We start from the raw sequence: 57,671 nt of genomic DNA, 5'->3' as shown, positions 1-57,671 counted from the left end.
AAATTAGCCTGACAAGGCGTTCTTTTGCTTTTTTTGAAATATAGGAAAGGATAGCATTGCGCGATACCTTCTCAATATTTCTCGGCTTGAAACGCGCCGCGCCGCCAAAGGACAGCCACAGCCGTGTCACCTTGTAAAAGCTCTTCCCATTAAGCGGATTTTAGGTTAATATGAGAATATATGTTCGGTATTGGGGGCGGATTGGTGAATCAGGAGTCATATATCAAGGAGATCATCCAAGGGGATGACTGGATGATGGACATTTTGCGTATGGTAAGGGGCCTAGATTTGCCTGACTGGTGGGTATGTGCTGGGTTTGTGCGTTCTAAATTGTGGGATGTGATGCATGATTTTAAGGAGCGGACGCCGCTTGCGGATGTGGATGTTATTTATTACGATGCTGCTTATCCGAGTGAGCACATCGAGAAGCAGTTGGAGCAGCAATTGCGGGGCCTGAGACCCGAGATCCCTTGGTCAGTGAAAAATCAGGCGAGAATGCATATCGTCAGCGGCCTGCCGCCGTATTCCTGCTCAGTGGATGCGATTTCTAAATTTCCTGAAACGGCGACTTCGCTTGGCGTGGCACTGGATGCGAGTGGGGAGCTCCAGCTAGCGGCTCCATGTGGAGTAGCTGATGTCCTTCAAGCTGTGCTTAGGCCTACAGCTTATTATGAGCCGGGGTCGGATCATTACCGCGTATACGAGCAAAGAATAATGAAGAAAAATTGGCAGGCGACATGGCCAAAAGTTCATAAAGCAGAGCAGCAGGAGTAAAGACAACATCAAATCTTAACAAAAATTAGTGCTGAAATCTTGCGATTTCGGATTGACAGCCTACCTATTTTCACGTTTAATTAACTAGACCGTTCTCTATAATTAAGGTGGTGAAAAGGTGGCTTCAAAGCCGAATGCCCGCCAGCAGATCATAGATACAGCAATGAAGCTGTTTTGTGTGCAAGGGTATCATGCAACGGGGTTAAATCAAATTATTAAGGAAAGCTCTTGTCCGAAGGGATCCTTGTACTACTATTTCCCTGAAGGCAAGGAGGAACTGGCGGTTGAATGTATTTCAACGATTAAGAATTTTGTGCTGGAAAAATGGCGGATTAATTTTGAGCAGACTTCTAATCCTGTAGCAGCCATTCAGGCCCATATTTCCGACATCATTCAAGATGGGAAGCCATCGCAGTTTAGAGGATTTATGCCATTCAGCTTTTGGATGGCTGCTGAGACATGCCTGATTAGCGAAAGACTGAGATCGGCGTGCCAAGTCGTTTTTAATGAATGGCAGCAGTATATTGCCCAGCAGCTTGTGAACAATGGAGCGAATGACAGCAGCGCTGCTGAAATAAGCAATGTTATTCTTTCCTTAGTGGAAGGTGCATTCATTTTGGCCATCACTCATGGAGATGAGAAGCCGCTCGTCAACATTTCGCGCCTCGTGCCGTCCATTGTTAATGGTGGCCCAGCAAGCTAGAACAACAGGTTACAGCAAACTGAATTTTTAATTCGCAGGAGGATGACACAAGTGCAAGCAGGAACGATGCAAGAGACTTCAACTTCACCCAATAAGACTTATAAAGTAATGCCGATTATGATTTCGCTATTGCTTAGCGGATTCATCGGTTTTTTTAGTGAAACCGCGCTAAATGTAGCATTGACTGATTTAATGAGAGATTTGAGCGTTAACGAGGCGACTGTACAATGGCTTACGACTATATTTTTGCTGACGCTAGGTGTACTGGTGCCCGTATCAGGCATGCTGCTGCAATGGTTTACAACACGGCAATTGTTTGTATGGTCATTGATTTTTTCTATTATTGGAACATTCGTAGCGGCTATTGCACCGAACTTTGAAACGCTGCTTATAGCGCGTGTGCTTCAAGCAACGGGAACAGGGCTGCTGCTGCCGCTATTATTTAATACGATTCTCGTCATTATTCCGATTGAGAAGCGTGGCGCAGCGATGGGAATTATCGGCCTCATTATGATGTTCGCACCAGCAACAGGGCCCACTTTTGCCGGCATTTTGATCGCTAACTTAAGCTGGCACTGGATTTTCTGGGTGTCCTTGCCGTTTTTGATTATTTCATTATTTGTAGGTCTTGTCTATTTGCAAAATGTTTCTACCTTGACTAGGCCGCGTATCGACATATTGTCGATTTGCTTGTCTACCCTTGGCTTTGGCGGTGTCGTATACGGCTTTAGCAGCGCGGGAGAAGGCGAGCATGGATGGGGAAGCGCTAAAGTAATTATAGCGATGATCGTAGGTATCGTTGCACTCATTTTATTTGTTATCCGCCAGCTTAAGATGAAAGAGCCAATGATTAATTTGTCGACGTTTAAATATCCGATGTTTACAATTGGCTTAATTATGGTGTTTATTTGCATGATGGTTATTTTGTCCTCCATGCTAATATTGCCTATGTACTTACAGCGCGGCCTAATGATGAGTCCATTGACTGTTGGGCTGCTGCTCCTTCCAGGTGGACTTATTAACGGCTTCTTATCTCCTGTAATGGGAGGATTGTTTGATAAATATGGACCGAAATGGCTCGTTCTCCCAGGCCTGCTGGTCGTATCGGTTGTATTATGGTTTTTCTCTGATATTTCTACCGCGTCGACGACTGTGTTGATCATCGTGCTGCATTCCCTGCTAATGATTGGGATTTCGATGATTATGATGCCTGCGCAAACGAATGGCTTGAATCAGCTTCCTCCTGAGCTGTACCCGCATGGAACAGCGATTATGAACACATTGCAGCAGGTGGCAGGTGCCATTGGTACAGCACTGGCAGTCAGTATTATGACAGCAGGAATGGAGAAATTCCTTAAGACAGCAGAAGGTAATCCTGAATCGCCAGCCAACTTGATTAGCGGATTGACCGTTGGTGTACAAGATGCTTTTATATTTGCAATGGTGGTTGCCCTTGTTGGGCTTGCAATTGCTTTCTTCATCAAGCGAGTGAAGGTGACAGCAGCAGGCAAACAGGGAGCTTAATATCGGCTCTAAATAGAAGTGCCAATTATTTTTTAAAAGTTTTTTTGAAAAATGCTTGCGTGATGCGATGTTTTCTGATATATTATATTTATTCGCTGTTAGCGAACATCGCGCGCGTGTGGCGGAATTGGCAGACGCACTAGACTTAGGATCTAGCGTTTCACGACGTGGGGGTTCAAGTCCCTCCACGCGCATTATGAATGGAAGAGTAAGGGCTGTTTCAAGTAGTTTTTTAACTACTGGGAAACAGTCCTTTTCTTTTATGCTTTTTTATTGAACCTGAATTAGTGAGGTTGGGCTGTCCGCTCCATCTTCTATTAGCTGCAATGGCTGTCATCCATTACATAACATGTCCTATTTTGCTATAATGGGACGATACTTGATAGCAGAAAGGAAGCGTTGGGCTTGAAACAGGTCACCATATATGATATTGCCAAGGAGGCCAATGTATCGGTTGCCACCGTATCGAGGGTGCTGAACGATACCGCCCCGGTAAAAGGATCTACGCGAGCCAAGATTGAAGAGCTTATTCAAAAATACAACTTTCAGCCTAACGCAATGGCCAGAAGCTTACTAAAAAAAGAAACCGGCATTATCGGTGTCATTGTACCTGATCTGACCAATCCCTTTTTCCCGGAAGTATTCGCTGGAGCGGAGGAAGAGGCGCAGCACTCGGGACATACCTTTCTGCTTAGCAATTCTATCGGAGATTACGCTAAGGAATCGGAATATCTTAGCATTATGCGGGAGAAGCGCGTGGATGGTGTTATTTTTTTAGGGGGTAGAATTAATTTAAAGAACTGCGATGAGCATTTGGTGCAGGAGCTCGTGCAGCATGCAAGTGTCATTCCGACTGTTCTCGTTAACGGTGGGCTGCGCAACACGAATTTGATTAGAGTTGCTACCGACGAATCGGTAGGCACTGCGCTCGCAGTTAGGCACCTGATTGAGCTGGGCCATACCGAAATCGGCTTTATTGGCGGAGAAAGCCATATGACCACAACCTCAATTAAGCTGAGGGCCTTCCGAAAGACAATGAAGGACGAGGGACTGGCAATTCGGGACAATTGGCTGCTGCCAGACAGCTTTTCCATCGATTCGGGCAAGCGCCAAATGCTGAAGCTGCTCGAAATGGAAGAGAGGCCAACCGCTGTTTTTTGCGTCAACGATTATACCGCCATCGGGGCAATCAAGGCGGCGACGGAGGCTGGGCTGACGATTCCAACGGACATGTCCGTTGTCGGATTTGATGATATTCCTCTGGCGCATCATTTTATCCCTGAGTTGACTACCGTTTCCCAGCAGGCGCATGAGCTTGGGCGAATGGCGGTACAAGTGCTTAAAGCGATTATGAAGAAAGAAAAGGTCAAGCAGCTGACTTCTTTGGCGCCACAGCTTATTGTTCGGCAAAGTACGGGAGCCCGGAGTCTCTAAAAGAGCGACAAGCCAGATATTTCGGGCTTGCCGCTCTTTTTTTAGGTCTAATGGAATGTACGGGGCCGCGCTTACTTTTATCATGCCAGATATGGATAATATAAACTTTAATGTTGACCATAGTAAGCAAGCGAGCTATACTGAAATGGGTTTCATGAAAGCCTTTACATTTAATTAATCATCTATCAAGGGGAGCGTGCTGAACAGTGAAACAGATGAAAAGGATGAAGTCGATGTTGCTTATTTTATTACCGGCTGTATTGATGATTCTCTCTGCTTGCAGTGGCAACAATACAGGAAATACAGTGGCCACTGAGTCGCCTGCCTCAACTGCAACACCGACGGAGGAAACGTCTGCGCCCACAGAGGAGCCTGAGCCTCCAGCCGCCAATTTGGGCGGTAGAGAAATTCGCATTTCGCATTGGTGGGATGCTGCCCCTGACGGAGATTCCGAAGCGGATGAGTTGGCACGTGAAAGAATCAAAAAAGTGGAAGAAAAATATAACGTAAAAATCAAATACTTAAATACGGAATATTGGTCGACTACAGAGAAGCTATCCTCCTCTGTTATGTCGAACGATCCTTTCGCTGAAATTGTCCGACTGCCTGACGGCTTCATATGGGGCCTTATGCAAGGGGGATTTTTGACTCCCTTGGAAGATTACCTGAAAGATACACGGATTGCGCCGGACGTCGTTGAATCGATGCGCTTTGGCGGCGACCATGTATTCGGATTAGAAAGCTGGTATAACCCGAATGACACGGGGATGTATTACAACAAAAGAATTTTCAAGGAGGCGGGCTTAAAGGATCCGCAGCAGCTAATGGATGAGGACAACTGGAATTGGACGACGATGCTGGATGCCGCGAAGAAGCTGACCGTAGACAATAATGGAGATGGAAAAGCTGACCAATACGGCCTTGCCGGTGCCCATTATGTTTTCTCGGAGCTACTGATCGCCAGCAACGGCGGCATTATATACGACGAGGCGAACAAAAAAGTAGCTTTTGATTCACCCGAATCTATGGAAGCGCTTAACTTCCTTTATGGCCTGTATAACGAGCATAAAGTTGTGAAGAAAAATGAAGGTAACGACTGGGAGGACCCGGCAAAATATTTTGCCGAAGGCACGATTGCCATGTATCCGGGCGGCTTGTGGGAAATTGAAGGGCGCCTCCAGGACAAGATGAAGGATGAGTGGGGATACGTTTATCTTCCAAAGGGGCCACAGGCAGACACCTATCTTGATCCACTTGGTCAAACGGCAGCTTACGTTATCCCTAAAGGAGTTAAGGATGCAGATGTTATCGTGAAAATCTGGGAAGAGCTTCAGGACTTCGATAACTGGCAGGAAAATCGCAGGCTGTGGCAGGAAAATGTGCTGCCGGATGAAAGCTCTATCGCTAATGCCATGAATGACGCTGGAAAAGTACAGCGTGTGTTCGGCGGACGCTTTGGGGGTCTCGGCATTAAGGACCAGCTCGACTCCGTGACGGGCAAGTTCGTCAAGGGCGAAATTACGCCAGCAACAGGCGTCGCCCAGGTAATCGGGCCTGCGCAAGCAGCTGCTGAAAAAGTGCTGAGAGGCGAGCAAGACAAGAAAGACGACAAAAAGTAATTCCCAAAGGCTTTGCCCATAAAAAAGCGGCCTGCCCGGCTTTCCGATAAGGGAAACCGGGCGATTGCTGTAAAAAATTTCGCCAGTTTACAAAAGGGGGGGAATGAGGTGGAAATCGTATTTTCCAGAAAAACGGCCGCTACCATCATGGTTATCGCTATGCTGATTTCGATATTGGCTTTCCCTATAGCTCAGTCCGGCGCAGCCAGCATTCAAGCCGATTCGGCTAAGGAAGCCGAGTCAAGCAGCGACCAGAGCCTATTAACAAACGAAGCAGAAAACAGCTATGCCCATTACTTGCAGCGCTATAAGGAAGAAGAACGGCCACGGGAGGAAATGGTCATACAAGGGGTGGACTACACAAGCGCAAGCGAAATGGAACCCGAAATCGTTCATGAGCTTGGGGGCGTATCAGGCGACTTCGTCAAGACGGGTGAAAGCGGCTCTATAGAGTGGGAGCTTGAGGTGCCGAAATCCGGCTTGTATCATATCGCCATTCGCTATTTTCCGATCGAAGGAAAAAGCTCGGCAATCGAAAGGGAGCTGCTGATCGACGGAGAGCTGCCGTTTGCCAGCGCCAGAAATTTGACCTTTCACCGCATATGGAAAAATGAGAGTGATCAGATTTTGCAGGATAACCGGGAAAATGAGCTGCGGCCGCGCCAGGTAGAATCGCCGATGTGGCAGGAGTCGCTGCTTCGAGATACAGAAGGGTACTACGAGGAGCCGTACGTCTTTTATTTTTCGGCTGGCAAGCACTCATTGACGCTGTTATCTTCCAGAGAGCCGATGGCAATCGATTATTTAAAAGTGTATCAATATGATGAGCCTTCGCCTTACGAAGAGGTAGAGCGGGGCTACAAGTCCAAGGGCTATACGGAGACTAGCGGACATTTGATTAAAATGCAAGGCGAAAATGCCGCCTACAAATCGTCTCCGACCTTATATCCGATTTCCGACCGTTCCAGCCCGTCTACCGAGCCTTATGACGTATCGAAGATTAAGATGAATACGATTGGTGGCAACAACTGGCGGGTGCCGGGCCAATGGATCGCATGGGACATCGAAGCGCCAGAGGATGGACTATACCGGATTGCGATCAAGAACAGGCAAGAATTGCTGCGGGGCATTTATTCTACACGCTCGCTATGGATTGACGGGGTCATTCCGTTTCAAGAAATGACGCAAATTCCGTTTTATTATGACTCGGACTGGCAGATGAATGTGCTAGGCAGCGAGGAAAAGCCTTATTTATTTTATATGACGAAAGGGAAGCATGAGCTAAAGCTGGAGGTGAGCTTAGGCGCAATGGCTCCTTTGATTCGCCAAGTAGAAGCAAGCTTGCTTGACATCAATGCCATGTATCGCAAAATTTTGATGATTACCGGCAATGTACCGGATCCTTATAGGGATTATCAATTAGATAAACAAATTCCCGACATGGTCGGCGTGTTTCAGGAGCAAAGCGATATTCTGTATGCCGTATCGAAGGAGCTAGTTCGCCTGACAGGCGAGAAAAGCGACAAGACGGCTACATTGGATAAAACCGCCTATCAATTAGCAGATTTGGCTCAAAAACCGGAAACGGTCCAGAAGCGGCTGTCTCAATTCAAAATTAATGTTGGCAGCGTTGGAGCCTGGATTCTGCAAGTGAGAGAGCAGCCGCTCGAAATTGATTACCTCGCTTTGGCTTCAGCTGATGTAGAGCTGCCCGAAGCAGATGCTTCAGCTTCAAAAAAAATCGTTCATGAGGTATCTTCCTTCTTTCATTCCTTCTTTGAAGATTACGACACGATCGGAAACATGGCGCAGGATGAGCAATCGATAACGGTATGGATTGGAACCGGCCGCGATCAGGCTCAAGTGCTGAAAGCGATGATTGACGATTCATTTACGCCGCTTACTGGTGTTGGAGTCAACCTTAAGCTGGTCAATCAGGATGTGCTGCTGCGTGCGTCTTTGGCAGGTGAGGGACCTGATGTAGCCATGCAGGTCGGCAACGATGTGCCGGTAAATTTCGGCATGCGGAATGCAGCGGAGGACTTGTCGCAATTCCCGGGCTATAGGGCGGTTGTGCAGCAGTTCAGGGACAGCGCGCTTGTTCCTTACCGATTTGAGGAGCAGGTGTTTGCTCTGCCTGAGCAGCAAATTTTCAATATGCTTTTTTACCGGAAGGATATATTAGAGGAGCTGAAACTTGAGCCGCCGCAAACGTGGGATGATGTGTACGCGATGATTCCGGTTCTGCAAAAGCATCATATGGATTTCGCGCTGCCGATTGCCCAGACGACGGGTGTTCCTGTAATGGAGGCGAATCGTGCGTTTGCCATGCTTTTATACCAGCTGGACGGCTCCTTCTATTTGAACAACGGAGCCAAAAGCGGACTGGATACAGAGGTCGGACTAGATGCATTCAAAAAATGGACCGACTTCTATACGAGCTATAAGCTGCCGCTCATCTTTGATTTTCCGATGCGCTTTCGAACGGGCGAAATGCCGGTCGGCATACAGGATTACACCTTTTACAACTATTTGAGCGTATCCGCCCCAGAAATTAAGGGCTTGTGGGAGTTCGTTCCTGTTCCAGGCACCGTGCAGCAGGATGGTTCCATTCGCCGGGATGTGGCTAGCGGCGGGACAGCCGCCATCATGCTCAAGCAGGCTAAAAACAAGGAAGCAGCTTGGGAGTTTATGAAGTGGTGGGTGGGTAAGGATGCCCAGGTTCGCTTCGGCAGAGAGATGGAGGGACTGATGGGCGCTGCAGCACGTTATCCGACTGCCAATATTGAAGCGCTTAAGGAGCTGCCATGGCCGGCGCGCAATTATCGCAGCCTGGAAGAACAATGGCAATGGGTACAGGGCGTGCCTGAGGTGCCGGGAGGCTATTTCACAGGAAGGCATTTGGACAATGCTTTGCGTGAAGTGATTAACAACGGCACGAATACAGCCGACTCCTTATACGATTATGTCCAAGAAATCGACTATGAAATTACTCAAAAAAGAAGCGAGTTTCATTTGGAATGAGGGGACTTAAGGAGGGACTCTTTTGCAGAAAACGAAAATCGCGGCTGAGATTGTACTCCAGCCGAAGGGCCGCCTTGCTGGGCCGCAGCGGAAATGGGAGCTGTTCGTTAAGGATATGAAGCGGGATAAGCATTTGTTTGTCCTGCTGATTCCTTATATGGTGCTGTTTCTGTTATTTACGGTGCTGCCGGTCATCATTTCCATCTTTTTCAGCTTTACGTATTTTAATATGCTTGAATTTCCGCGCTGGGTCGGATGGGAGAATTATTCCAAGCTGCTTTGGAATGACGATGTGTTTCTCATTGGACTTAAAAATACGCTTATATTTGCCGTCATAACCGGCCCGGTCAGCTATATCGCTTGTTTCGTATTCGCATGGCTTATTAATGAGCTTAATCCGAAAATCAGGGCATTTATGACGCTCGTGTTTTTTGCTCCTTCGATTTCGGGCAACGTCTTTTTTATTTGGCAAATTATTTTTTCAAGCGATTCGTATGGCATTATGAACGGCTTTCTGATGAAGATCGGGTTTATTTACGAGCCGATTCAATGGCTGCAGAATCCTGACTATATGCTCACGATTATTATTATCGTCCAGTTATGGCTCAGCCTCGGGACCAGCTTTCTGGCCTTTATTGCCGGCTTGCAGACGGTTGACCGCACATTGTACGAGGCAGGGGCGGTGGATGGCGTGAAAAATCGCTGGCAGGAGCTTTGGTTTATTACCCTTCCATCCATGAGGCCGCAGCTGATGTTTGGCGCCGTCATCCAGATTACGTCTTCCCTTGCAGTAGCAGACGTAGCGATGGCTTTGGCTGGCTTTCCGAGCGTGCAGTATGGCGCACATACCGTCGTTACCCATTTGGTGGATTACGGCACGATCCGTTTCGAAATGGGCTATGCGTCTGCTATCGCGACTGTACTATTTATGCTGATGCTGGGCACCAATCTGGCCGTTCAAAAGTTGCTGAAGAGGGTGGGGGAATAGGCGAGATGAAGCTAGCCATGCGTCTGAAAAAAAGAGTGAACCGGTCCTGGCAGGTGGATATGATGCTGCTTCTTGTACTGGGCTTGTTTGGCTCCTTTATGGCGGTTCCGTTGATCTATGTCATTAATAATGCCTTTAAGCCGCTTGATGAGTTGTTTATATTCCCGCCTACGCTGTTTGTCAGAAATGCAACGCTTGAAAATTTCGCGGATTTGTTTCAAGTCATGAAAAATTCGTGGGTTCCATTTTCCAGATATATTTTCAATACCTTTTTTATTACGGCGGCAGGAACGGCAGGACATATTTTGCTGGCATCGGCGGCGGCTTACCCGCTGGCCAAGCATAAGTTTCGCGGACACAAAGTGCTGTTCACGGTTATTGTCCTTTCGCTGATGTTTTCCCCGCATGTGACGGCGATTCCAAATTATATGATTATGTCCGTGCTGGGGTGGATGGATTCTTACCAAGCTGTAATCGTTCCGGCGTTTGCCTATCCGCTTGGCCTATATTTAATGAAACAATTCATGGAGCAAATACCGGATGCTTTGCTGGAAGCCGCCAAGATTGACGGCGCCAGCGAATACCGGATATTTTGGCAAGTCGTTATGCCGCTCGTCAAGCCTGCCTGGCTGACGCTGTTAATCCTGATGATGCAAATGCTTTGGGGAACGGATGGCGGCAGCTTCATTTATAGCGAACAGCTCAAGACGATGCATTACGCGATGGGGCAAATCATTCAAGGCGGTATTGCCCGCGCAGGGGTTGGCGCCGCAGTTGCCGTGATTATGATGACCGTGCCAATCGTGACATTTGTTTTTTCACAGAGCAATGTCATTCAGACGATGGCTTCGTCAGGGATGAAGGACTAAAGCGATGGGGGCGTATGGATTGAAAAAAAAGCGAGCGATTCTGTTATTGGCTGCTGTGCTGCTCTTCGCCGGCTTAAGTCCGAAGCTGGCCCACGCGTCGCCATATGAGGGATATACCTATTCCTATTGGGGGGAGACCGTTCATTCACCAATCGCGTATCTTCCTTCCAAGACGATAACGGGTCAACAATTAGGGATAGGGCCATGGAGTTCTCCAGCTGATATGTTTGCTGCACTTGACGGTCTTTTGTACATTCTGGATTCAGGAAACGGGCGAATTGTTGTGCTTGACAGCGAGTGGAAGGTTGTCCGTCAAATGAAGGAGTTTCAGAATAATGGAATGCAGGATGGCTTCAATAATCCAGAAGGCCTTTTCGTGACGGAAAGTGGTCATATTTTTGTGGCGGATACCGAAAATAGGCGAGTGGTTGAGCTCGACAGCAGCGGAGCGTTCGTCAGAGAAATTTCCGCTCCGAAGTCGGAGGTCATCAGCAGCAATTTCGAATATTTCCCGCGAAAGGTCATCGTTGATAAAGCCGGCCGCATTTACGTTGTCGCCAGAGGCGTCTTCGAGGGGATTATAGAATTCGACAGCGAGGGCGGCTTTACTGGATTTATGGGGACGAACCGAGTGCAGTTTGATCCTGTGGATTTGTTCTGGAAGACGGTATCGACACAAGAGCAGCGGGAAAAGCTGATCCGGTTTGTCCCCATTGAATTTAACAATGTAGATGTGGATCGGGATGGATTCATCTTTACGACTACAGCCGACAAGCAGACTTTTGCCCCTGTCAAAAGGCTGAACCCATCGGGCATTGACGTCATTCGCATAAACGGGAATATAGGTCCAGTAGGCGATTTGAGCAGAAATCGCTCCGCCTTCATTGACATCGATGTTAGCGGCAATGGCGTTTACCGCACGCTAGATTCGACCCGGGGACGGATTTTTACTTATAACGAAGACGGCAATTTATTATACGTATTTGGCCAACTGGGCAATCAGCAGGGCACGTTTAAAAATCCGGTTGCGGTTGAAAGCTCCGGCAATCGGGTGTTTGTTCTGGATCGCGATCAGGGGAAAATTACCGAGTTTGCAGCGACCAAATTCGGAAGCCTCGTTAACGAGGCGAATGGATTATACAGCATAGGCAAGCACGATGATGCAGCAAAGCTGTGGAAGGAAGTGCTCCGGCTCGATGCAAATTACGAAATGGCCTATATTGGCATTGGCAAGTCGATGCTGCGCCAAGGCGAATATAAGCAAGCGATGACTTTTCTCAAACTGGGCAACGACAGGGAATATTATTCCAAAGCCTTAACGAAATATCGCAGGGAATATATGCGTGAGCACTTTGGGATTTATATGACGGTACTGATCCCGCTGATTTTGGTCGTTATCGCCGTTCGCCGAAGCATGAGGCTCAGAAAGGGGGAACTGAAACAGGATGCGGTTTCTCAAGGAGGCTAGGTACTCGCTGCACGTTGCATTCCATCCCTTTGACGGGTTTTGGGACCTGAAATACGAGAACAAAGGAAAGCTCCGGATCGCGCTTGTCATTTTGCTCGCCGTTACGGTTACGATGATTCTGAACCGCCAGTATGCTGGCTATGTCGTCAACTATAATCACCCGCTGGAACTAAACAGCTTTGATGAATTAAAGTACATTGTGCTTCCATTTCTCCTGTGGTGTGTGGCGAACTGGTCGCTCACTACGCTGATGGATGGAGAAGGGAAATTTGAAGAGATTGTCATCGCTACGGGCTATGCGATGCTTCCTTTGATTTTGATCTATTTGCCCAATATGCTGCTCAGCAATGTGATTACACTGCGCGAGGCCTCCTTCTATTATTTGCTGGAATCTGCGGCAGCGTTATGGTTTGTGTGGCTGCTGTTTATTGGAACGATGACGGTTCATCAATATACAGTTACGAAGACGATTATGACGATGCTGTTAACGGTTGTAGTGATGGGCGTCATTATTTTTCTAGGGCTGCTCTTCTTCAGCCTGATCCAGCAATTCGTCAGTTTTGTGTACACGATTTACCAGGAACTTTCATTGCGAGCATAAGAAAGGGGGCCAAGCGGTGAAGCGGAAGCTTGTGATCATCATGACGGCAGCCATTACCGGCTGCTTGCTTGTAGCTCAAGGCACCAATTTCGCGGAATATGCGTCCGAGGTCGTAGCTGAGCCTGCGCCAAGCAGCGGACTAAATAGCGGGCTTGCAGCCTCAAGCAGCCATTCCGGCAAGGTGCCTGCATGGCCTGACGGGATGGAAACGGCGGCTGAAAATGAATTTTTAGCCTTATATGTCAACCCTGAAACGACGGAAATTGCGGTTAGGGACAAGCGAAGCCAAGCGATTTGGTATTCCAATCCGCAAAATCGCGAAGCTGATCCGGTCGCAACCGGCTATAACAAGACGAAGCTGAACGTGCAGGTCGAGATCAGTTATTTTGACAAAGCAGGAAATGCATTGAAATATGATAATTACACCCATAGCGTTCAGAACGGCCAATATGCCATAGAGAAGGCAAATGACGGACTGGACATCGTCTATACGCTAGGGGAGGTTAAAAGCGACATCGATGCCATTCCTAAATATATTAGCGCGGACCGATTTCAAACCGTCATTCTGGATAAAATCGAACAGTCGGCGGACAAAAGAGAAGTTGAGAAACGCTTTAAATATGATGAGGAAAACCAGCGTTATGAAAGAAGGGACTCCTCCTTTAAAGGAATCGGATTATCTAAGGTTACCGAAATCTTCAATCAGATCGGCTATGACGAGGAGCAGAAGGCAATCGATAAGGCGGCGTATGGTGAAGCGTCCACTGGCAGCGCCAACGTTCGGATTCCTTTACATTATCGGCTGGATGGCGAGCATCTGTTGGTGACAGTTGCGGCGGGCGAGATCGAATATCCGGCTAATATGAAAATTCAGACGCTGTCCCTGCTTCCGTTTTTTGGCGCAAGCGGCCGCGAGGATGAAGGCTATACGTTTGTTCCAGATGGGTCGGGCTCGCTTATCCGTTTCAACAATGGCAAAACCTATGATGCGCCGTTTCGTACGGCCCTTTACGGTTCCGATGCGTCTATTAGCCAGCTCATCAAAATTCAGAAAGAGGAAGCTGCACGCTTGCCTGTATTCGGCATGAAATATGAGGACCGGGCATTTGTCGCGATTATTGAGAAGGGTGACGCGGTCGCCGCGGTCGAAGCGGACGTAAGCGGCAGGCTTAACGATTACAACACCGTGCTCCCCAGTTTTACGCTGACTAATTTGGAGGAGGTTACCTTGACGAACGGGTGGCGCTCCAGTACGGTCAAAAAGTTTCAAGCGGAGCCCTTTGATGGGGAAATGACGGTTCGTTACGGCTTTCTCGGAACGGGGGAGGCCAGCTATTCGGGCATGGCGGCGCATTACCGCCATTATTTGATCAAGCAAATGGGCCTGACGAAGCTGCCGGATGAAGGGGATGTTCCGTTCTATGTTGAGCTTATTGGCGGCATACCGAAAAAGAAATTTTTCTTAGGCATTCCTTATAACGCCTATGAGCCGCTTACGACCTTCAATCAGGCGGAGTCTATTTTGGGCCAAATGCTGGATAGGGGGATCGGCGGCATTAAGCTGCGTTATACGGGCTGGTTTAACGAGGGGTTAAACCATAATATTCCCAAATCGATTGCCGTTGACAAGAAGCTCGGGGGAAGCGAAGGCTTAAACGAGCTAAAGGCATATGCCGATGCGAACGGTATAGGGTTGTTTCCTGATGCGGCCTTTCTTGAGGCAGCTCCGCAAGCGGATGGATTCAAAAAGTCGAGTGAGGCTTCCCGATTTATTACGGGCCGGCTGGCGGAAATTTATTCTTACAGCGCGTCCACCTTCAGTCAAGAGGATGAACGCGAGCCTGGTTATGTAGTGAGTCCGAAATCGCTGCCGAAAATAACAGCTGGATTTATGGACAATTACGGGAAGCTCCAGCTCTCGGGATTGTCTCTACGCGATCTTGGCAGCGAGCTGAATTCCGATTTCAATCGTTCCGAGGTCATCAATCGCGAGGAAGCGAAAGAGATTATAAAGCAACAGCTGAAGCAAATGAGCGGCTCCATCAAGGAACTGCTGGTGGAGGGCGGAAACGCCTATTCGGTTCCCTATGCTCGGCATATTGTGGATGCGCCGATATCGAGCAGCGGCTTTAATATGACCGATGAGAGCGTGCCGTTTTTTCAAATGGTTTATCACGGCTACGTTCATACCGCTGGAAGCGCTTGGAACATGTCAGATGATCAAAACTCCTCCTACAACTTTCTGAAAGCGCTGGAAACGGGCTCATCTTTGCATTACACATGGTTTTTTGCTGATTCCTCCGCGATCAAAATGACGGAGTTCGACCATTTGTATTCCGCCGATTATCTGGGCTGGATCGACGAAGCGGCCCAAAGGTATGGCGAACTGAATAACGTTCTCCACGATGTGCAATCCCAAGCGATTATTGATCATCGGGCACTGGCGGATGGGGTGTACCAGACCACTTTCGAAAAAGGGAAAACCATTATCGTTAATTATAACGATGCTTTGGCTGAAGTGGGCGGAATTACAGTTAGGGCAAAGGATTATTGGGTGGGAGGTGAAGCTCCGCGATGAGGTTCAGGAAGCTTTCGCTTGAGCAAAAAAACAGATATTACGGGCTGTATTTCATACTTCCCTGGTTTGCAGGCTTTTTATTCCTGTTTATCGTGCCGCTGCTGTCATCGCTTCACTACAGCTTTAGCAATCTGCAAGTCACGAATGATGGCTTTAGCCTGGACTTTATCGGACTGTCCAATTACCGGGAAGCCTTGCTGTCACATGAATCGTACGTCAGAATATTGACGGAATCGGTTGTGGATATTGCGGTCAACACACCGCTTATTATCATATTCAGCTTGTTTTTTGCGGTGCTGCTTAACCAGAAATTTAGAGGACGAGTACTGGCCCGGGCGATCTTCTTCCTTCCCGTTATTTTGGCATCGGGCATTATCGCCAGCATCGAGAACGGAGATTTGATGCAATCCGTCGTGCGAAGCGCAAACGATACAGCCGGCGGCGGCCTGTCCATCATGAAAAATCTAGAACTCGCCGTCCTGCTCATCGAATCAGGTGTGAGTATGACCTTTGTGGAGTATTTGACCGGTGCCGTCAGCCGAATTTATGAGATTATCAGCCAATCGGGTGTCCAAATCCTTATTTTTCTGGCGGGTCTGCAGTCGATTTCTCCTTCTTTATATGAGGCAGCTAAGATTGAAGGCTCGACTGGCTACGAAGCATTCTGGAAAATTACATTTCCGATGATCAGCCCGTTAATTTTGACGAATCTGGTTTATACCATAATCGACAGCTTCATCAGTGATGAAACAAGCCGGCTTGTGGTGGATACGGCATTCAAAAGCTATAATTTTGGCCTTAGCGCAGCAATGGCGTGGATGTATTTTGTTGTCATTGCGCTTGTGCTGTGGATTACGACGTCAATTGTTTCACGAAAGGTTTTTTATCAAGATTAGCGGCCTGAAGGAGGAAGGACATGAAGAAGGAAATCGCTGAGGTGGGGCAGCCAACGAAAGATGAGTTACAGCATCGCATGGCGTCTGCTGCCTATTGGCTGGAATTTGCAAAAAAATGGCTGTGGATAACCATCCGATTCGTACTCATTTTCGGCATAGCGTTTGTCATCGTCTACCCGATTTTATTGAAGCTGTCGATTGCCTTCAAAAGCATGGATGATTTATATGACTCTACAGTCATTTGGGTGCCGCATGCGCTGACGCTCGACAATTTCAAGCTCGTATTCCAAGCGATGAACTATCCGCAAGTGCTGCTCAATACGCTGCTGCTATCTTCTGCGGTCATGCTGCTGCAAACGGCAACCTGCGTGCTTGCCGGCTATGGCTTTGCTCGAGTGAAGTTCAGAGGAAGCGGCTTTTTGTTCGCAGGCGTTATTTTTACGATTTTGGTGCCGGCCCAAACGATGATGGTTCCGCTTTATTTGCAATTTAAAAATTTCGATCTATTCGGGCTGGTTAAGCTGATTCAGGGCGAGCCCGCCAATCTGATAAACACTTACTGGCCATTTATTATTTCGGCAGCGCTGGGCATGGGTGTGAAGACGGGTTTATATGTATATATTTTTCGCCAGTTTTTCAAAGGAATTCCGCGAGAGATTGAAGAAGCTGCCTATGTGGATGGAGCCGGCTACTTTACAACCTTTAGAAGGGTCATTCTGCCTAATGCGGTTCCTTCCATGGTGACCGTCATGCTGTTCTCCTTCGTCTGGCAGTGGAACGATTCTTTTTTTACGAACATGTATTTGAATGAGCCAAAGGTGATGTCGTCGATGATGGCTTCTTCCGGCTATGCGATTGCTACTTTCCTTAGCGGAGGGGGACAGGCGGAAACCGCTTCCTACGTCCAGGACCCATTCTTTATGTCCATGATGATGAACACGAGTGTCCTGATGGCTATACTGCCGCTCATTATTTTGTATTTGTTTGTGCAAAGGCATTTTGTAGAGAGTGTCGAACGATCAGGCTTGGTCGGATAGGAGAGGCGGATGAAAAAGAAATTGACAGTTGTTATCGTTGTGGTGTTCACGTCAGCTCTAGGCTTGTATTTCGCTTTTACATCGAATCGTTCCGATAGCGCAAGCAGCCCGAAAAAGGAGGAAGCGCAGGTCCAGCAGCTGACGCCGCCGGATGCTTATGTATCGCTCGATGGAGCGGTCCGCTATCAAACGATTGATAATTTCGGCGCGTCCGACGCATGGTCGATGGACCCTCTGGGCAAGTATTGGACGGAAGAAAATAAAAATCGCGTGGCGGATTTGCTTTTTTCACGAGAGAAAGGAATTGGCCTGTCGGCCTGGCGTTTTAATATCGGTGCAGGCTCGATTGAAACAGACCAGTCGCGTATTCCAGATCCCTGGAGGAGGGCGGAATCGTTCAAGCTCTTAGAGGAAGGGAATTATGATTGGAGCAGGCAGGCGGGTCAGCAATGGTTTCTGCAAGCGGCAAAGGATCGAGGCGTGGATACCTTCATTGCATTCGTGAACAGCCCGCCGGTGTGGATGACCAAAAATGGTTTTGCCCAACCGGATGAGGAAGTTGGCTCCACCAATCTGAAAGAGGGATATGAAGATGAATTTGCAGCATTTTTAATCGATGTTTTGGAGCATTTTAGCGAGGCAGGCTTGGATTTCGAATATATAAGCCCAATTAATGAGCCGACCTGGGATTGGAATCTGGCCCAGCAAGAAAGCAACCGTTATAACAACGACGATCTTAAGCGTGTCATTCTTGAATTGCATCGGCAGTTGAAAGAGAGCGGCCTTGAAGCGCAAATCAGCGCCCCAGATGGCGTAGAAATTACAGCGCTGCTGGATGATGAATATTACGGGCAGTTTGCAGGGGGCGGGACCTATTCGGGCGGGGCCAACAGTCTGGGGACAGGGAAATACCGGGAATATATTAAGGAGCTGCTCGGCGATCCTAGGCTCAAGGAGGCGATTGGCAATAAAATCGCTTCGCATTCCTATTGGTCCGATTACAGCAAGCCGGGCGACGACCGGCTGGGCAAGCTTAGACAATTGCTGGATGCCAATCTGAAAAAATACGACGAAAAGGCTAAATACTGGGTAACCGAATATTGTATTCTTGGCGATTACGGTCCGGGGCGTGACCTTGGGATGGAGCCTGCCTTGCATGTGGCCCGCACGATTCATTTTGATTTGACGGAGGCAAATGCAGCGGCATGGCAGTGGTGGACAGCGGTGTCCAAGGTCGATTACAAGGATGGGTTGATCTATACTGATTTTAGCGAGGCGGGTGATGAGCAAAATATTTTGACCTCCAAAATCATGTGGGCGCTCGGCAATTACAGCAAATTTATACGTCCGGGTGCGCAGCGCATCTCGCTTGCAGGCTTGGATGAAGATGCGCGCAGCGGTTTGCTGGGTTCGGCTTATGTACATGTTGGAGAACAGACGGTTACGGCTGTATTCGTCAATGACAGCGAGGACGATAAGCGCGTTCGGGTTTCATTGGATGGCGTGGATCAGCACCATTCCATTGCATTTATGGAACCTTATGTTACGTCGGCGGGCCAAGATCTTGTCCGTGGGGAAAGCGTACCCGTGCTGGATGATTATTCGTTTGAAGCGGTTATTCCAGCGAGGTCTGTCGTCACCTTGACGGGAGGCGGGGCTGGCGGTACGGTCGAATGATAAGTCAAAACGATAGTTGAAAATAATAAACAGGAAGCAGTAGGCGTTGATGGTCATCCATCAACGCCTTTTTTGGCAATAGGCTTCGCGGAAAGAACGCTGTAGCTGAAAAAGAATCGAAAAAAGAGTGAGGTAAGCTGCCTCTCCTATTCGATTGTGGACGTTCTTCCCTAAAATAGTTCGGTCAGGGAATGTATAAATTCAGCCTCCAGCTTTCATATTAATAACTATAAAATTGATGAATGACAAAGGGAGAATTGATGATGCAGCAGCAAACTACAGCGAATAACAATGCGCTGAAGGCAACGAACAAAAATCACGGGGGACATGAGCTTTTTGATTTGCAGGAGGTATTGAATTGCAGCATTAGCGCAATGGATCAATTTATGATTTTCAGACAATATGCGCAGGATCAGGAGCTGCTTAATCTTATCGACAAGCAATATCAATTTATGCAATCGCAATACAATGTGACGGCTGAATGCTTTAAGACCGGGCAGGAGCCAAGTCAAAAAACATCAACGTATTTGATTAAAGAGGTAACACCGACCGTATTCGGCATGAAGCAAAGCTCGCCGAAAAAACCGATTCAATCACTAGCCGATGTTAATGATGCCGGAGTATGTGGTTTTATGCAAGGTATCGTTAAAAAGCATGCATCGCTGTTAACGACGTCTGCTCTTGAAGCAACGAACCCGGTTGTCCGTCGTGTACTCGCTTCCCAAGTGCAAAACTTTATTGAAATGTCCTATGAGCTCTTTCTGTATCAAAATAAAAATGCCTATTATCAGGTACCGCAATTAAACGATGCTGATATGCAGCAAATTTTGAATACATTTTTGCCAATCGCTGAAACACCGCAAATGCCAGAGTCTAATAAAGGAACAGCCCTTCATTGACAGCAGCTTTTAGTTCAAAATAAAAGTTTAATGTTGAATAAAATACCCATATGCAGCTTAAAAGACGTCCGGTTTCCATTTCGGGCGTCTTTCTACAAAGAGGAATTGGAGGGGTAACTGTATATCCCGATTTATGCCTCAAGATTAACTGTAGGTCTGATTGAATTAAAGCTGAAGGAGCATGGTCATCTTCGTTCAACGCAGTTAAATTTAATTGATGCAAATTCTCGTATCGCCTTTGGTTCAATAATATCCTGATCTTCATCGAATGGCGGACATTGGTAAAAACGGTGTGCTGCTGTTGTTGTTGTCAGAGAAATTAATGCTTACCCTAATGAAGCTCAAATATTTTGTTCCGGTTCATGGCGAATTTCGCATGCTTTATCAACACCGGCTGCTTGCGAAGTTCATTATAGAGGTGTGAATAATAATGCTTTTTCTGTCAATCATATAGGGATCTTTTTCGAAAGGAGGGATATGTTTTGGCTAAGCAGCAAGGACATGGAGCACAAAACACAACTACTCGCACCTCGGACAAGCAAGGCAGTAAAGCGGGCAAAGGCGGAAATAAGTCATAGTCTGTAACCTTTTTGGGCAAGAAAGCTTCAATCCCGCATGACCTTGATAAAAAACAGTTTAGTTGCTTTCGATTATCCATCAACCATTGCAGCCTTTGGATCAGCGATGATCTAAGGGCTGTTTTGTATTTCATAACACAGATTCGCTAAGGGCAAGTGATTGCTGCCAATCGAAAGCTTTATCTCAGTGATACATCATATAGGAGTATTACCTAAATAATCCGTCATATATAGGAGGCTTTAAGGTGATAAAAATTTATTTAGTGCGTCATAAAAATATTTATGTTGTATTATAAAACTGTAATGATGTATGCTATTAGCAAATAAGCGAAGGGGGAATGCGGAAATGCACCGGGGGGTTGGCATTAGCGGAATGGGGAGAATCGGACGGCTGCTCGTTAGGAAAATGTTGTCTGAGCCGAATCCAGCAGTAAGGTTGAGGGCCATTAACAGCGTATATCCCGTGGAGACGATTGCTCATCTATTGAAATACGATTCGGTTCATGGGAGCTGGAAAGCAGATATACTGGTTCGAGATCAACAGCTCGTGATTAATGGTCATTCCATACAAGTCGTATATGAAAGAGCGCCGGAGAACATTAAGTGGCATCGTTATGGCGTCGAGCTTGCCATTGACGCAACCGGGAAATTCAATGATCGGCAAGGTGCGCTGAAGCATATGGCTTCAGGAGCGAAACGGGTGCTGATTACAGCGCCCGGCAAGCAAATGGACTTGACGATTGTGATGGGTGTTAATGATCATCTTTATCGCCCGGAGGAGCATCAGCTGTTATCAGCTGCCTCCTGTACGACAAACTGTGTGGCTCCAGTTCTTCATGTGCTGGATCAAGCGTTCCATATCCAATCTGGCTGGATGACGACGGTGCATTCCTATACTTCTGATCAAAATCATTTGGACAATCCGCATGAGGATTTGCGCAGGGCTCGGTCCTGCACCCAGTCCATTGTCCCTACGACGACAGGGGTCGGTAAGGCGCTTGCAGATGTGCTGCCGCATTTGTCCTCGCGCATTCAGGGCATGTCGCTGCGGGTTCCGACGCAGGATGTATCGCTAATTGACCTCACCATTCAAGCTGAGCGTCGTACAACAGCGGTGGAAGTAAATGAAGTTTTGAAAGCGGCTGCAGAAGGCAGCAAGTCTTCTTATATCGGTTTTGCCGAGGAGCCGCTCGTATCAGCCGACTATATTGGCTGCTCGAAATCGGCAATGGTAGACGGTCTTTCGACGATGGTTATGGACAATCAGATTAAAGTCATTGCATGGTATGACAATGAGTGGGCATATGCATGCCGCGTTATGGATGTAGCCAATTTAATGATGGAAAGGGTGAAGGATTCATGCGAAATCACGGTATAGAAATGGGAGCCATTTATTGCAAACACTGCATGACGCTGATTGATACACAGCCAACGAAGAAGGTGACTAATTATTATTCGGAATGCAAGGAAGAGGCATGCGTTGGGGCGAGGTACGGTGGTGGACTAGTCAGTTCGGGGCAAATGCAAGGAAGCGGAAATCGGGCAGGCGGATACACAGGGACGGGAGGAAGTGAGTCATGAGCATCATGGAGTCGAGGCTGCGTCAGCAGTTAGGCGTACATTATCAATTAACGACAGAGCAGCTAATGGAGCATGCGATTAAACGCGGTGAAGGGACGAAGCTGGAATCGGGAGCACTGCGGGTGCTGACGGGGCAATATACAGGCCGTTCGCCGAAGGATAAGTTTATTGTATGCGAGCCGTCTTCGCTGCCGCAGGTTGCTTGGGGCAAAGTGAACCAGCCGCTTTCGCCGGAGCATTTTAACCAGTTGTATGAGAAAGCAAAGCGTTATATGGAGCGGCAGGAGCTGTTCATCTTTGACGGCTATGCTGGTGCGGATGAATCTTACCGCCTGCCGATCCGCGTTATTAATGAATATGCTTGGCATAATCTATTTGCCCGCCAGCTGTTTATTCGTCCAAGCGAGGAGCAGCTTGCCACCCATAAGCCTGCTTTTACGGTCATCGCCCTGCCGGGGCTCAAGGCAGATCCTGCATGTGACGGCACAGCGTCCGAAACGTTCATTTGCATTTCTTTTGAGCAAAAAGTCGTGCTGATTGGCGGAACGGAATATGCAGGCGAGATGAAAAAGTCGATTTTCAGCGTGCTTAACTATTTGCTGCCATTGCAGGGCGTCCTGCCGATGCATTGCTCGGCGAATGTAGGAGAGCAGGGCGACACGGCGCTGTTCTTCGGCTTATCGGGCACGGGCAAGACGACGCTTTCTGCCGATCCCTCGCGCCGCCTCATCGGAGATGACGAGCATGGCTGGTCGGAGGATGGGGTGTTCAACTTCGAAGGCGGCTGCTATGCGAAATGCATTGGCCTGAGCGAAGAGAAGGAGCCGCAAATTTGGCAGGCGATCCGCAGCGGAGCTGTGCTGGAAAATGTAGCGCTAGATGCCCAGACAGGGCAGCCTGATTATCAAAGCAATCATCTGACGGAGAACACTCGCGCTGCTTATCCGCTTGAGCATATTCCGGGAGCGGTGCTCACGGGGAAAGCAGGCCATCCAAACGTTATTTTGTTTCTGACCGCCGACGCTTGCGGCGTGCTGCCACCGATCTCCAAGCTGACGAAGGAGCAGGCCATGTATCATTTTCTATCGGGGTATACGTCCAAGCTTGCGGGTACGGAGCGTGGGGTAACCGAGCCGGAAGCGACGTTTTCCGCTTGCTTCGGGTCGCCGTTCCTGCCGCTCGCGCCAAGTGTATATGCGGAAATGCTCGGTGAAAAAATCGCCCAGCATGATGCCAAAGTGTATTTGGTTAATACAGGCTGGTCCGGCGGGCCGCATGGCATAGGGCAGCGGATGAACCTGCGCTATACGCGGGCGATGGTAACGGCAGCGATTGATGGCAGCCTAGAGCAGGCTGAATTTATGGCTGATCCAGTGTTTGGCCTGAGCTGCCCGCTGGCGGTAGAAGGTGTGCCGAATACAGTGCTCCTGCCCCGCGAAGCATGGCAGGATAAGGCGGCCTATGATCAGCAGGCGGCCAAGCTTGCCGCACAATTTGTGAATAATTTCCGCAAATTCGTAGGCGTAAGCGCGGAAATCTCTGCTGTTGGTCCAGTAGTGCAGCCGCACCAGAGCTGATAGAGGAACGGGATAGTGGTGAAAACAAGGGACTGCTTTTAGGCTGTAATAGCCTCGAAGCAGTCCCTTCTTATATTTCACCCTAGCATGGCGGCTTGCCGCTTATACTGATCCTCCAATACGAGGCAGGCCATAGCCTCCACAACGGGCACAATTCTCGGACAAATGCAAGGATCATGCCGCCCCTCCGTTCTAATTTCCTGCTCCTCGCCGTGGATATTGATTGTTTGCTGAGGGACCGAAATGGAGGAGGTCGGTTTAACGCTTATGCGAAAAATAATATCCTGTCCCGTGCTGATGCCCCCTATGATGCCGCCCGAATGATTGCTGAGAAACCCGTCGCCGCTCATCCCGTCATTATGCTCGCTGCCCAGCATGGAAGCGGCAGCGAAGCCAGTGCCAAATTCAATGCCTTTCACGGCACCAATCGATAGCATCGCTTTCGCAAGCTCCGCGTCCAATTTGTCAAATACCGGCTCTCCCAGACCAGGCACTACGCCGCGAATCCGGCATTCTACAATGCCGCCGCAGCTGTCGCCAATCGCTGCGAGCTGTTCAATTTTACGGATCATTTTCGCTCCGGCAGCAGCGTCGCATGCACGAACCGCATTTTGTTCAATGACGGCTTCATCGAAGGTTTCGCATTCAATGCCTCCGATTGCCTGCGTATAGGCAAGCACCTGCACGCCCCTTTGCTCCAGTAGCTTGCGGGCGATAGCGCCTCCGGCTACTCTGCCCGCCGTTTCTCTGCCGGAAGCCCGTCCACTGCCGCGATGGTCGCGAATGCCATACTTTTGCAAATAGGTGAAATCGGCATGGCCTGGGCGAAAAGAATGCTGGATATCACTGTATGCATCTGGTCTCATATCCTGGTTATGCAAAATAACGAAGAGCGGCGTTCCCGTCGTTTTTCCCTCGAACATGCCCGATAAAATATGAACGATATCATATTCCTTGCGCGGGGAAGTGACTGACGATTGCCCGGGCTTGCGTCGATCCATCTGCTGTTGAATATAGGCTTCATCGATTTCGACGCCCGGCGTTACACCGTCGACAATGACGCCAACCGCCTCGCCATGGGATTCGCCGAAGGTTGTGATTTTAAAAGCTTCTCCGAATGTATTTCCTGCCATTATGGATCATCCTTTTTTGTTTTCTTGTATAAACCCGATTATAATGAAGAAAATGAAATAAGTGAAATTGGATTTTATCAAAAATGATATAGAGGTGGTCTATACCATATGTTTAATCTGGAATGGTATCGGATTTTTCTGCATACAGCACGCTGCAAAAATTTAACAAGAGCGGCGCAGGAGCTGCATATTACGCAGCCATCGGTCAGCTATGCGATTAAGCAGATGGAGGAGGCTTTGCAGCTCAAGCTTTTTCATCGGCTGTCGAAGGGCGTCGAGCTTACCGAAGAAGGGCGGGCGCTGCAAGGCTATGTGGAGCAATCCTTTTCCATGCTGGATTCTGCCCAGAAGCATTTGCAAAATATGAAGCTGCTCAGCGAGGGAGAAATTCGCATCGGGGCGAGCGATTCGCTGATTAAGCATCTTTTGCTGCCGCAATTAAATGCCTTTCATCGCGATTATCCGGGTATCCGAATCCGTCTTTCACATGGGAAAACGCCCGATATTACGCAGCGCTTAAGGGAAGGCGATATCGATTGTGCGATTATCCATCTGCCTATAAACGATTTCCAGCTGAATATTCAGACGCTTGCGGTGCTGGAGGATTGTTTTGTAGTCGGAGAAGCTTATGCGGAGCTAGCCCGCGGCTCAGTAGCGAATGGTGCCTTAACGGTGCAGCAGCTGGCTGAGCTGCCGCTTCTATTATTATCTCAGGGCAGCAGCACGAGGGAGTTTGTTGAACATTGGTTCGCGGGCAAGGGACAGGCAGTAAAGCCGGATATCGAGCTTGGAAGTATTGATTTGCTCGCCCAGTTCGCAAGGCTCGGTTACGGGGCAGCATTCATTAGCCGTTCTTTTGTGCAGGAGGAATTAAATAATGGCATGTTGTATGAAGTATTTGTAGAAGACCCGCTTCCACCCCGCAGCATCGGGCTTGCCGTTCGGCAGGACAGGAAGCTGTCGGTTGCGGCTGAGCGCTTCGTCGAAATGTGCATGCCGCCTGTCGATGAGGGACATTAAATTAGTTTGGTGAAATTAGACTTGCCAAGCGTGCCTGGTACATCACTTTGGTAAATCCGAATATGTTCCATCAGCATCCGTACATCGTTCATGGCGCCTGCCGGCGTGTACAATGTACCATAAAGAAAAAGCGTTCTCTGCACAACCTAGTGTGGTAGCGGATGATGGGATGATCACCCTATCCATAGAGGACAGAAATGGTGGACATATGAGCATAGCGAGCAGGCAGCTGCCCCGTAAACTGACCATTACGATGTGGGATTTCTCTTGGTATACGATGACGACGCCGGGGGAGCCTTACAGCGATTTAGCTGCAAGATATAAAGAGGCGGTCGAGCGGGGATATAACACGATTCGCATTTGTGCGATGCCACTCATGCTGTTTACGGATTCGGGCGTTCGCCCCGGACCGCTGCGCTTCGGCAATTTGGGCGAGGTGGGCCAGCGGACACGCTGGTACAATTGCAGAGGCGGAGCAGAGCTGGACGGGCATGCGCAGCTGTTGGAGCTGTTCAAGCAGGCAAAGGCTCACAACTGCTATATTATTCTTTCCTCGTGGGAATACCAGCAAAGTCCAAGCTTTCTGGCGGAGCCTTATTTGCGCGATTTTCTGGCGGATATTCCGCCGGACCAGCGCTTTATGGCGCTGGCGAAGTCAATGGATCAGCTCATTCAATATGTGAAGGCAGCGGGCTATGGCGAGCAAATCGCTTATGCTGAGCTGCATAATGAGGTCGAATTTGGACAGCTTACCGATATTGCAACGGAGCAGGGCGTTGTCAGCTCCAATACGCCTGGCCTTGTGCAAATTATGCAGCCCTATATTGAGGAAGCGGTCGCGTTGCTCCGCGAGCAGCATCCCGAGCTGTTAATGACGGCAAGCTATACGCTGAATGAGGCTTACCCGAAAGCTTATGTGGCGCGAAATATGCAGGTGGCTCATTTTCATCTGTATATTAAAGGCGTGCTGCAGGAGCTGATGGACCGGACGGGCATCGACAATGAAGCGGTGCCGTTTCCAAATGAGCTGGTGCAATCGCTGCTGCGGGAAGATGCGCCGCCGTTCGAGAGCTGGCAGCTTCCGGCAGGCCAGGAATGGCGGATGCAGGGCAATCCCGTCGGCATGAAGCTGCTTTATCTCCATGATTGGGCCGACCCGGATCAATGGGATTTATATTTGTATGACCATTATGGCAGCCATAAGCTGGCGATGCTCCAGAAGGCGGATTTTCGTTTTGAGGAGCTGCATGAATGGGCGGGGCAAACGGAGCTTCCTATCGTCATTGGCGAAGGTTATGTGGGCTACACGCCGCTGCATGCGGGCTTTGAGGAAGGGCCAGTCGGTAAATTTATTGCCGAATATGCGATTCGCAAAGGGATGAAGCTGGGCTTCTGGGGCATGGTGCTCTGCTCCAACTGCGCGCCACATCATCCGTTCTGGAACGATATTGCGTGGCAGCAAAAGTGGAACCGGTTTATTTTGGAATCGGAATAAATGAATGCGGCAAATATAGCTCAAGAAAAAATCAAATAGAGCGGGATGAAAGCTTCTTTTTCAAGCATGCCGAGGCATGCGGGCAAAGAGGCTTTTTCTCTCTCCTATCACGCGCCTATTTGCTATAATCGGTATAGATGATCTTATTTACCATTCTACTAGGCGAGAGGAAGATACATATATGCAAATGCTGAAGGGGCAAAAAGCAGACGTCACCAAAGGGAGAAGCCTCGGCAAGCTGGCTGTTCAGTTTGGCTGGAAAGCTGGCAAAAGCGAGCTCGGCATCGATGCTGCGGCGTTTCTGCTGTCAGAGCGCGGCCGCTGCGAGCGGGATGAGGATTTTATTTTTTATGGCAATCCATTAGCGGCTAACGGCGCTGCCGAGCATAAATCAAACGGCCAGCAGCTTGGCAAGGAAGCAGGCGATCAAGAAGGGATCGAGCTTGTGCTTGGGCGCCTGCCAGAGCAAATAGCGAAAGCTGCTTTTACGGTGACGATCTATGATGGCGAGCAGCTCGGGCATGCTTTTCAGGATGTAACGGGGCTTTATGTGCGGCTGGTTAACCTAGATACGAAGGAGGAGCTGCTGCGCTACGAGTACGGTGCGGATTTGGTGAAGGAGACGGCGGTTGTAGCTGGGGAGCTGTATCGTCACAATGGCGAGTGGAAGTTTAGCGCGATTGGCAGCGGCTTTAACGGCGGGCTTGCCGCATTATGCTTGAATTATGGGCTTGAGCTGGAAGGAAAAGCTGCGGCGGGCGATGATGAGGAATCCCAGGCTCATGCTCGGGCAGAGGTAGCTGCAGCGGCGACATTGGAAGCACCTGTACAATCCGCCTCCCTTAGCAAAATCGATTTCCGCAAAAAGCTCGTGCAATACACACTGGAGAAAAAGCAGCTGACGAACGTCGTGGCCAGAGTAGGCATCGTGCTGGATATTTCCGGCTCTATGCTGACGCTGTATAAAAACGGCACCGTTCAGGAAGTCGTGGAGCGGATTTTGGCTGTTGCCTGCAAGTTCGATGACAACGGCACGCTCGACGTGTGGGTGTATGATAATGAATACAGCCGTTTGCCGTCGGTAACGGAGCGCGATTTTGGACAATATGTCGATAAGCATATTCTAAACAATGACCGCATTCATAAGTTTGGGCGCAATAATGAACCCCCGGTGATGGAGGATGTGATTCGCAAATATACGGTGGAGGAAAATGATCCTACACCTGTGTTCATCATTTTTATTAACGATGGCGGGGTAGTGAAGTCGATTAAGCATACGATTACCCGCTCGGCGGTGCAGCCGATTTTCTGGCAGTTTGTCGGCATTGGAAACTCCAATTTTGAAGTATTAAAGCGGCTGGATACGATGGAGGGGAGAATCGTAGATAATGCGAGCTTTTTCCATTTGGACGATATTGCGGCAGTGTCGGATGAGGAGTTGTATGATCAACTGCTGAATGAGTTTCCGATGTGGATAAAAGCAGCGAAGGAACAACGCATTATTCGGTCATAAAATAAAGAAAGCCTGCTCTGAAACGAAGCAGCAGCTCCAGCCACTGCTGGTGGCTGGAGCTGCTGTAGAAAATAAAGTTTTAGGAAGGCTGCTTTATCTAATTCTCTTTAGGCTTCAGATTTGACTCAGGGGTTATCTGGTATAAATAAATATTTTCATGATTCTCTAAAGTGATTAAAGAGCTGTTTTGTTGAGTTATCATTAACCGTTAGCATAATCCTTTCTCAGCTACTGACGGAATTCTGCTTCAACTTCATCACTTGCAGCCTTCAATTCCATACCTTTTTTCCAGATTAAAATATCCTCGTCGGACGTTCTAAAATAAATAGCTTCGATATTTGCATCATCACCATATTTCTCTTTATAAACAAGTCTTACATGTTCGAAGGTCCCGTAAAAATTGAGAAATCTATCAGATTCCACCTTTATTTTGACGATAGGACGAAGAGGAATTAAATAAAAAATTCCATTCTCGTCCATTTCATATTTAATGCGGTTTAAGCTATAACCATCTGTAATTTTTGCATGGTAGACAATTCTGGAATTCGATAATTGGCTGACCTCGGAAATTTCAATCACATCAGCCGATACTTTCATAAACTCCCATTGAAATAGACCCACATAACTCCCAAATAGCAGTGAAGCAGTTAGTAGCCCTAAGATGAAAACTTTTACTTTGGATCGTCTCCAAAGAACTGCCATTACTTTAATTGCTGCAGCCTCGTCATTATTTTTTATAACGTCTTCCTTCGGCAGGTTAATAGTTTTCTTGATTTTATCCAGTTCAAACTGGCAGTTCTGACATTGTGCAAGATGCTCCTCAACCAACCTGGTGCTTTCAACGCTGCATACCTCATCATAATACAAGGGGAGCAAATCTTTAATAGTTTCACATGAAATTTCCCTCATAGTCCTAATCCTCCTGTAACAGGTCTTGTATTTTTCGTTTGGCTCGATGAAATGTAACTCTTGACCAACTTTCTGTTTTCTCGAATATTTGGCTAATCTGTGCAAAAGTCAATTCGCCAAACACCCTTAATGTAAAAACTTCTTTAAAAGGCTCCTCTAAACGATGTAATGCTTTATGAAGTCGGAGGGTCTCTTCCTTACTAAGCATCAATTCTTCTATATTACACACACTTGCAACTGCAGCTGTATCATGAGCCGCGAACCGCCTTTGTTTCTCCGAATAAGAAAAGTATGTATTTTTAGCGATTTGGCAAAGCCAAACATTGATTTTACAATTGCCTTTAAATTGATTAATGCTGCTTAATGCCTTAAAGAAGGTTTCTTGTGTTATCTCTTCAGCAATTGCCTTATCTCTGCAAAGCGAAAAGACAAATCTATATACATCCTTGAAATATTGATTATATATATTCTCAAAGCTGGTCAAATTCTCACCTCCTTTAGAAATAAGACTTGTCTAAGGGCGATTCGTTACAAAATTTATAAAAAATAAATAAGCCTATAACCTGTCTGTTTGATCTTGCTTAAACGTTCTAAAATACTTTTAATGATTAATTTAAGCGCATGCGCTTGTAGCATTTAGTTGAAGTACATAATATATCATGTCGTTTAATAGAACTACACTAGGGTAAGTAGTATTGTTTTGTGAACAACCAGCAAGTAGAAATAAGACCCCACAAAATATAGAAATAATAATTCTTTGACGCCAAGCGACACCGAATAAGCACTTTGAGCAGTCCTATGAAATTCCAGCGCTGTTCAAGAATAGCAATAATTCTTCTAGTATGCCATACTCAGGTTCATGATTAGCCTCCTCAGTTTAACCTCCTTTTTCATATATTTTACAAGGGTGTCCTTTGACTATTTTTAAGAGGATCTGTCACTTTGATTCTGTAAGAAAAATAGAGTTGTAGGGAGGGCGTCAAGCTAGGGGGTGTTGTTCAGGATATGTTCGTTCCTCAGGGCAGTCAGCGGCGAGCTCAAAATAACCGATTTCTATATGAAAATATATCCATTTTATATAGTGCTTGGCTTATATTTTATGTGCTAAAATGAAAGCGTATACATTTGGAAGGGAGTGGTTGCTCATCCATATTTATATGTTAAGTGTTTGTGTTATATCATTCCAATTGAGGAGGGTATTCATTTGATCAAACATTCAATGCGCAAGCTGGGCACGCTGGCCCTAGCGATCACAGTTGTAGCCGGCACCGCAATAATCGGAAACCCGCTGCAGGCGCAAGCTGCACCAAGTGAAGCGTACACGTGGAAAAATGTAGTGACTGGCGGGGGCGGAGGCTTCGTCCCAGGATTTGTTTTTAATAAAAAGGAGCCCGGGCTGCTCTATGCACGTACGGATATAGGCGGTGCGTATCGTTACAACGCGTCGACAGGCAGCTGGAAAGCGCTGCTGGACCACGTGGGCTGGGACGAGTGGAATAAGACTGGCGTGGACGCGCTGGCAACCGACCCGGTCGATCCGAATCGCCTATATATTGCGGCTGGCACCTATACGAATAATTGGGACCCGCATAACGGCTATATTATGCGCTCCACGGATAAAGGAGACACCTGGCAGGAAACGCAGCTGCCTTTCAAGATTGGCGGCAATATGCCAGGGCGATCCATGGGCGAGCGGCTGATGGTTGACCCGAATAAAAACAATATTCTTTATTTTGGCGCACGCAGCGGCAATGGCCTGTGGAAAAGTACAGACTATGGTGTGACGTGGAGCAAGGTAACGGCGTTTCCGAATCCAGGCAATTTTGTCGAGGATCCCACTTATGAATACACGGCGGATATTATGGGGCTCGCCTGGATCACCTTTGACGAATCGACGGGCTCGCCTGGAACGGCGACGCAAACGATTTATGTCGGTGTAGCGGATACAGCGAGCAGTATCTATCGTAGTACGAATGGCGGAGCTACCTGGTCTGCCGTTGCAGGACAGCCGACAGGCTATTTGCCGCATCATGGCGAGCTGGATTCGAATGGGCAGCTGTATGTTACATATAGCAACGGTACAGGCCCATATAACGGCTCGAAGGGCGATGTATGGAGGCTGAATACAGCAACTGGCGTGTGGACAAACATTAGCCCTGTACCATCAAGCAGTGCGGACAATTATTTCGGCTATGGGGGACTTGCGGTGGATGCTCAGAACCCGGGCACACTGATCGTCGCAACGCTAAATTCATGGTACCCGGACGCAAACCTTTATCGCAGTACGGATAGCGGCGCAACGTGGAAGCCGATTTGGCAGTATAGCGGTTACCCGAACCGCGACTTCTCGTACACACAGGATATTTCGGCTGCTCCATGGCTCGATTGGGGCGTAAATCCTTCGCCGCCGGAAGTATCACCGAAGCTCGGCTGGATGATTGGCGATATCGAAATCGATCCTTTCAACTCTGACCGCATGCTTTACGGCACAGGCGCAACGGTGTACGGCACGACGAACTTGACGGCTTGGGATAGCGGCGGCAAAGTGGCTTTGTCTGTTATGGCCAAGGGCATTGAGGAAACGAATGTAAATACGCTGCTTAGCCCACCGACTGGTGCTCATCTTCTTAGCGGGGTATTTGATGTATCAGGCTTCCGCCACGATGATTTAACCGTATCGCCTGCCAAAATGTTCATAAATCCAAGCAGCACGACGGATATGGATTTTGCCGAGCTGAATGCCGGATTCATTGCGCGAGTTGGAAAGGCAGACAAGGCGAAATATCCTAATGAAAAATCGATTGCTCTGTCCTACGATGGCGGAACGAACTGGTATAGCCCGAATGCAGAGCCCTCTGCAACAACGGGTGGCGGCTTCATAGCGGTTGCGGCTGACAACAGCTCGCTCGTATGGAGCACATCCGATGTCGGCGTTTATTATTCCAAAACGACAGGCAACTCATGGACAGCGAGCACAGGCATTCCAGCTGGCGCAAAAGTTGTTTCAGACCGCGTCAACAAAAACAAGTTTTATGCGGCTGCGGCAGGCAAGTTCTATGTAAGCACCGACGGTGGCGTGACGTTCACGATGTCTGCAGCAGCAGGGCTTCCAGCAGAAGGAAATATAAAATTTAAAGCGCTTCCAGGCGTGGAAGGCGATATTTGGCTCGCTGGCGGCAACGAGGCGAGCGGTGTATACGGGTTGTGGCATTCGACGAACTCGGGCGCATCGTTTACGAAGCTTAGCAACGTCGAGGAAGCAGATGTCGTTGGCTTCGGAATGGCAGCGCCAGGCCAGACGTATCCTGCGCTATATGTATCGGCGCAAATCGATCAAGTCAGAGGATTTTTCCGCTCCGATAATGGCGGGGCAAATTGGGTGAGAATTAATGATGACCAGCATCAATATGCGTTTACAGGCGAAACGATCACGGGCGATCCGCGCATCTTCGGACGCGTATATATCGGCACGAATGGCCGCGGAATCATCTATGGCGATACGGTGAATGGCCCAACGCCGACACCAACGCCAACGGCGACACCGAAACCAACGCCGACACCGACGCCAACAGCGACGCCGACGCCGACGCCAACGGCGACACCAACGCCGACACCGACGCCAACAGCGACGCCGACGCCAACGGCGACACCAACGCCAACGGCGACACCGACGCCAACAGCGACGCCGTCTCCGGCAGGCAGCTTTAAAGTGCAGCTGTTTAATGGTGGAACATCGGCAACAGCGAACACGCTTAATCCGAAAATCAAGCTGGTCAATACAGGCACAAGCTCACTGAATCTGGCTGATGTGACGCTTCGTTATTATTACACGATTGACGGAGAGCAAGCCCAAAGCTTCTGGTGCGACTGGTCGACCGTTGGCAGCGCCAACGTCCATGCTTCCTTCGTCAAGCTGCCGACGGCTGTAACGGGAGCAGACTACTACGTTGAAATTAGCTTTGCCAGCGCAGCGGGGTCTGTCGCGGCAGGCCAAAGCATCGAGCTGCAAACGCGGATTTCGAAAAACAATTGGAGCAACTACACCCAGACCGGCGATTATTCATTCAATTCCAGTGCGACAAGCTACGTAGACTGGGACAAAGCTACCGGCTATGCAGCGGGCAGCCTGCAATGGGGCGTAGAGCCATCTTAATTTGAAGAAGAGCAAAAGCTCATGCGCCGGATCGTAAGGTGCATGAGCTTTTTGTACGGGTGCTGCCGCTATTTTTGGTCACCAAAGTGATAGCAAAGAGGTAACCATTCGACTAGTTTCGAGGCGATACCCTGCTCAATAATAGAAGGATAGCAATTCCATTTCAGATCACAAAAATCCAAAAGGAGGCTATAACGTATGAAGCAGCAGCTTAAACGATTCATGATTTTTTCACTGGCGCTAGCCATGGTGTGCGGGTGGACAACGGCCGATACGAAGGCCAGCGCCGCAGATAGCGATGCTTTCGTTAAGACAGCAGGAAGCAAGTTTCAGCTGGATGGCGAAGACTTTTATTTTGCAGGAACGAATAATTATTATTTCCACTATAAGTCGCAAAAAATGGTCGATGACGTGTTTGCCGATATGGTGGCGATGAATCTCAAGGTGATCCGGATTTGGGGCTTCCATAATGGACAGCCGCAGGACAATGCCGTCCTGCAGCCAACTCCCGGCGTGTATGATGAATCGGGCTTTACCAAGCTCGATTATGCAATCTATAAGGCAGGACAGTCGGGCGTTAAGCTGGTTATTCCATTTGTGAACAACTGGGATGATTTTGGCGGCATGAATCAATACGTTGCGTGGTTTAATGCCGGCTCGCATGATGCTTTTTATACGAATGCTTCTATTAAACAAGCTTATAAAAACTATGTAAACTATATGCTAAACCGGGTGAACACGTACACAGGCATTAAATATAAAGATGATCCAGCCATAATGGCATGGGAGCTGGCGAATGAGCCGCGTGCCCAATCCGACACAACCGGCAACAAGCTTGTTAATTGGGCAGATGAGATGAGCACCTACGTCAAATCACTTGATGCGAATCATTTGGTCGCTGTAGGCGATGAAGGCTTTTATAACATTCCGGGGCATTCGGACTGGATGTATGGCGGCGGGGAAGGCGTTGATTGGGAAAGGCTGATTGCGCTGCCGAATATTGATTATGGCACGTTCCACCTATATCCGGATCATTGGAACCGTACAGCGCAGTGGGGCACGCAGTGGATTATTGACCATATCGAGGACGGCAATGCGGCGCAGAAGCCAGTCGTGCTGGAGGAATTCGGCTATCAAAATCAAGCGACCCGCAATCAGGTTTATGCCGCGTGGCTTGGTGCCGTTGAGCAATATGGCGGTGCGGGCAGCCAGTTTTGGATTTTAACCGGCATTCAGGATGATGATACGCTGTATCCTGATTATGATGGCTTCCGGGTCGTATATCCAAGCGCGACGGCTACGCTGCTGACTAATCACGCCAATGTGATGAATGCCAAGTCGGGCAGCGGCGGATCCGGGCCGATACCGACAGTGCCGACGGCGCCGCAAGGCGTAACGGCAACAGCGGGAAATGGCCAGGCGGCGCTTTCCTGGCAGGCGGTCAGCGGAGCGACAAGCTATAACATTAAGCGCGCAGCTTCAAGCGCGGGCCCCTTCGCGATAGTAGGCACGACAAGCAGCAACAGCTATGTGGATACGGGGCTGGTCAATGGAACGACTTACTACTACACGGTTAGCGCGGTGAACAGCGTGGGCGAATCCGTGAATTCCTTGCAGGCAAGCGCAGCGCCAACCCTTCCGAGTACGGGAACGGGCGAGCTTAAGGTTCAATACAAGAACGGCGATTCTGCCGCTTTGGACAATCAATTAAAGCCGCAAATTCGCATTGTTAATTCGGGGACAACGGCTGTGCCGCTTCATGAGCTCACCATTCGCTATTGGTATTCTTCAGATGGGTCGCAACCGCAAACCTTTGATTGTGACTATGCGACAGTTGGCTGCTCCAATCTTAGCAGCAGCATTGCTGCGTCAGGCAAGACGAGCGCAAATGCCGACACTTATTTGGAAATAAGCTTCGGCACGGGTGCTGGAAATATCACTGCTGGCGGCCATACGGGGGATATGCAGACGCGTATTCATAAGAACGATTGGACCAACTATATCGAGACCAATGATTACTCGTACAATGCGGCGAATACGGCCTTTGCTGATGCCAGCCGCGTCACCTTGTATCGCAGCGGAGTACTTGTATGGGGAGAGGAGCCGTCGTAAAAGCAACTTAGCCGACTACTCTCATCTTGGTACTTTAAGCAGGTGAGAGTAGCGGACTACGTTGTGTAGTTCGGTAAAGCATTTAGCCTGATATTTTACTTTATTGTTTTTGGGTATTGCAATAGCAAATGTAGTTGTCAAATGTATGTTAACAAAAGGTTTTCAAATTCCCTTCATATGCGAACGTATTTTCAAAAATAATAGTAGAAGGATACTCATCGAAGAGTGTTTTTAAATAAACTATTTCCTTCTAATGAATTTATTATATAGGAATAAAATAATTAAAATAACAAATATTTAAAAGACAACTATCCACGAAACTCCTGATATCATCTTTAAAAACCCTTCTAAACCCATTTTTACACCTCCATATATAATATATTCTATAATATGAGAATTTAGAGCGACCTTGGTATATTGATATTTAACCATTAGTCGTTTCGTTGGTCAAACATTTCAGGTTAATGATCTAAAATGATTTGAAAAGAAAGTGTAAAATATGATGTGTAAATAGAATAAATGAAAACTTCTTCTAGTGGAGTTGCTACGCACATCAATCCGAAAACCGAGGACTTCCTTATGTAGCATCTACTGGTTAAATCATATACACAAAATCCTTGGCGCTACCTTTGAAAATCATTTTAAATTGAAGAATCTGAAACAGTAAATTATTATTGAATTAACAAAAATTCTTTTGTCAATAAATCAAAACTAAATTTTTTATGTTAAATATTTATTGAAAATCAATAATTCATTCCGAATTTTAATTGAATTAGTTGGTCGGGCGTAGCATTAAACAAAATAAGTTTGTTCTTACCATGATAGACTAAGCACAGCCGGAGAAGAGAATAAAAGTTTGGAGAAGCTTGTTGCATAACAAGCTCTCAAAAATCTGCATATGTAATATATAGAAATAGAACTATCTATTTTTAATTACTATAGGAGTAGAATGTAAGGCATATTGCTTATTTAGCTTTTTTAATGAGGTTAAAAGCTAAAGCATAACAAGCAGGTAGTTTGCCGTATGTGCAAATTCATGGAAATGGTTCATCTCCAGTACAAAATCAGCATCAAGTTATTTTAAGTGAAAAACGAATAAACAAGCAGCAACCCCAGTCGTAGGATCAATGCTGAGTGTTTATGAATCAGTGTAGAGAAGCGAAAATTCTTTTGAGGTACGATTGTTCACAGGCTGATCTGTTCGATTTTCAGTCTTCAATTGATTCAGGATTACAACCGTGTTCGCTCATGTGTAGGTAATCATAAGTAGGATTTTCAGTAAGCATTAAGGTAATATAGCTGAAATATGTTCAGAAAAGGTTCAGAATAGAAGTTATAATAGAAGATAGAAACGATAACGATAGCTTGCATGAATAAGCAGTGCCTGGTGAGTGCGACTCAGCAGGCTTTTACATCGTATAGACGATACATAAGAGACATCGTAACGCTGCGGGGAGAGACTATGAATGCTTAATCGAAAGAACATGGGCATGTTCCTGATGATAATAGGAATTTTGGGCACAATTTTCGCGCTTATTTTCCAAAATGTTGCAGATAAACAGGATGTGCGTGCTGTAAATGGCGTGTTGGACTTGAGTAACTGGAGTTTTGTAGAAAAGGGGGCAGTGAAGCTGGATGGCGAGTGGGAGTTTTATCCTGGCCAGCTGCTGACTCCAAAAGATTTTGTCATAGCTAGCCAGATGCCGCAGGAGCAGGCTCCACCGAGCAAGCTGGTGAACGTGCCAGGTAAATGGAATGATTATTTGTCTGGAGAAGGAAGTAGGGCGGGCATTGGCTACGGCACTTATCGCTTGAAAATTCAGCTTCCCAGCCATTTGCGAGAAATATATGGGGTTTATACCTCAAACATTCGCATGGCCAATCGCATTTATTTAAACAATCAAATGATTGGCGCCAGTGGTGCCCCAGCTGCAAATGAGTACGATGGCGTTCAGAACAATGTGCCTTATATTGGTCTTGGCACCGTTGCGGGCGATTCGGTCGAGCTCATTGTGCAGGTGGCAAACTACAGCTATGCTACAGGCGGCATTATTTATTCCATTACCTTCGGAGAGCAGCACACCATTATCAAAAACCGTGAGATGGATATTTTGCTAGGGGTGCTGACGATTGCCGGATTTTTGATTCCAGGCTTATTTTGCTTGCTGTTATATGCGCTTAGAAAACAGGAGAAGGGGCTGATGTTTCTCGGGCTTTTTTGCCTCTCTTCCATGATTTTTATGATGACCCAAGGGGAACGGCTCATTTCCCAGCTGCTTCCTGATCTGCCGTATTCCTTCGTGCTGAAGCTGCAGCCAATCTCATCGGTGTTTGTGTATTATTTTTTATTATGCATCGTGAATGAAATGCTGCCCGGCATCGTTCATACCAAAGTGATGCGGTTCTTGAAATGGTTTGCGGGCATCACCATTTTGCTGGAGCTCATTGCGACGCCATTATTTATATCGAAGCTGGAAGTATTAATTATGGCTCAAGGCTTGTTGATGATCGTTTATTATATTTATGTCATTATCCGCGGGGTAGGACGCAAAGCATATACGGATCCCTACTGGTTTTTAAGTCTTCAGAGCATCGTCATGATGATGCTTGCTTCCATGATGCGGGCCTACGGATTTTTGGAAAGCACCATGCTCATTTCCTTCGAAATGCTGCTGTTTGTGTTCGCCCACGCGGGCTTGTTCGCGAAACGCTTTACGAAATCAATTCGCGAGGTGGAGCAGCTGTCAGAGAAGCTGCTGACGCTTGATGGGCTCAAGGATGAATTTATGACGATGACCTCGCACGAGCTGAGGACGCCGCTGCACGGCATTATTAATATGGCCGCCTCCATGCTGGAAGGCGCTGCCGGGCCGCTGAACAATACGAAGCAGGCGGAGCATTTATCGATGATTGTCTCGACCGGCAAGCAGCTGTCCGCCCTTATTCAGGATATTTTGGAATTCGCGGAGCTGCGGGGCGGTGTGATGAAGCTGGCGAAGCGAAAAATTTATTTTCAGCCTGTGCTTCATGCGGTCGTAGAGGTTGTGGAGCATCTGCTCATTGACAAGCAGGTGCAGATTCAGCAGCGGCTGCCCGCCAATTTGCCTTTGCTGGATGCGGATGAGGATCGGCTGCGGCAAATTTTGTACAACTTGCTGGGCAATGCAGCGAAGGCGACCATTCAAGGGAAAATTACAATTAGTGCGGTGACGCAGGCAAATAAGGTGAGGGTGGACATTTCGGATACGGGAATGGGCATGTCGCCTGAGCAGCTGGAAACGATTTTTCTTTCTGAACGTAAAGCAAAGGCTGCACTGGCGGGTTTTCAAGGCTCGGGCTTCGGACTGCGCATTACGAAGCAGCTTGTGGAGCTGGGTGGGGGAACCATTAGCGTCCATTCTATTGTAGGAAAAGGGACTACGTTCAGCTTTACAATACCCATTGCACAAGGGCAGCAAACAGACGAGGCTGATATCCCCTATCAGGAGCAGGCCGCCGCAATCGAGCTTACGGCTATGCTGAATATACCGCCGCCCGCTGCTGAATTCCGCGTACTCGTCGTTGACGATGATCCGATTAATTTGCAGGTGCTTATTAATTTGCTTTCCATCGAACGCTGCGAGGTAACGGCGGTAAGAAGCGGGGATGAAGCGCTTGAAGAGGCGCTTGCTGCTCCGGCCAAATATGATTTGGTCATTACGGACTGGATGATGCCGAAAATGTCGGGCATTGAGCTTTGCCGCAAAATCCGTGAGCGCTTCCTGCTGTCTGAGCTGCCGGTGCTGCTGCTCACGGCCAGAACGAAGCCAGAGGACATTAAGCTCGGCTTTGAGGCAGGGGTCAACGATTATATTGGCAAGCCCGTTGATGCAGGCGAGCTGCGTGCCCGGGTTCAAACGCTGCTGGCACTCCGCAAGTCGGTTAAGCTGGCCGTACAGGCGGAAATGGCATTTTTACAGGCGCAAATCAAACCCCATTTTTTATATAATGCCTTGAATACGATTATAGCGATTTGTCCGGTAGATCCGTATAAAGCAATGGAGCTGCTGATTGAGTTAAGCCAGTTTTTGCGCAGCAGCTTTGATTTCCATAATCGCGATAAAATGACGACGATCGAACGTGAGCTGGAGCTGGTTAAGTCCTATTTGACGCTGGAAAAGGCGCGTTTTGATGAAAGGCTTAAAATTGAATACGAAATTAGCTGCGATGAGCTTGCGCTTATACCTCCGCTGACTATTCAGCCGATTGTGGAAAATGCGGTTAATCACGGCGTCATGAAAAAAGAAGAAGGCGGCACCATTAAGCTGAAAATTTCTGAAGTGGATAACTGTATTATGGTTCTTGTAGAGGACGATGGTGTAGGCTTTTCCCCTGAACGATTATCGCAGGTGCTTTCGGACAAAGGGACGGGACGCGTAGGCTTGAGCAACATTCATCAAAGGCTGGTTAATTTGTACGGCAGCGGTTTGGTCATTGATGGACAGCGGCAGCACGGAGCGGAGGTAAGCTTCCGCTATCCAAAAGAGCTGCGAGCAGGCACGTATAGCGAAGTATGAAAGGGAGTCGATGGCGATGAGAGTCATTTTAATTGATGATGAAAAGCCGGCGCTCGCTCACATTGAATGGTTGTTCGAGCGGGACGGACGCTTACAGGTGGCAGCAAAATTCACCTCGGCCAGAGATGGCATACAGGATGTGCGGAACACGCCCGCCCAGATCGTCTTTTTGGATATTAATATGCCGGGGCTGAATGGGCTTGAGGCGGCGGAGCATATCCGCAGCATTAACCCGGATATCCGTATCGTATACATAACGGCCTATTCGGAATATGCGATTGAAGCGTTTGAGCACAATGCGCTCGATTATTTGCTGAAGCCCGTACATCCTGAGCGGTTTAAGAAGACGATTACCCGCATTATGGAGGATTACAGTCGGGGCAAGCCGGAGAATCAGCCGCTGCCTGGCAGGCAGGTGCTCTGCTTCAAGCGGCTGGCGTTTCATGACGATGGAAAAACGAATACGAGCCTCCGGCTGCGGACGCTGAAAGCGCAGGAGCTGTTTGCTTTTTTACTGCATTATAAAGATCAATGGGTCGCCAAGCAGCAGCTTCTGGACACGCTATGGCCCGATTCGGATTATGAGAAAGCGATGATGCTGCTCCATACGTCCGTCTATCAAATTCGCAAGCTGATGAAAGATTGGAAAGTAGAGGCGCACGTTGAGTTTGCGCTTGACAGCTATCGTCTGACGAGCAATGGATTAAAGCTGGATGTCGAGCAGTTTGAGCTGGGAGTTGCCGCGATTCGCACAATTGATACGGAGCAGCAGCGTATTGCGGCGGAGCAGACGCTCAGCCTTTATGCTGGGGACTATTTTGAAGAGCATGATTTTCTATGGGCTCGGCAGCGCAGGGATGAGCTTAGAGCGAAATATGTGCGGTTTGTTCGCAGTCTTATCCACTATGAGATGAACGCTGGGCATGAGCAGGATGCGCTTAAGAGACTGCTGCTGCTGCATGAGCAGGAGCCTTACTCGGATGAGCTGTGCCGGCAGGTTTTAAAGCTGTTTGGCCAACTGGGCGAACAGGAGGCACTTGTCCTCTATTATGACGATTTTGCACGATTGCTTCTCGAAGACTTAAATTGTGAGCCGGAGCCAGAGACGAAGCATGTGATAAAACAGCTTAAAGGCGCTATATAAAATAAAATAAATTTAAATAAAATAAAATGGCGGTTCAGCTGGCTTTGCCTTTCTTTTTGCGAATGGCTGAGCGGCTGGGCCGCTTTTTTGAAATTTATACTAGGATGTACTAGGATGTGCATGCAAACGTGGAGCCCTTCCTGCTGCTCCATGCTTAGTACCTATTCTAGGCCAATCTAGGCAAATCTCCTCTGACCATTCAAGGCTTAAGGAGCTACAGCATGCGAGTGTTGCTGAGCACAGTTACTGAGACCACAGTTGCAGAGAGCACTGTGGCTGATACTACAGTTGTTGAGAATATTGTTGCTGAGATCACGCAGCCTTGGAAGCTCGTTCCTTTTTTGGCGGACTGAGGTTCCGCTATTCTGGCTTTTAAATCCATTTCGGGCCTTAAGCGGACAGGAGATTCGCTATTGCCTTCATAATCCTCTCAAAATGACGATGGGCAGCGCATTAGCGGCTCCTGAGTCCGCAGCCGGTGCCAATACCAGTGATTCGGTTGAAATAGCGGCTGCTGTGTCCACCAAGCTGTGTCCACCAAGCTGTGTCCACCAAGTCTACCTTTGTGTCTTCGTACAAGGAGCAAGCCCCAGAAAAGAGCAGCAAGAAGTTACCGTTTGGTAAGCAGGTTCACATTTTCCATATTGATGGGTTGTGCCATTTCCTGTAGGTAGAGGGAAGACGTTTGAACGCTGACTTCTACCGGAATCCAGCTCGCTTGCGTATGCATACACACCGTAGAATGAGTTTGAAACGGGTACAATACAGATAAAAACGCCGATACGTTTAGATAAAATGTCTAGTTTTTACTCAAACAGCTCTGTTTTTTGGCGTGGTTTATTTCGGAAAATTCCCTATAATTGGAGAAGTATTCACCATACAGGCAGGGGTACCGAGTGTGTTTTAAAATATAAGCATGTATAAGTATCACCCTTATAATGGGCTTATATTTCACCCTCGAAACGGTAGCTTTGCCGCCAGAGGATGGCATCTGCCGTTTACACTTGGCAGATTTGCCTATTTTGGAAAGCGCTTTATTTCTGCGGGGGAGATGATGGACCCTCAGGAGAAAGACGGAGTACAAACCTAATTTCAGGGAGGTAATAACGGTAATGCGAATGCGCAAGAAGGGGAAAGGAACCGCAGCAATGTCGAAGTTCCTGTCATGTCTTTTAGCACTCACTCTCTTAGTCCCAGCCTTTTCTATGCCTGCAGCAGCAGCTGATTCGGTGCTTGTATCCGATGATTTCAGCAGCTATGCGCTTGGCGATTTAACAATTGGAAGCGGTAACACTTGGACAAAGGAAGGCGCTGCTCCAGCTTTTGTAGTCAAGCAGGATTCTGTTACAGGTTCTACTTATGGAGCGATTACGAATGAATCGACCGGCTCCTCTTATATTGGCCAACGTTTTGCTGGTGAAAGCGGCGGCTTAATCGTTGAGTTTGATGTCAACCTGCCAACGGGTAAAGGCGGCTCGCTATGGGTCATGGATGGCAAGGTGAATGCAACCAATGCTGCCGCTGCCCGCTACCAGCTGGATGCTGGCGTCATCAAGCAGCATAATGCAGCTGTAGATAAGCAGCTTGCGTATGATGTGACGCATTGGTACCGTTTCAAAATGGTATTTAATGTGCCAAGCAAGCAGTATAATGTAAGCGTTACCGATTTGGCGACGAACGCGACGGTAAACTGGCCGTCCGCTTTTTACAGCAACCGGGAACGGATCAGCAGCTTTGGCTTCTATGTCAATCCGAATGGCGGCCAAATCAATGTGGCGAATGTGCGTGTAACCGCGCTTGATGTGAAGCTCGCTGGCCTAATGCTAGGCTCAGGCAACTTTGCACCTGTGCTCAATCCGCCATTTGATCCAGGCGTATACGATTATTCGGTAGAGGTGCCGTATTCGGCTGCATCGGTGGATATAACACCAACAGCAAGCAACGCTGGATTTGTCGGATTGAAATTGGATGGTGGTGCGATTGCCAGCGGACAGAAGAGCACAATTCCTTTGACGAGCGACGAGACGGAATTTGGCGTTTCGGTAACCTCGTCCGCCTATACGGATATTAGCCGTACGTACAAGGTGAAAGTCAATAAGCTGGAAAAGTCGCCTAATGTGACGTATGTCGTCAGTGAAGCGCATGATGAAACGGTCAAAATCGGCTGGGAGCAGCCTCAGGACCCAGCTTTTAAGGAAACTCGCGTTTATTTGAAAAATGAAGACGCTTCCTTGACACTAGTTGATACGGTGCCTGCGGGCAAATACATTTCGACTATAGCAGGGCTGTCGAATGGAACGACCTATTCATTCGTGGTCAAAGGCGCTTATGAATATGCGGGAGAAGCGGTTAGCGAGTCAAGCGGCATAGCAATTAGCGAAACGCCGATTAAGCTGGCTCCTCGCCAAATGGAAGCACTGGATCGCGGCCTCGTTGCGGTGAAGGAAACCGATCATGTGTACGTAGGCTGGCGCCTGCTGGGCACCGATGCGGAGGATATCGCATTCAATCTGTACCGCGACGGCGTGAAGCTGAACAGCACGCCAATTACAGGCAGCACTAACTATGCGGATGTGAACGGCAGCAGCAGTTCAACGTATTATGTGCGGGCCATTACCGGGGGAGTGGAGCAGCCGCAATCGGAAACGGTTGAGGTGTGGGATACAAACTACTTGAACATCCCGCTTGAGAAGCCGGAAGGCGGGGTAACCCCAGATGGCGTAGCTTATACGTATTCGGCGAATGACGCTTCCGTTGGCGATTTGGACGGAGACGGGCAATACGAAATTATAATGAGCTGGATGCCAAGCAATGCGAAGGACAACTCGCAGGCTGGCTACACGGGCAATGTGTATGTTGATGCTTACAAGCTCGACGGTACACGTCTGTGGCGAATGGATTTAGGCAAAAATATGCGGGCAGGCGCCCACTATCTCGACATTATGGTCTACGATTTGGATGGTGACGGCAAAGCCGAGGTGACGTTCCGCACGGCGGATGGCACGATTGACGGAAGCGGCGTCGTCATTGGCGATGCCAATGCGGATCACCGCAACGCCAGCGGATATATTTTGACCGGACCGGAGTTCCATACGGTGTTTGAAGGTGCGACCGGCAAAGCGCTGGCAACGGATGCTTATGAGCCGGAGCGGGGCAATGTTGCGGATTGGGGCGATGCCTACGGCAATCGCGTTGACCGTTTCCTTGCGGCGATTGCTTATCTCGACGGCGAGCGTCCGAGCATTGTGATGCAGCGTGGCTATTACACGCGGATGGTGCTTGTCGCCTATAACTATCGGGATGGCGAACTGACGAAGGTGTGGACGTTCGATTCCAAAACGCCAGGCAATGAAGATTATTACGGCCAAGGCAATCACCAGCTTAGCGTTGCTGATGTGGATAATGATGGTCGGGATGAAATTATTACAGGCGCGGCAGCTATTGATGATAACGGAGACGGGCTGTGGAGCTCTAAGCTCGGCCATGGCGATGCGATGCATCTGAGCAATCTTAACCCGGATCGTCTGGGACTGGAATTGTTTGCGGTGCAAGAGGATACCGCCGTTAAATATTCCTACGATATGAAGGATGCACGAACAGGCCGTGTTTTATGGGGGCAGCTGCAGCTCGGCATTGATGCTGGACGCGGTTTGTCCGCAGATATCGATCCAAGGCATAAAGGCGCGGAATCATGGGCAATCGACGGTGCGTGGAACAGCACGACAGGCGGGCTGTTTAACGCCAAGGGAGAGAAGCTGTCCGCGAGCATTCCAACGTCCAACTTTGCCATTTGGTGGGATGGCGACCTCAGCCGCGAGCTGCTTGATCATAATTGGCTAGGTGATCCGCGCGTTGGCGTTCCAAAAATCGACAAGTGGGATTATGAAAATGAAGCACTCGTCAATTTGGAAACCTTCACAGGTACTTATTCGATTAATGATACGAAAGGCAATCCGAACCTGCAGGCTGATCTATTCGGAGACTGGCGCGAAGAGGTGGTGCTGCGGACGGAAGACAGCAGCGCGCTGCGCATTTATACAACGACAGCTGTCACCGAGCATCGGATTCATACGCTAATGCATGATCCTGTCTACAGACTTGGCATCGCATGGCAAAATACGGGCTACAACCAGCCGCCACATACGAGCTTCTATCTAGGGACAGATATGGAAATGCCTGAACGGCCGAATATTCGTACAAATGCCATTGCAGCGACGAGCCTTAGCATTTCCGCTCCTTCGCAAGAGGTGACGGCGGGGCAGCAGCTGCAGCTGAGCCCGGTATTTTTGCCAGCGGCGGCAACAAACAAAGCCGTAACGTGGGCCGTTGCAGGTGAAGCTGGCTCGCCAACAACGCTTGCAACGATAAATGCAAATGGCTTGCTGTCAGCAGTGGCGGCAGGCAAAGTAAAAATTACAGCGACAGCAAATGACGGTTCGGGCTTGAGCGGCGAGCTCGTCGTGACGATTTCCGCTGCTGGAACCGTGAACCCCGGAACGGGCTCGGGATCAAGCGGAACGGGTGCAACGACTCCCCCGACGTCAACTCCGGCTCCTGCCAATGTGGTGCTTAAGCCGGTCGTTACAGTAGACGCTGGAGGCAAAGCATCGGCAGAAGTGACTGCGGCTGAGCTCTCGAAAGCGCTGGACGATGCTGCTGGCAAAAAGCTTACGATCACCGCTGTGCCAACGGGTGCGGCAAGCTCCGTTCAAGTAACGCTTCCAGCGCAGGCGCTGAAAGCGGCATCCGGCAAACAGGTAAGCCAAGTGGAATTGAATTTGGGTCTGGCGAGCATAACGCTTGATACGGCTTGGCTTTCGAGGCAAATGGAAGCAGGAGCTGGAAAGCTTGAAATATCCGCTGCTGAGGCCGATATAAGCAAGCTTTCCGCCGAGGCGAAAGCACAACTAGGGGATGCAAAAGTTTATGATTTGACATTGACGATTGATGGCAAAGCGATTACTTCTTTTGCAGGCGGTGTTAAAGTTGCATTGGACTACAATCTGCAAGCAGGAGAGAGTCCGAATAAAGTGGTCGTCTATTACATTGACGATAATGGTGAAACGCAAATTGTGAAAAATGGAAAATATGACGTGGCAGCAGGGCACGTCACCTTTAAACCAGAGCATTTCAGCAAATATGCAGCAGCTCACGTCAATATTCAATTTAATGATATTGAGCGTGTAGCATGGGCGAAGGACAGCATTGAATCGCTCGCTGCCAGAGGCATTATTAATGGCATGGGCAATCAAGCCTTTAAGCCGGATCAGCAAGTCACGCGGGCTCAGTTTCTGAAAATGCTGCTGCAAACGTTCGATTTGGAGCAGGCGGATGCAGCAAGCACGTTTAGCGATGTGCAGCCAGGCAGCTGGTATTACAGCTCAGTGGCGAGCGCGCAGGAGCTAGGCATTGTTGAAGGCAAAGCAAATGGCACTTTTGGCTTTAATGATGAAATTACGCGTGAGGATATGGCCGTTATGGCCCATCGCGTTATTCAGAAGCTTGAGCTGAAGCTGAATGCACAAGGACAGCCAAGTGATTTCAAAGACAGCTCGGCGATTTCCAGCTATGCGAAGCAGGCAGTAGATGCGATGCAAAGTGCAGGCATCATTAAAGGAACAGGCAATGGCAGCTTCGAGCCGAAGAGCCATGCAACGCGGGCACAAGCGGCGGTTGTCATTAACCAGCTGCTTGGGGCGAATAATTAAGCAGACTGCAAACAGGGAATAACAGGAAACCGGAAATGGACTGTAGAATAGTAGAGGAGGCTGCGTAGTGATGCGCAGCCTTTTTTCTTTATTTTCAAACTAGCTTAAATCGGTTGAAGGGGGGATGGAGAGATGAACGTAGGCTGCGGAACCCAGCTGTTGCTGGTAGTGGTAATTTGCGCTGCGCTGCTGATTTTGCAGTCTATATGAAGGCGGTGCTCGGTTATTGATGCTAAGCAGGAATAGTAGGATAATCGCAAGCAGGCGCTCCATCTAGCTTTACGGCCGGACGAGCGCCTGTTTTGTGTTTTTTGGACTAGTTGTTTTTGTTGTTGTTGTTGTTGGTGCTGGTGTTGGTTCTGGTGTTCGTTGTGCTGGCAAAAAGGCTAACGTTCGAGCTGCTCCGCCGTCATAGGCAGCTGCCAGTCTATGGCCTCACTGCCGATGCTGTGAAGGAAGGCGTTGGCGCGGGAAAAGGGCTTGCTCCCGAAAAATCCGCGCTCCGCTGAATAAGGGCTTGGATGGGGAGAAGCAATCAGGTGATGCCGAGAGCGGTCTATGCGGGATGCCTTATCTTGAGCATGCTTGCCCCACAGTATAAATACGATGGGCTGCTCCCGTTCGTTCAGCGCTTCAATGATCCGGTCGGTAAAACGCTCCCAGCCGATGCCTTGATGTGAGCCCGCGCTGCCCGCTCTTACGGTAAGCACGGCATTGAGCAGCAGCACGCCCTGCTTGGCCCAAGAAGCGAGATAGCCGTGGGCGGGAGGCGTGCAGCCAAGATCACTGGCGAGCTCCTGATATATATTTTGCAGCGATGGAGGAATGCGCACGCCCGGCTGGACAGAGAAGCTGAGGCCATGCGCCTGGTTAGCGCCATGATAGGGGTCCTGTCCCAAAATGACGACCCGCGTATTTTCAAACGATGTATAATGAAGGGCATTATAAATATGATGCATATTGGGATAAACGGTAGTCGTACGGTATTGCTGGGCGAGATGAGAGCGCATTTCCCGGTAATAGGGCTCCGCAAGCTCGGCGTTCAACAGCTCCGCCCAATCATTATGAAAAATAGTCGCCAAGGTAAAATCCTCCTTATTTGCGTATGATTCTTATTTTAGCATAAATGAAAAGATGCATAAAAATAGCCAGGCTTTAAGGAACCACGGCACGCAGTTGAGGCTGCGCCCCTGCTGAAGATACCCCTGTGGCTGAAGCTGCACAGCTGGGGTCGCGTCCTTCTCCTTTTTTGGCGGACTGAGCTTCCGCTATTTTCGCTTTTGCTTCGATTTCGGGCCGTCCGCGGACATGAAATCCGTTATTGTTCTCCTCATCCCATCAAAACAGCTTTTGGCAGCACAATAGCTGCACCTGAGTCCGCCAATAGTGCTATAACCCGTGATTTTGATGAAATAACGGCTGCTGTGTCCACGAAATCTATCTTTGCGCGGTGAGCACCGCTCTGAAACGAAGAGTATGAAGCTGCCTTTCAGTACGTATGTACACAATTAGGAGCAGGCTCGTTTACATTTGCATACACATCCTAGCAGGATATCTGGGAAAGGGGCATTACCTTTTTGATGATTTAGATTACTATAGTTAATTCTTTGTTGCGGATAAATCGTCTACAATAGGTTTTGTAAGCACTTACAAAAAAGAATGGTTACAGGAGGTCAAGCATGATTAAAAACAAGATTGGTATTGTAACGCTCCTTTCCCTGTCGCTTATCTTTGGGGGATGCTCGGCACAAGGTAGCAATAACCAGCCGGGGGCTGAAGCAAGCACAGATAGCAGCAGCGGTAGCGGCAGCACCAAAAAGGTCGAATTGAGAATGACCTGGTGGGGCTCGCAAACCCGTCATGATCTGACCATTAAAGCGCTTGAGCTGTTCCAGCAAAAACATCCTGACATTGTGATTAAGCCGGAATATTCCGGGTGGGACGGTTATTTCGATAAGCTGTCCACACAGGTGGCTGGAGCAAACGCGCCTGACCTCATTCAAATGGATTACGCCTTCCTGACTGACTACGCAAACCGTGATGCACTGCTTGATTTGGATACGTATACGCAAAGCGGCGACCTGAAAATTGACAAGCATGATCCGAGCATGATCAAAGCGGGTACCGTGAATGACAAGCTTTATGCGATCACGCTTGGGGTGAATGCACCTGGCGTTGTATACAGCTCGAAGGTGTTCCAAGAGCTGAATATTGCAGACCCAGACACAAGCTGGACGTGGGAGGACTTCGCCAAAATCGCCAAACAAATTAGAGAGGCGAAGGGAGATGCTTTTGTCGGCTCGGCTGACAACTCGGGAACGTTCAACATTTTTGAAATTATGGTTCGCCAAAGCGGCCGCAGCTTGTTCAAGGATGGGCAGCTAGGCGCGACGAAAGAGGATTTCACAAAATGGTTCACGCTGTGGCAGGATATGCGCGGCAGCGGCAGCATTACTTCACCAGAAGCAACGGCTGCGATGACGAATGCGCTCGAAACACGCCCGCTCGCTTTGGGCACAGGAGCGATGGACTTTATATGGTCCAACCAAATTATTGCCTTCCAGAAGGCGCTGAAGGATTCAACCGACCAGCTTAAAATTCAAGTGCTGCCGCATTCGGCAGGTGAAGCAAAAAGCGGGGAATACCTCAAGCCAGGCCAATTCCTCTCCGGCTATTCCAAGACGGACCATCCGAAAGAGGTCGCCATGGTTATCGATTTCCTCGTCAATGATCCAGAAGCGACAGCGATTCTTGGCTCGGAGCGCGGGGTGCCGGTAAATTCAGAAATTCGGGCGCAAATGGCAACTACGCTGTCCGATACCGACAAAATGATTTTTAACTTCGTAGACACGGTATCCAAAGACAAAAGCGACATTGATCCGCCGTATCCGCAAGGCTACTCGGAAGTGGACAAAAGCTTCAAAACGCTCAGCGAGCAAATGGCGTTCGCTCAAGGCGAGCTTGGCAGCAACATCGACGAGTTTATGGCTAGTGCCAATGCGGCGCTCAGCAAAAGCAAATAATAGAAAAAAGGAATAAGAGCCAGCGGTGCTGCCTGCAAAAAGCGGCGGCTCCGCTGGAATTAAGGGAAGAGGGGAATCCGCGATGACAGCACCATCTATGACGAAGCCGCCAAAAAGCAGCAAACAGGCGAAACGATCGGCAGCCAGCCAGCATAATCGCGCCGCCTTGCTTTTTCTCGCGCCATGGCTCATCGGCCTGATTTGCCTGACGCTGGGCCCGGTGCTGGCGTCGCTGTATTTTTCACTAACGGATTACAGCATTCTGGCAAGCCCCAATTGGGTGGGACTCAGCAATTATACGGAAATGCTCACATCGGATAAGCTGTTTGGAACGTCGCTTAAGGTTACTTTCACATATGTATTCGCATCGGTGCCGCTCAAGCTGATTTTCGCTCTTGGCGTTGCGCTGCTGCTTAACAAAGGAATCAAGGGTCTGGGTATTTATCGGACCATCTATTATATTCCCTCCTTGCTCGGGGGCAGCATTGCAATTTCGATGTTATGGCGGAAAATGCTCGGCGGCGACGGTCTGCTCAATCAGGTGCTGCTGAAGGTAGGCATTCACGCGCCAGATTGGGTTGCGAATCCTAAATATGCACTGTATTCGATCGTATTGCTCTCGGTATGGCAGTTTGGCTCCTCCATGATTATTTTCCTATCCGGGCTTAAGCAAATTCCGTCCGATTATTACGAAGCTTCATCCGTGGATGGAGCGGGAAAAATTCGCCAGTTTTTTAACATTACGCTGCCGATTTTGACGCCGGTCATTTTCTTTAATCTCGTCATGCAAATAATTACGTCGTTCCAATCGTTTACACAGGCTTTCGTTATCAGCAATGGCACCGGCGGCCCACTGAATTCAACGCTCATGTATTCGCTCTATTTGTACAAAAAAGGCTTTGCTTTCTTCCAAATGGGCTACGCTTCGGCGATGGCTTGGGTGCTGCTGCTCATTATCGGCTGCTTCACCTTTATCATATTCCGCTCCAGCAGAGGCTGGGTGCATTACGAGGACGGGGGGAAATAGACGATGGTGGATACGCTGCGTAGAACAGCTTGGCTCAGGCATTTGGCGATTTTGCTCATCGCCTTCGTCATGCTGTATCCGGTGCTGTGGTTGGTCGGAAGCTCCTTCAAGCCGAACAATGTTATTTTTTCTGAAATTGGCATTTGGCCGCAGGAATGGGTTTGGGGCAATTATTTTGCAGGCTGGAACGGGATTCAAGGCAATCCGTTCTCGCATTTTCTTGGAAATTCGATGATTGTGTCCATCGGCGCGGTAATTGGCAATGTGCTGTCCTGCTCCATGGCGGCTTATGCCTTCGCTCGTCTCAGCTTCCGCTTCAAGGCGCTCGCCTTCGGACTGATGCTGCTGACCATTATGCTGCCGCATCATGTGACGCTCATTCCGCAATATATTTTGTTCAATCAGCTCGGCTGGGTCAACAGCTTCCTGCCGCTGATCGCGCCAAAATGGCTGGCGACCGATGGGTTCTTTATTTTTCTAACGGTGCAGTTTATTCGCGGCTTGCCCAAGGAGCTCGATGAAGCGGCGACGATTGACGGCTGCGGACTCATTCAAATTTACTGGCGCATTGTGCTGCCGCTCGCGGTACCGGCGCTCATTACGACGACGATTTTCACCTTCCTTTGGACATGGGATGACTTTTTCAGCCAATTGATTTATTTGAGCGATGTTTCGAAGTTCACGGTTCCGCTCGGTCTGCGGCTGTTCCTCGATTCCAGCTCGCAATCTGACTGGGGTCCGATGTTCGCGATGTCCGTGCTGTCGCTGCTGCCTTGCTTTATTATTTTCATCATCTGTCAAAAATACTTTGTAGAAGGTATTGCGACCTCCGGCATTAAAGGGTAAGCTTCACTTACTCCAAACGGTCAGGGTGATGACATACGATGCGTACGATCGATTTTTCTTTACGGCAATCCATATTGCGGAGAAGCAAGCTGTCCACTTTGATGGTCGCTTGCTTCGTGCTGTTAAACCTGTTGTTTTTGCTGGCGATTATTTGGCTGTCCTACCGCTCCTTCTCGAATGTGACCTTTAGCGAAATTAGTAAGGCGCGGCTGGCGCTGCTGAATGAAAGCACGAATCGCGGCTTTGATTTTATGACGAATATGACGAATACAGCTTATTCCGTCGTCAGCAATAAAGAGGTGAAGGACAAGCTGGAGGCGGGAGCCAAATCCAAATATGATATGCTCATTAAACGGCGGGAAATTTCCGATTTGCTGCATCATACACTCGTCGTCAATTCCGGCATCAGCTCGATTGAAATTTACAGTGATAATTTTAACGATGTGCCCTATAATTCTACGGATCTTGTGTTTCCGGTGAGCAAGCTTGCCGATCAAAAATGGTTTTCCGCTTTGGAGAAGGCGGACGCCATTTGGATTCCGGAAGAAGAAAACGCTTCCTCGAAGTCGCTCATCGGGTATGCCCAGCATATGTTCGACAGCAAGGGGCGGACGATGGGCTATCTGGTCATCAGCATGTCGCAGCAGGATGTATTGCGCAATTTTGCCGACGTGCCGATGGTGCTGGAGGGGCAGGTGCTCGTCGTGGATACGGCGGGCAACATTATTGTGAAGGTGAACGACTCGCAGGTGGAGGGCGAGGAGGTCATTCTCGATGCCGAATGGCTGGGTGACCGTTCGAAAACGCTCAGTGATGGATATGAGCTGCTCCGCAGAGACGATCAATCGTATTTGGTCGTGTTCTCCAAGCCTAGCTCGGTGCAGTGGCGGCTGGTACAGACGATTCCGACCAGAACGCTGCTGGCGACTACCTATGAGGCGGGCTGGTATGTGCTAGGCATCGGAATATTAAGCTTATTGCTGTCCGCTATATTGACCTATTGGTTTGTGAAAAGCATCATCAAGCCGCTGCGCCGATTGATGGCGGAGATGAAGCGGCTGGAGCGCGGCGACTTCCAGGCGAAAGCGACAAGCGCCTTCACCGAGGAATATGCGCAGCTTTCCTACAGCTTCAACCATATGGTGTCGCGCCTGAAAGAGTCGATGGACGATGTGAAGACGGAGAGCAAGGCGAAGCGCGATGCCCAGACGAGCTTGCTGGAGGCGCAGATTAAGCCGCATTTTCTGTATAATACGCTCGATATGATCCACTGGCGGGCGCTCGATTATAAAGCCGAGGATATCAGCTTTATGATTACGCAGCTCGGTAAGCTGCTGCGCATTGGCCTCAGCGGAGGCAAGCTGTTCATCCGCGTGCGCGATGAGCTGGAGCATGCCCGCTGCTATCTCAGCATTCAGCAGGAGCGTATGACGTTCCCGATCGCTTATACCGAGCGGGTGTTAGATCCGCAAATACGCGGCTATTATATACCGAAAATTATTTTGCAGCCGCTTATTGAAAACGCAGTCATTCATGGCTGTCCTGCGGACAATACGTCGGAGCTGGCACTCTCTCTGGATATTCGCGAGCAGCAGATGCCGGGGCAAGCGCCTTATTTGGAAATGAGCCTGACTGACAATGGACGAGGCTTGCCCGATGATTGGCATATGGACAAGGCGACAGGCATCGGCATTCGCAATGTGCATACGCGCTTGCAGCTTTACTGCGGACCTTTATATGGCCTGCAGCTCGCAAATAGTGAGCAGGGAGGCGTGAAGGTGACAGTGAAGCTGCCGATTATTGAAACAGAAGACCAATTAAAACGGTTGCTGGACGGTGAAAAAGGATGAAATCAGTGCTTCTTGTAGACGATGAGCCGCATATTATTGCGGCGCTGACGCGGCATGTGGGCTGGGAGAAGCTGGGGCTGCGCATTGCTGGAACGGCTGCGAATGGCTTGCAGGCGCTGGCGAGCTACCGTGAGCTTAAACCGGATCTCGTCATTACGGATGTGAATATGCCGCAGATGAACGGGCTTGCGCTTGTCGAAGCGCTGCGGCAGGAGGATGCGAGCTTGCCGATCGTTATTTTGAGCGGCTTCGATGAGTTTGAAAATGCGCGGCAGGCGATGCGCTGGGGCGTGCATCATTTTTTGCTAAAGCCGGCTGCTGTGGCGGAAATCGAAGGCGTGCTCGCTGAAATTATGGGCGAGCTGGATTTGCAGGCGGAGAAGCTGCGGCTGGAGGAGCATTACAAGCTGGAGCTTGACCGGCTGCTGCCGTATTTGCGCGAGCGCTTGTTCACCGAGCTGCTGACGACGCGCTATCAGCCGCATGAGCTGCATGAGGAGCGGCTTGCTTATTTGAACATTCCTTCGCCAAAGCAGGTGGCGGCGGTGAGCTTGCAGCTGACGCGCCCCGCGCTGCTCACGAAGCTGAAGGAGCGAGACTGGCAGCTGCTCAAATTTGGCGCGAACAACATCATTCGCGAAATGCTGGAAGGCAAACTGGCTGGCACTCAAATCTACGGCTACGCGATTGATTACTCCGATCGGCTGTTCGTGCTGGTCCTGCTGTCGGAGCAGGCGCAGGAGGACGAGCTGTATCAGGCATGCGAGGAGCTCGCCTACAGCTTGACGGAGAAAATAACGGCGCTGCTCAAGCTGGAGGCTACCGCAGGCATTGGTTCGGTGCGAAGCAGCCTGCATGAGCTGATCGATTCGTATTTGGAAAGCCGCGTGGCGCTGGAGGCGGCGGAATTTCAAGGTACAAGCCAAGTGTATCCTTATGCAGAATGGGCACAGTTGGATACGACGTATGATCAATATGCGCCGCTGCTTAAGCAGTGGAATGAGGCGCTGACGGACAAGGATTTGGTGCGGGCAGCCCACCAGTGGGAAGCGATTCATAATCAGCTGCAAAAGGAAGCGAGCGGTTCGCTCACGGATATTCAGACGATATGTGTCGGCTTGTTCAGCTCGCTGACTTTTTTCTGGAATGAGGCGTTCGCCCAGCATCAGCCACCGCGCACGCTGTCGCAATTTTTACAGGGCATCCAGCAGCATTTGACGCTTGGCGCCCTAGCGCGCTGGATGAATGAGCTGGTAGAGGAATGGCTGCAAAGCGCGGCGCAGGAAATTTCCGGCCGAAAAAGCAATCGGCTTGTCGATAGCGTGAAGCAGTATGTTGCGGCGAATTTCAGCCAGGAAATCAGCTTTGCGGCCATTGCCAAGGAGCTGTTCGTGCACCCGAAATATTTAAGCCAGCTGTTCAAGCGGGTAACAGGGCAAAACTTTGTGCATTATTTGAATGATTACCGTATTCATAAAGCCATCGACTATTTGCAGTCGGGCCATCATATGGTGTACGAGGTCAGCGAAATGGTCGGCTTCAATAATCCAACCTATTTCAGCCAAGTGTTCAAAATGAGCACGGGCAAAAGCCCTTCGGATTATTTTCGGATGTGAGGGGATAGGGTGTGTTACCTAAAGAAATTGTATACAGCCACACAACAGGATATTTGGATAATGATGTGGAATTAACGTGGGAGCAGCAATTGAATTTAAAGGGAGCTAGTTATGTTACCACAAGTAGTTGAACAAATTATGAGTAAGTTATGTACTTGTTTAAGAATGAACCGTTCGAATATTGTATCTGTTTACATATATGGTTCGGTAGCATTAGGAGACTATATTGAAGGTTCCAGCGACATCGATTTTATTGCAGTTGTTCGAACACCACCTAATATGTCCGATATCCAGGCAATCTCCGCAGCTCACAAAGAGGTTGAAAATAAGTTTCCACACGCTGATATCATGGGAGCTTACTTACTCGAAAATGATTTGGGAAAACCACAAAGTGAAATTAGTTCTTTTTTAACCTATTATAATAAACAAGTTCATTTAAATGGATATGGTGCTGATATTAATCCAATTACGTGGTGGATGTTAAAAAATCATGGCATTAAAATATACGGATCGGAACAACCCTTAAATTTTGAGATAGAAATTAAACCCTTGGTCGAATATGTAATGGAAAACTTAAATACCTACTGGGTTAGCTGGATAGAGCGATTAGAGAAGCAATTGGCTTTAGTCAGTCAATCAGACCAAGAGAATGTCGCTAAGCAGCTTGATCAAGCAGTGGAATGGTGTACACTGGGTATGTTACGGCAACTATACACAATAAAAGAGCAAAGTATAATGAGTAAAGTTGAAGCTGGATATTATGGAATCACAGTTATTCCTCAACAATGGCATGGGTTAATCTATGAAGCAATTAATATAAAGCGGCTTCGTCCTGACCGTTGTTATGATTCAAATGAAAAGCGATTAGCTGACTTAGTGGCATTGCTTCGTTATATTCACCTAGAAGCTAATCGATTTTTTGATGATTCGCTTGATTTGTTGAACGAATGAATAGCGGTACAATGCATAAAGAGAAACTTGGCGGACACAGTAGCCGTTATTTCAACCGAATTATGGGTTAAGGGAGATGTGGCGGACTCAGAAGCCGCTAATACGCTGCCAAATGCGATTTTGACGGGATGAGGAGGACCATAACGGCTTTCCTGTCCGCTCACGGCCTGAAATCGGGTTAAAAGCTGGAATAGCGGAATCTCAGTCCTCGAAAAATGGAGTGAACATCCCGAGCTCTGGCTTCCCGGCCGCAGTGGTCTGTCTCGACAACAAACACATGATGATAGAGAGTGGGCTTCTACTCATAACGATAAAAAGCCCTCTACAATGAATGAAAGTAATCCGTCATATTCCCCACGAGTGCATGCCCCTTTTTATATGCTGTTCCAAGCACTTTTCCCCCCCGAAAAAAAAGCCCATCATATTTCTTCTTTTCCCTGTTAATGCTAAACTAAGGTCTGATTAGCGGCAAGCTGGTGTTGCAAAGGCCGCTCCACAACTTATGACATAGCAAAGGCGGTCTACTCATGCGCAATATTTGGCATATTTATAAAACAGATTGGCTCCATATTTTACGAGTGCCTACCGGCATTTTTCTTATTTTAGCGATAATATTGCTCCCTGGCTTGTACGATTGGGTCAATATTAAATCGGTGTGGGACCCTTACAGCAACACGCAAGGTATAAAAATAGCAGTCACGAGCCTCGATGCGGGAGCGGCTATTCAAGGCAAGACCGTTAATATCGGCGAGGAGCTAGTGGCAAGCCTGCAAAAAAACGAGAAGCTG

At 48.7% G+C, this 57,671-nt stretch carries 38 protein-coding genes, 1 tRNA gene and 3 pseudogenes (1 of these 42 cut by a window edge); 37 read left to right on the top strand and 5 right to left on the bottom strand.

Translation table 11 applies throughout. The features are described 5' to 3' along the window. Positions 1–180: 180 nt before the first annotated feature. From AC50YG_RS26675 to pckA, 20 genes and pseudogenes are all read left to right on the top strand, one after another. A complete protein-coding gene (locus tag AC50YG_RS26675) occupies positions 181–774 on the top strand; it encodes a nucleotidyltransferase family protein (protein ID WP_494831280.1) in 594 nt (197 codons plus the stop codon). Between the two features lie 118 nt (positions 775–892). Further along, the gene (locus AC50YG_RS26670; RefSeq protein ID WP_341281863.1) at positions 893–1,477 is read left to right on the top strand and encodes a TetR/AcrR family transcriptional regulator; all 585 of its coding nucleotides are present in this window, start codon (positions 893–895) and stop codon (positions 1,475–1,477) included. Positions 1,478–1,543: 66 nt separating this feature from the next. Continuing rightward, positions 1,544–3,001 (top strand): DHA2 family efflux MFS transporter permease subunit, encoded by a 1,458-nt coding sequence (locus AC50YG_RS26665; RefSeq protein ID WP_473755104.1) that lies wholly within the window; start codon positions 1,544–1,546, stop codon positions 2,999–3,001. Between the two features lie 112 nt (positions 3,002–3,113). Beyond that, positions 3,114–3,195 (top strand) — tRNA-Leu (locus AC50YG_RS26660). A 211-nt stretch (positions 3,196–3,406) separates the two neighbouring features. Further along, entirely contained in the window at positions 3,407–4,435 is a 1,029-nt protein-coding gene (locus tag AC50YG_RS26655; protein ID WP_473755079.1) for a LacI family DNA-binding transcriptional regulator, read from the top strand. Between the two features lie 215 nt (positions 4,436–4,650). Next, positions 4,651–6,054: an ABC transporter substrate-binding protein gene (locus AC50YG_RS26650; RefSeq protein ID WP_341282914.1), complete on the top strand. Its 1,404-nt coding sequence runs from the start codon at positions 4,651–4,653 to the stop codon at positions 6,052–6,054. Positions 6,055–6,201: 147 nt separating this feature from the next. Next, the gene (locus AC50YG_RS26645) at positions 6,202–9,078 is read left to right on the top strand and encodes an extracellular solute-binding protein (protein WP_494831343.1); all 2,877 of its coding nucleotides are present in this window, start codon (positions 6,202–6,204) and stop codon (positions 9,076–9,078) included. Between the two features lie 115 nt (positions 9,079–9,193). Further along, positions 9,194–10,066 (top strand): carbohydrate ABC transporter permease, encoded by an 873-nt coding sequence (locus AC50YG_RS26640; RefSeq protein WP_473755101.1) that lies wholly within the window; start codon positions 9,194–9,196, stop codon positions 10,064–10,066. 5 nt (positions 10,067–10,071) lie between these two features. After that, the gene (locus AC50YG_RS26635) at positions 10,072–10,935 is read left to right on the top strand and encodes a carbohydrate ABC transporter permease (RefSeq protein WP_473755078.1); all 864 of its coding nucleotides are present in this window, start codon (positions 10,072–10,074) and stop codon (positions 10,933–10,935) included. 19 nt (positions 10,936–10,954) lie between these two features. Beyond that, positions 10,955–12,403, top strand: coding sequence for a gluconolactonase (locus AC50YG_RS26630; RefSeq protein ID WP_494831277.1), 1,449 nt, complete (start codon positions 10,955–10,957; stop codon positions 12,401–12,403). Next, a complete protein-coding gene (locus AC50YG_RS26625) occupies positions 12,381–13,004 on the top strand; it encodes a Yip1 family protein (protein WP_494831275.1) in 624 nt (207 codons plus the stop codon). The genes AC50YG_RS26630 and AC50YG_RS26625 overlap by 23 nt, the downstream gene beginning before the upstream one ends. A gap of 16 nt (positions 13,005–13,020) precedes the next feature. Beyond that, positions 13,021–15,582 (top strand): DUF5696 domain-containing protein, encoded by a 2,562-nt coding sequence (locus AC50YG_RS26620; RefSeq protein ID WP_494831273.1) that lies wholly within the window; start codon positions 13,021–13,023, stop codon positions 15,580–15,582. Then, a complete protein-coding gene (locus tag AC50YG_RS26615) occupies positions 15,579–16,478 on the top strand; it encodes a carbohydrate ABC transporter permease (protein ID WP_494831271.1) in 900 nt (299 codons plus the stop codon). Before AC50YG_RS26620 ends, AC50YG_RS26615 begins: the two co-directional genes overlap by 4 nt. A 20-nt stretch (positions 16,479–16,498) precedes the next feature. Then, positions 16,499–17,515, top strand: a complete 1,017-nt coding sequence (locus AC50YG_RS26610) for a carbohydrate ABC transporter permease (RefSeq protein ID WP_494831269.1) — start codon at positions 16,499–16,501, stop codon at positions 17,513–17,515. Between the two features lie 9 nt (positions 17,516–17,524). Next, positions 17,525–19,192, top strand: coding sequence for a glycoside hydrolase (locus AC50YG_RS26605; RefSeq protein WP_494831267.1), 1,668 nt, complete (start codon positions 17,525–17,527; stop codon positions 19,190–19,192). A gap of 263 nt (positions 19,193–19,455) precedes the next feature. Further along, positions 19,456–20,091, top strand: a complete 636-nt coding sequence (locus tag AC50YG_RS26600) for a spore coat protein (protein WP_494831265.1) — start codon at positions 19,456–19,458, stop codon at positions 20,089–20,091. 316 nt (positions 20,092–20,407) lie between these two features. Next, positions 20,408–20,503: pseudogene (locus AC50YG_RS26595) on the top strand (MBL fold metallo-hydrolase RNA specificity domain-containing protein); the annotation flags it as partial. A gap of 512 nt (positions 20,504–21,015) precedes the next feature. Then, positions 21,016–22,047, top strand: coding sequence for a type I glyceraldehyde-3-phosphate dehydrogenase (gene gap / locus AC50YG_RS26590; protein ID WP_494831263.1), 1,032 nt, complete (start codon positions 21,016–21,018; stop codon positions 22,045–22,047). Beyond that, positions 22,029–22,250: a GapA-binding peptide SR1P gene (locus tag AC50YG_RS26585; RefSeq protein ID WP_341281874.1), complete on the top strand. Its 222-nt coding sequence runs from the start codon at positions 22,029–22,031 to the stop codon at positions 22,248–22,250. Before gap ends, AC50YG_RS26585 begins: the two co-directional genes overlap by 19 nt. Before the next feature lie 5 nt (positions 22,251–22,255). Further along, positions 22,256–23,827: a phosphoenolpyruvate carboxykinase (ATP) gene (pckA, locus tag AC50YG_RS26580; protein ID WP_494831336.1), complete on the top strand. Its 1,572-nt coding sequence runs from the start codon at positions 22,256–22,258 to the stop codon at positions 23,825–23,827. A gap of 77 nt (positions 23,828–23,904) precedes the next feature. On the opposite strand, the gene aroC is transcribed toward pckA, so the two are convergent. Continuing rightward, positions 23,905–24,960, bottom strand: a complete 1,056-nt coding sequence (gene aroC / locus AC50YG_RS26575; RefSeq protein WP_494831261.1) for a chorismate synthase — start codon at positions 24,958–24,960, stop codon at positions 23,905–23,907. Between the two features lie 108 nt (positions 24,961–25,068). Here aroC and AC50YG_RS26570 point away from each other — a divergent pair, with 108 nt between their 5' ends. The 4 genes and pseudogenes from AC50YG_RS26570 to AC50YG_RS26555 all read left to right on the top strand — a co-directional run bounded on the left by AC50YG_RS26570 (position 25,069) and on the right by AC50YG_RS26555 (position 28,988). Next, on the top strand, positions 25,069–25,980 hold the full coding sequence (locus AC50YG_RS26570; protein WP_494831259.1) for a LysR family transcriptional regulator: 912 nt from the start codon (positions 25,069–25,071) through the stop codon (positions 25,978–25,980). Between the two features lie 208 nt (positions 25,981–26,188). Beyond that, positions 26,189–27,475 carry a cellulase-like family protein gene (locus tag AC50YG_RS26565; protein ID WP_494831334.1) on the top strand — a complete coding sequence of 429 codons (1,287 nt, stop codon included), beginning with the start codon at positions 26,189–26,191 and terminating at the stop codon, positions 27,473–27,475. Positions 27,476–27,551: 76 nt separating this feature from the next. Further along, positions 27,552–28,190, top strand: a pseudogene (locus tag AC50YG_RS26560) (TerD family protein); the annotation flags it as partial. Between the two features lie 135 nt (positions 28,191–28,325). Continuing rightward, entirely contained in the window at positions 28,326–28,988 is a 663-nt protein-coding gene (locus tag AC50YG_RS26555; RefSeq protein ID WP_494831332.1) for a vWA domain-containing protein, read from the top strand. 228 nt (positions 28,989–29,216) lie between these two features. On the opposite strand, the gene AC50YG_RS26550 is transcribed toward AC50YG_RS26555, so the two are convergent. Together AC50YG_RS26550 and AC50YG_RS26545 are read right to left on the bottom strand one after the other, a co-directional pair. After that, entirely contained in the window at positions 29,217–29,897 is a 681-nt protein-coding gene (locus AC50YG_RS26550) for a zf-HC2 domain-containing protein (protein WP_494831257.1), read from the bottom strand. Positions 29,898–29,901: 4 nt separating this feature from the next. Beyond that, positions 29,902–30,381 (bottom strand): RNA polymerase sigma factor, encoded by a 480-nt coding sequence (locus AC50YG_RS26545; protein WP_494831255.1) that lies wholly within the window; start codon positions 30,379–30,381, stop codon positions 29,902–29,904. Positions 30,382–31,104: 723 nt separating this feature from the next. Here AC50YG_RS26545 and AC50YG_RS26540 point away from each other — a divergent pair. The 5 genes and pseudogenes from AC50YG_RS26540 to AC50YG_RS26520 all read left to right on the top strand — a co-directional run bounded on the left by AC50YG_RS26540 (position 31,105) and on the right by AC50YG_RS26520 (position 41,862). Further along, complete coding sequence (locus AC50YG_RS26540) at positions 31,105–34,050, top strand: cellulose binding domain-containing protein (protein WP_494831330.1); 2,946 nt, start codon at positions 31,105–31,107, stop codon at positions 34,048–34,050. A gap of 246 nt (positions 34,051–34,296) precedes the next feature. Next, positions 34,297–35,391: pseudogene (locus AC50YG_RS26535) on the top strand (glycoside hydrolase 5 family protein); the annotation flags it as partial. Beyond that, positions 35,377–36,162 (top strand): cellulose binding domain-containing protein, encoded by a 786-nt coding sequence (locus tag AC50YG_RS26530; protein WP_494831328.1) that lies wholly within the window; start codon positions 35,377–35,379, stop codon positions 36,160–36,162. The pseudogene AC50YG_RS26535 and the gene AC50YG_RS26530, both read left to right, overlap by 15 nt. A gap of 1,466 nt (positions 36,163–37,628) precedes the next feature. Then, the gene (locus AC50YG_RS26525; RefSeq protein WP_494831253.1) at positions 37,629–40,718 is read left to right on the top strand and encodes a hybrid sensor histidine kinase/response regulator; all 3,090 of its coding nucleotides are present in this window, start codon (positions 37,629–37,631) and stop codon (positions 40,716–40,718) included. 16 nt (positions 40,719–40,734) lie between these two features. Beyond that, positions 40,735–41,862 (top strand): response regulator, encoded by a 1,128-nt coding sequence (locus AC50YG_RS26520; RefSeq protein WP_494831251.1) that lies wholly within the window; start codon positions 40,735–40,737, stop codon positions 41,860–41,862. Between the two features lie 453 nt (positions 41,863–42,315). Here AC50YG_RS26520 and AC50YG_RS26515 read toward each other — a convergent pair whose 3' ends face one another. Continuing rightward, positions 42,316–42,441, bottom strand: coding sequence for a hypothetical protein (locus AC50YG_RS26515; RefSeq protein WP_494831249.1), 126 nt, complete (start codon positions 42,439–42,441; stop codon positions 42,316–42,318). Between the two features lie 533 nt (positions 42,442–42,974). On the opposite strand from AC50YG_RS26515, the gene AC50YG_RS26510 reads away from it, so the two are divergent. Next, on the top strand, positions 42,975–47,570 hold the full coding sequence (locus AC50YG_RS26510) for a rhamnogalacturonan lyase family protein (protein ID WP_494831247.1): 4,596 nt from the start codon (positions 42,975–42,977) through the stop codon (positions 47,568–47,570). A gap of 386 nt (positions 47,571–47,956) precedes the next feature. Here the strand turns inward: AC50YG_RS26510 and AC50YG_RS26505 are convergent, their stop codons facing one another. Beyond that, the gene (locus AC50YG_RS26505; RefSeq protein WP_494831245.1) at positions 47,957–48,652 is read right to left on the bottom strand and encodes a uracil-DNA glycosylase; all 696 of its coding nucleotides are present in this window, start codon (positions 48,650–48,652) and stop codon (positions 47,957–47,959) included. A 597-nt stretch (positions 48,653–49,249) separates the two neighbouring features. Here AC50YG_RS26505 and AC50YG_RS26500 point away from each other — a divergent pair. The 7 genes from AC50YG_RS26500 to AC50YG_RS26470 all read left to right on the top strand — a co-directional run. Then, positions 49,250–50,593: an ABC transporter substrate-binding protein gene (locus AC50YG_RS26500; protein ID WP_494831243.1), complete on the top strand. Its 1,344-nt coding sequence runs from the start codon at positions 49,250–49,252 to the stop codon at positions 50,591–50,593. A 97-nt stretch (positions 50,594–50,690) separates the two neighbouring features. Further along, positions 50,691–51,620 carry a carbohydrate ABC transporter permease gene (locus AC50YG_RS26495; protein ID WP_494831326.1) on the top strand — a complete coding sequence of 310 codons (930 nt, stop codon included), beginning with the start codon at positions 50,691–50,693 and terminating at the stop codon, positions 51,618–51,620. A gap of 3 nt (positions 51,621–51,623) precedes the next feature. Further along, a complete protein-coding gene (locus AC50YG_RS26490; protein WP_099521165.1) occupies positions 51,624–52,466 on the top strand; it encodes a carbohydrate ABC transporter permease in 843 nt (280 codons plus the stop codon). A gap of 38 nt (positions 52,467–52,504) precedes the next feature. Continuing rightward, complete coding sequence (locus AC50YG_RS26485; RefSeq protein ID WP_494831241.1) at positions 52,505–54,316, top strand: cache domain-containing sensor histidine kinase; 1,812 nt, start codon at positions 52,505–52,507, stop codon at positions 54,314–54,316. Next, positions 54,313–55,932 carry a response regulator gene (locus tag AC50YG_RS26480; RefSeq protein WP_494831239.1) on the top strand — a complete coding sequence of 540 codons (1,620 nt, stop codon included), beginning with the start codon at positions 54,313–54,315 and terminating at the stop codon, positions 55,930–55,932. Before AC50YG_RS26485 ends, AC50YG_RS26480 begins: the two co-directional genes overlap by 4 nt. A 111-nt stretch (positions 55,933–56,043) precedes the next feature. Next, positions 56,044–56,883 (top strand): nucleotidyltransferase domain-containing protein, encoded by an 840-nt coding sequence (locus tag AC50YG_RS26475; protein ID WP_494831237.1) that lies wholly within the window; start codon positions 56,044–56,046, stop codon positions 56,881–56,883. A 527-nt stretch (positions 56,884–57,410) separates the two neighbouring features. Next, a protein-coding gene (locus AC50YG_RS26470; RefSeq protein ID WP_494831235.1) for a YhgE/Pip domain-containing protein crosses the window boundary here: on the top strand, positions 57,411–57,671 show its 5' end (the start). The gene runs 2,415 nt beyond the window's last position; the window shows 261 of its 2,676 coding nt (coding positions 1–261); the start codon lies at positions 57,411–57,413; the stop codon falls past the right edge of the window.

It is taken from the genome of Paenibacillus sp. J31R34, from assembly GCF_059383715.1.
Note: the sequence above shows the minus strand (reverse complement) of the source record. Positions and strands in the feature narration are given on the sequence as shown.

What these genes read in the sequence shown, in the direction of transcription:
- AC50YG_RS26490 (WP_099521165.1), top strand. Translation starts at nt 51,624, where the DNA reads ATGGTGGATACGCTGCGTAGAACAGCTTGGCTCAGGCATTTGGCGATT.
- AC50YG_RS26645 (WP_494831343.1), top strand. Translation starts at nt 6,202, where the DNA reads ATGGTTATCGCTATGCTGATTTCGATATTGGCTTTCCCTATAGCTCAG.
- AC50YG_RS26610 (WP_494831269.1), top strand. Translation starts at nt 16,499, where the DNA reads ATGAAGAAGGAAATCGCTGAGGTGGGGCAGCCAACGAAAGATGAGTTA.
- AC50YG_RS26675 (WP_494831280.1), top strand. Translation starts at nt 181, where the DNA reads ATGTTCGGTATTGGGGGCGGATTGGTGAATCAGGAGTCATATATCAAG.
- AC50YG_RS26495 (WP_494831326.1), top strand. Translation starts at nt 50,691, where the DNA reads ATGACGAAGCCGCCAAAAAGCAGCAAACAGGCGAAACGATCGGCAGCC.
- AC50YG_RS26615 (WP_494831271.1), top strand. Translation starts at nt 15,579, where the DNA reads ATGAGGTTCAGGAAGCTTTCGCTTGAGCAAAAAAACAGATATTACGGG.
- AC50YG_RS26550 (WP_494831257.1), bottom strand. Translation starts at nt 29,897, where the DNA reads ATGAGGGAAATTTCATGTGAAACTATTAAAGATTTGCTCCCCTTGTAT.
- AC50YG_RS26650 (WP_341282914.1), top strand. Translation starts at nt 4,651, where the DNA reads ATGAAAAGGATGAAGTCGATGTTGCTTATTTTATTACCGGCTGTATTG.
- AC50YG_RS26510 (WP_494831247.1), top strand. Translation starts at nt 42,975, where the DNA reads ATGCGAATGCGCAAGAAGGGGAAAGGAACCGCAGCAATGTCGAAGTTC.
- AC50YG_RS26480 (WP_494831239.1), top strand. Translation starts at nt 54,313, where the DNA reads ATGAAATCAGTGCTTCTTGTAGACGATGAGCCGCATATTATTGCGGCG.
- AC50YG_RS26525 (WP_494831253.1), top strand. Translation starts at nt 37,629, where the DNA reads ATGCTTAATCGAAAGAACATGGGCATGTTCCTGATGATAATAGGAATT.
- aroC (WP_494831261.1), bottom strand. Translation starts at nt 24,960, where the DNA reads ATGGCAGGAAATACATTCGGAGAAGCTTTTAAAATCACAACCTTCGGC.
- AC50YG_RS26530 (WP_494831328.1), top strand. Translation starts at nt 35,377, where the DNA reads ATGAATGCCAAGTCGGGCAGCGGCGGATCCGGGCCGATACCGACAGTG.
- AC50YG_RS26585 (WP_341281874.1), top strand. Translation starts at nt 22,029, where the DNA reads ATGCGAAATCACGGTATAGAAATGGGAGCCATTTATTGCAAACACTGC.
- AC50YG_RS26640 (WP_473755101.1), top strand. Translation starts at nt 9,194, where the DNA reads ATGAAGCGGGATAAGCATTTGTTTGTCCTGCTGATTCCTTATATGGTG.
- AC50YG_RS26520 (WP_494831251.1), top strand. Translation starts at nt 40,735, where the DNA reads ATGAGAGTCATTTTAATTGATGATGAAAAGCCGGCGCTCGCTCACATT.
- AC50YG_RS26500 (WP_494831243.1), top strand. Translation starts at nt 49,250, where the DNA reads ATGATTAAAAACAAGATTGGTATTGTAACGCTCCTTTCCCTGTCGCTT.
- gap (WP_494831263.1), top strand. Translation starts at nt 21,016, where the DNA reads ATGCACCGGGGGGTTGGCATTAGCGGAATGGGGAGAATCGGACGGCTG.
- AC50YG_RS26600 (WP_494831265.1), top strand. Translation starts at nt 19,456, where the DNA reads ATGCAGCAGCAAACTACAGCGAATAACAATGCGCTGAAGGCAACGAAC.
- AC50YG_RS26665 (WP_473755104.1), top strand. Translation starts at nt 1,544, where the DNA reads ATGCAAGAGACTTCAACTTCACCCAATAAGACTTATAAAGTAATGCCG.
- AC50YG_RS26605 (WP_494831267.1), top strand. Translation starts at nt 17,525, where the DNA reads ATGAAAAAGAAATTGACAGTTGTTATCGTTGTGGTGTTCACGTCAGCT.
- AC50YG_RS26565 (WP_494831334.1), top strand. Translation starts at nt 26,189, where the DNA reads ATGAGCATAGCGAGCAGGCAGCTGCCCCGTAAACTGACCATTACGATG.
- AC50YG_RS26475 (WP_494831237.1), top strand. Translation starts at nt 56,044, where the DNA reads ATGTTACCACAAGTAGTTGAACAAATTATGAGTAAGTTATGTACTTGT.
- pckA (WP_494831336.1), top strand. Translation starts at nt 22,256, where the DNA reads ATGGAGTCGAGGCTGCGTCAGCAGTTAGGCGTACATTATCAATTAACG.
- AC50YG_RS26485 (WP_494831241.1), top strand. Translation starts at nt 52,505, where the DNA reads ATGCGTACGATCGATTTTTCTTTACGGCAATCCATATTGCGGAGAAGC.
- AC50YG_RS26625 (WP_494831275.1), top strand. Translation starts at nt 12,381, where the DNA reads ATGCGGTTTCTCAAGGAGGCTAGGTACTCGCTGCACGTTGCATTCCAT.
- AC50YG_RS26635 (WP_473755078.1), top strand. Translation starts at nt 10,072, where the DNA reads ATGAAGCTAGCCATGCGTCTGAAAAAAAGAGTGAACCGGTCCTGGCAG.
- AC50YG_RS26570 (WP_494831259.1), top strand. Translation starts at nt 25,069, where the DNA reads ATGTTTAATCTGGAATGGTATCGGATTTTTCTGCATACAGCACGCTGC.